We start from the raw sequence: 56533 nt of genomic DNA, 5'->3' as shown, positions 1-56533 counted from the left end.
TCACACATTGGTGACGAGTTTGAATCGTCCACGCGCTAAACACTGTCGTGGACACGTTTCGGCCGTATCGTTGCCGCCCACACCCACTTTGACCGGTTGGAGGTTGGACCCGTGACGTCCGCACAGAACGAATCACAGGCACTCGGCGATCTCGCCGCCCGTCAGCTGGCGAATGCGACCAAGACCGTTCCCCAGCTCTCCACCATCACCCCGCGGTTTCTGCTGCATCTGCTGAGCTGGGTGCCGGTCGAGGCGGGCATCTACCGGGTGAACCGGGTGGTCAACCCCGACCGGGTGGCGATCCACTCGGAGGAAGGCGCGGGTACCGAAGAGCCGCTGCCCGAGACCTACGTGGACTACGAGACCAGTCCGCGCGAGTACACGCTGCGCTCGATCTCGACGCTGCTCGACGTGCACACCCGGGTGTCCGACCTGTACTCCAGCCCGCACGACCAGGTGGCCCAGCAGCTGCGGCTGACCATCGAGACGATCAAGGAGCGCCAGGAGTTCGAGCTGGTCAACAACCCCGAGTACGGGTTGCTGTCGCAGGTGACGCCGGAGCAGACCATCCAGACCCTGCGCGGCACTCCCACCCCCGACGACCTGGATTCGCTGATCACGAAGGTGTGGAAGACCCCGGCGTTCTTCCTGACCAATCCACTGGGCGTGGCGGCATTCGGCCGCGAGGCCACCCGCCGCGGCGTGCCCCCGCCAGTCGTCAGCCTGTTCGGCGCCCAGTTCATCACCTGGCGCGGCATCCCGATCGTGCCCTCGGACAAGGTCCCCGTCGAGGACGGCAAAACCAAGTTCATCCTGGTGCGCACCGGTGAGGAGCGCCAGGGGGTGGTCGGCCTGTTCCAGCCGGGGCTGGTCGGTGAGCAGGCCCCCGGCCTGTCGGTGCGGTTCACCGGCATCAACCGGTCGGCGATCGCGTCCTACCTGGTGACCCTGTACTCGTCGCTGGCTGTGCTCACCGACGACGCGCTGGCGGTCCTCGAGGACGTCGGAGTGGACCACTTCCATGAGTACAAGTGAGTACAGATCGGTAGACGCCGAAGGTGACCTGCCGATCAGCGCGGCCGAGTTGACCGCGCTGGCGTCACAGCTGTTCGCGACGAGCTTCCGGCCGGGTCCAGACAGTCCACCTGCGACGAGTCAGGTCGCCCCGCGCGGGGTGGCGCCGGATACGACCTCGGCGTCATCAGCGGGCGCCGCTGCGGCCGGCTTGGCCCATCCGGCGACTCCGGCCGAATTCGTGTCGGTGCCGGAGGTCTTCGTACCGGCACCGAGTACGCCTGAGCCGGAAGGTATTCCGGGTGTGGTCCCGGTCGCGCCCCGAGGTAGTGCGGCCAGTCCTATCGCACCCATCGGCGGCCTGGAGGCGTTCGCGGTCCCCACGGGTCTGGTCCCGACGGTGCCCGGCGTGCTGGCAAGCGCTCCCCCGCCGGCACCGGTGGCACCCACTCCCTCCCCGTCGCTCCGCTCGCCCCGGGAACGCCGGTCGGCTCCGACCTGGCCGGGCGCGGTCCCCGCGGTGCCGGATCTGGGCTGGTCGGGATCGCCGGCACCATCGGCGGATGCGGGGAGCTACTACTTCCTGCAGGCTCCTGCAACCGATCCTGTTGCAGCCGAGCCGGTTCCGTTCGTGCGTGATGACCACGAGATCTTCGACGTCAACGCGATCCGCGCGGATTTCCCGATCCTGCGTGAGACCGTCAACGGCAAGCCGCTGATCTGGTTCGACAACGCGGCCACCACCCAGAAGCCCCAGTCGGTCATCGACCGGCTGTCGTACTTCTACGCGCACGAGAACTCCAACATCCACCGCGCTGCCCACGAACTGGCGGCCCGCGCCACCGATGCGTACGAAGATGCGCGCGAAGCGGTGCGCCGCTTCATCGGGGCGTCGAAGGCCGAGGAAATCATCTTCGTCCGCGGCACCACCGAGGCGATCAATCTGGTGGCCTACGCGTGGGGCGGCAAGCATCTGGGCCCGGGCGACGAAATCGTCATCACCCACCTCGAGCACCATGCCAATATCGTTCCGTGGCAGCTGATCTCACAGCAGACCGGCGCAGTGCTGAAGGTGGCGCCGGTGGACGACGCGGGCAACCTGCTGCTCAGTGAGTTCGAGGATCTGCTCGGGCCCCGCACGAAACTCGTTGCCGCCACCCAGGTGTCCAATGCGCTGGGCACGGTGACCCCGGTCAAGACCATCGTCGAACTCGGCCACCGCTACGGCGCCAGAGTGCTGATCGACGGGGCCCAGTCCATCCCGCACATCCCGATCGACGTGACCGAACTCGGGGCCGACTTCTTCGTGTTCTCCGGCCACAAGATCTACGGCCCCACCGGAATCGGCGCCCTGTACGGCCGCGAGGACGTGCTCGCCGAGACCCCGCCGTGGCAGGGCGGCGGCAACATGATCGCCGATGTCACCCTGGACCGGTCGCTGTACCAGGGCCCGCCGAACAAGTACGAGGCCGGCACCGGCAACATCGCCGACGCGGTCGGGCTCGGTGAGGCACTGCGCTACGTGGAGCGGGTCGGCATCGATCGCATCGCGGCCTACGAACACGCCTTGCTGGAGTACGCCACCCCGCGACTGGCTGCCATTCCGGGCGTGCGACTGGTCGGAACCGCCGACGAGAAGGCCAGCGTGTTGTCGTTCGTGCTGGCCGGGCATGAACCGCTGGAAGTCGGCAAGGCACTCAACGCCGAGGGCATTGCGGTGCGGGCCGGGCATCATTGCGCCCAGCCGATCCTGCGCCGTCTAGGTCTGGAAGCCACGGTGCGGCCGTCATTCGCGTTCTACAACACCTTCGAGGAGATCGACGTGTTCATCGATGCGGTGCGCCGGATCGCCGAGGGGAGCGCCTAGACCAGCTACTGGGCCGCCGCCCTGTTCGCCAGTTGTATGGCCATGGCGGCGGCCTGGTAACTGATGCCCACTCCGCACGCCCAAGTTTCGAATACGAGATTCGAGGCAACGGCGAGCGCGTGATCACATGGCCACTCGGGCTGCTCCTGGGCAGAGGAGAACTGGGTGAACAGCGACTCCTCGGCGACGACGTCAGCGATATCCCAACGCGTCTCCGCGATTCCGGTACCGATCGAGATGGTGCGCCCGCTACAGGATTGCCAGGTCTGCCTCGCCGAGTCGAAGAAACTGCGAGCCGCCTCACCCGACGGATACAGCACCACCGTCTGTTCCACAGACTGCCTGGATTGCGGCGTCGTCAGCACCTGATCACGCACGCCAGTCCAACCTGAACCCGCGTACACCGCCTCCTGTGCCCCGAAAACCGCTGCGCGACAATCCTCGTCAGACACCTCATTGACATTCACGTTCATCGTGTCGCTGGTGTCGCGGGATTCCATGGGTTCCAGTCCGGTCACACCGATGACCTCATCAGCTTCACCGGTCGGCATCAGGACATCCTCGAGTCCGGAATCGGTGAAGGTCTCGTCGACCACAGGGACAGAGTTCTGTGCTCTCACCGCGCTCCCGTCCGCCATCTGTGCGCATCCCGCCGTCAGCACAGACACGGTGGCCACTACCGACATCGCGGTTCGGCAGGACATATCACCATTGTGGCCGACCGACGACACTCGGCGGACACAATCACGGTGCGCCGATCTCTGGATCCGGCGGCGCCGCGCGAGCACCATCGGACCATGAGCTACAACCGCCTCCGTGCAGACGACACTTCACGCATCAAGATCGACGTGGCGATCGGTGTTCTGGTCGCTCTGCGCGGTTGCGCGCCCGATCAGGCCTTCGCCGAGCTGGTGCGGGTGGTGCAGCGCACCGGCATCGGAATCGGCAGCATCGCAAGGGCTTTGGTCGACCTCGCCGGCGGTAGTTCGGGGACCTCCGCCGAATACGCCGAGGCGTTCAACGCCTGGGGCGAGCTGCTCGCACAGGCGCGTCGGGTGCCCGTCAATGCCGCGCCGTAGCGGGCGACCGAGCGACCAGCCAGGCCTGGCCGTCACCCTCGGAGGCGGCCAGCGTCTCAAGACCGGCAAAGGCCGACTCCAGTTCGCCCGCAGCGGCGCGGAATCGACCCACCTCCGCGCCGACTTCGCTCAGAACACAGATGGCCAGCAGGCCGCCCGGTCGCAGACGGGCGGCCAATGCCGGGTAGAGCCCGGGATCGCGGAAGCGATGGCACAGCACCACGTCGACCGGAGGTCCGGCCGGCAGACCCTGGTCGAGATCCCCGACCTCGAAACGGCAGCGTTCCGCCACCCCATGGCGGACGGCCGACTGTCTCGCCTGGGCGATCGCCACGGCGGACACGTCGAGGCCCCACACGTGTAGCCCGCGCTGAGCCAGCCACACCGCGCCCCGGCCTGTTCCGCATGCGACGTCAAGTGCCGAACCTGCCACGGGAAACCGGTCAGCCTGGCCGCTGAACACCTGCGGCAGCGCCGGCTCCGCTTCCGGCTCCCTATCGGCATAGGCCGCGTCCCAGCGGATGCGGTCCTTCTCGCTCACGTGCGCCACCTTATGGGAGGGAATAGCGGAACACCCTCCGGGGTTAGCCCCTTCATGCGAGCCCTCGTCTATGACCCGCACGCTCCTGCCAATCTCCGGTTCGACGACGTCGCCGAACCTTCGGCCGCCGAATCGCAGGCCCTGATCGACGTGCACGCGATTGCGCTGAACTTCGGTGAGCTGCATTTCATCGACCAGATGCGCCGCCCGGGCGAGGTTCCCGGCTGGGACAGTGCGGGCGTCGTGGTGCGGGCCGCCGCCGACGGCTCCGGACCCCCGGTCGGTGCCCGGGTGGTCGGATTCAGCGGCGAGGCCGGCTGGGCCGAACGACGCGTCGTCGCGACCGACAATCTGGCCGAGCTGCCCGAGTTCGTCGAGTTCGAGGAGGCTGCCGCGCTGCCGGTTGCCGGGGTGACGGCACTGCAGGCACTGCGGGCCCTCGGCCCGGTGGTGGGACGACGGGTTCTCATCACGGGCGCCTCAGGCGGCGTCGGACGATTCGCCGTGCAGCTGGCCGCCCGGGCCGGCGCTCACGTGGTGGCCGCGGTCGGCAGCCCGGCCCGGGGTGAGGGGCTCGAGGAGCTCGGCGCGGCCGAAGTCGTGGTCGGCCTCGATGCGGTAACCGAACCGGTGTTCGGCGTGCTCGACAACGTCGGCGGGAGACTCTTGGCGCAGGCCTTCAGCCTGGTGTCCGACGGCGGCTCGGTGCAGTCCATCGGGATGGCCTCCAACGAGCCCACCACGATCAACTTCGAGCAGGAGCGCCGCATCGGCAACCGGAAACGGTTGGAGCCGTTCACCGTCCGCGCACCCTTCCAGGCCGATCTGCATTACCTACTGACCCTGTTGGCCGATGGTGAACTCGATCCGCAGATCGGCCTGCGGGACTCGTGGGAGAACACCGCCGACGCCGCCCTGGCGTTGTTGGGCCGCAAGGTCGCCGGCAAGGCGGTGCTACAGGTCGCCTGACCCCGGCGGGCTCAGTTGCCCTGCCCGCCGCGCCCCCGTGACACCAGGTCGGCCACCGGATCCTTGTCGTTGATGAACCAGTCACCGAGGATGCGCGCCTTGTAGACCACCGGATTGTGCGAAGCCAGCGTGCGGGCGTTGCGCCAATGCCGGTCCAGGCCAAGCTCTTCGGAGACGCCCGAGGCGCCGAGCGCATCGAACACCCGCGTGGTGGCCCGCAGCGCCGCGGCCACGATCACCAACTGCGCCTGGGTGACGGCCACCTCGGCGTCGACGAGCAACTGGCGGGCCTGGCCATCACTGCCCGCGAGCCGGCCGGCCACGATCCGATCCAGGCTGCGTGCGCTCTGCCCCAGTGCGGCCGTCGCGCCGAACGCCTCCGCCGACACCTCACCGATCACCTGCAGCAACTGCGGATCCGCGGCCGGCACCTCGGCCAGCCCCTGCGGGTAATTGCGCTGCCGGGCCGTCAACGCGGCCGAGCCGTCCCGCTGTGCCGCCCTGATGATTCCGGTCAGCACCGCGAGCATGGCGATCTGGTAGAAGTGCGCCTGGTAGGTGAAGCGTTCGGTCGCCGGGAACACGTTGCCGCGCTCGGCCCGGGCCCGCTCGTAGCGGGCCGAACCGCTGCCCGTCGTGCGCTGGCCGAACCCGCGCCAGTCGTCGATGAGAGTGACGCCGGGATCATCGGCACGCACCAGAGCCGTCCACAGCTCGCCGTCCTCACCGCGACCGAGAACATCGAGCCAGTCGGCGTAAAGACTGCCGGTCGCATAGTATTTCGAGCCGGAGACCAACCAGTGCCCGTCCCCCTCGGTCACCGTCGTAGCCAGATTGGCCAGGGTCAGATTGTTGGCTTCGGTCCAGCCACCGCCGACGAACTCGCCGGCCAGAAACCGCTTGATCCAGGTGGTGTTGTCCTCCGACGCCGGCGCATTGAGCCGGTCCTCGACGAAGGCCAGATGGTTGCGCCAGATGTGGGCGACGTTGGGATCGGCCTCCCCCAGGTCCGCCAGCAGCAGGAAGGTCTGCTCCAGCGACGCACCGAAACCGCCCTGCTCTGCCGGGATCCGCAAGGTGCCGAATCCGGCGTCACTCAGCCAGCGCACCTGCTCGTGCGGGAACACCCGGTCGGCCTCGCGCTGCCGATTCCCCTCGGCGATCTGCTCGAAGATCGGCCCGAACACCGAGCGCAATTCGGCGTCATAACCTGTGGGGCGCTTCAGATATGTGGTTTCGGTGGACATTTAAACGTTCTCCTCGGCGTCGATCCGGTACGCGTACTCGTCGCGGACAGTGCGATACCCCAACCGGGCATAGAGCAGATGGGCATTGCTGACATTGGCGATGTCGGTGCCCAACGAGGCATGGGTGAAACCCCGCCGCAGCGCCGCCAGCCAGAGCTTGCGCAGCAGCAGCTCCGCGGTTCCGGCCTTGCGGCGGTCCGCGCGCACACCGATGTAGTCGGTGTGGGCGCTGCGGATCTCGTCCGCACCGGTTCCCGAGGTGTAGGTGGAACCCAGCACATAGCCGACCACCACACCGCCGTCATCCACGGCGGCCAGGCTGAAATCCGGGGTGAATGCCCGGCTGGCCAGATGATGTTCCCAGCGCTGCGGGGTTTTCGACATGTTCCCGAAATGCTCGCGGAACGTGTCGAATTGCACCTGCCTGACCTGTTCGGTGAGACCTTCCGCCACGACCTCGGGCCACGACAGGATCGTGATCGACCCGATCCGGGCATCGGCCAGAGCGACGGCGTCCTCGTTACGCAATGACTTTCGGGTGCTGGCGAATTGGCGTTCCCGGTGGGCTCCGCGGGTAGCCAGCGCATCGATCGCCACGTCCTGATCGGCACCGATGAAAACCCGCAGGTATGCGCCGGGCACGGCCACCCGGCCGAACCGTTCGACACTGTCGCCGACGATCGACCGCACCGCCTCCGTCGGGGCATGGGGACCGAATACGAAGTTCCCCAACACCTCCGGTTCAGCGCCGTCCGGCCGGTGCAGGGCTGCGTATCCGGCCACCGCGCCGGCCTCATCGAGGAGAACGACGGCCGAGCCGGGGTACACACCGCCGAGTTGTTCTGCGATATCGCGGGAATCGGCGGCGAACTTGCGACCGCCGAGCCCCGGCGTGGTGGCCAGGAAGTCGGCGATCAGCGGATGGTGTCGTGGGGCTACCTCGGCGACGGTCCAACCGGTCACGTCCGACGCCGCAGTCAACGCGTCCTGGGTCAGCGTCACGGCGTCACACCCGCATCGAGCAGCCGCTGCTGTTCCTCATCCGAGATGCTCTGGATGGTGCCGATGCGCTTGGCCACCTCGGGTCGGGTCCGCTTGAGGTACCAGTACCAGGACAGTCCGGCCAGCAGGATGGCGCCGAACACGAAAGGCAGGATGTTGAACGGGAACTCAGGCACCGGGTAGAAGTTGCTGACGATCACGTACCCCAGGCCGATGGCGGCCGCGACCGCCACGGCGAGTCGCTGCGGCGTCAGGGCGCCGATCTTGCGCAGCCAGATCGGCGTGGCGATGACCACCAGCAGATAGCTCACCAGGAAGCCCCAGTTGGCCACGTAGCCGCCGTAGACGTCGAACACCAGCCGGCCCGCGGAGCTGAACGTGGCCGTGATCGAGAACGCGAGGGCAAGGATCCCGACGAACACCACACCGGCCCACGGCGTCTTGTAGGTCGGGTGCACCTTGGTGAACACCTGCGGCAGCGCGCCTTCGTGGGCGAAGGTGAACAGCGAGCGCGCGGCGGCGGTGGTGACCGCGGTGACGAACACGATAAACGCGATCGCGACAGCACCGCTGACGATCTGGTTCACCCACTCCACCCCGACACTGGTGGCCAGCTGCGGCAGCACCGCCTTGTCACCGTCGATCTCGCCGAAGTGCAGGATCTGGGGGTATGTCGCGAAGATGTACAGGGCGCCGATCAGGATCACCACACGCAGCAGGGATCTGGCGATGTTGCGGTGGGCGTCCTTGGCCTCGGCCCCGAGTGAGGCGACACTTTCAAAACCGGCATAGGAACCCACGGCGGTGACCGCCGCGATGAACGTGGCACTGGAGCCGAGGTGCTGGGGGTTCCACTGCTCCCAGTCGATGCGGAACCCGTAACCGATGTAGGAGGCCACGATGATCACCAGGATCGACGCGATGGCGAGCAACTCGAAGGCCAGTTCGTACTTCGCGGCCAGTGAAACTCCCCGGTACGGCAGGTACACCGCGACCCCGACCACCACGATCACCAGCAGCAGGCGGAACCAGACTGCCTGGGAGCCAAGGCCGATCGACTCCAGGAACGCATCGAGGTACAGCACGCCGCCGAGGGTTCCGGTGGTGGCGAAACCGATGTAACCGAACAGCAGGCTGAACCCGGCGGCGAAAGCGAAGCCAGGTCCCAGACCGTTACCCGTGTAGGTGCCCAGCGATCCGGAGGACACTGTGCGCTTGGCCTGGAAACTGATCGTGATGGCGACGAGCACCACGATGGACAGACCGATCACCGCCGCCCACGCCGCGCCCTTGCCCGCCGCCACGAATAGCGAGAACGGCACCACGGCCAGGGCCACGCTGGGTGCGGCGGCCGCCAGGCCCTGGGCGAACACCCCCCACGGGCCCAGCGCCCCTGATTCCAGCCCGGTCGATTCCGCCGAAATCAGGGTGCGGCCGGTAGCCGTCGTCTTCGGATCGTCTGTAGTAGTCACGGCAATGTCCCTTTCTGGACCGCGACGCCTCCCGTCCGGGAACCGGTACGGGTGGTTGATATGTCGGTATGTAGTGCCACACTGCCGCAATCAGATTCGCGCCGTCAGCTATGGAATCGGCGGGATTCTATTGCGAATGAACGGAATTCCTGCGAAATGCGGCGGCCGGGTGCCCGGCAGCCAGTAAACCGTCGTCGCCGCCGAACAGCTTCTGCCGCAACGTGGTCGGATCGGAAGCCTCGCGGGCGCGGCCACGCCGGCGCAGCTCCGGGATCAGGTACTCCGCCACGTCGGCGAAACTGCCGGGCGTGAGGTGATAGGCGATGTTGAACCCGTCCACCCCGGTCCGGTGCGCATACGCGTCCAGGGCATCGGCCACCGTGGTGGCCGACCCGACGAACAACTCGCCGCCGAACCCGCCGAGTCCCCCGACGTAGTCCCGCAACGTCAGGCGCTCACGGACGCCGGAATCGGTGACCGCGGCCAAGATCGACCGGCTGGCGTCGGTGTCGAACTGTCCGATCGGGCGGTCCACCCCATACGTCGACCAGTCCACACCGGACAGTGCCGACAAAAGCACCAGCCCGCCCTCCAGGTCGTGAAAGTCGGCGAGCTCGCGCGCCTTGGCCTGGGCCGCGGAATCGGTACTGTCCGTGACAATCTCGACCGAGGTGATGAACTTCAGCGATTGTGGGTCGCGGCCGTGCCCGACCGCCCGGCGCCGGATGTCCTCGATGTGGTTGCGCAGGACCTCGGGCCGCGGATCGCTGACGAACACCAGTTCTGCGTTGCGGGAGGCGAACTCCCGGCCGGCCGGCGACGTACCCGCCTGGAACAGCACCGGGGTGCGTTGCGGCGACGGTTCGACCAGGTGTGCCCCGGGCACGGTGAAGTACCGGCCGTGGTGGCCGATGCCATGGACCTTCGCCGGGTCGGTGTACACCCCGCGCTCGGCGTCGCGCAGCACCGCGCCCGGCTCCCACGAACCTTCCCAGAGCTTGTAGGTCACTTCCACGAATTCCTGTGCCATCGCGTAACGCTCATCGTGCGGGATCTGCCGGTCGCGGCCGATGATGTTGCGCGCCGCGCTGTCGAGTAGAGAGGTGACGATGTTCCAGCCGATCCGGCCGCCGGTGAGGTGGTCCAGGGTGCTGAACTTGCGGGCCAACAGGTACGGACTCTCGTAGGTGGTGGACACCGTGATGCCGAATCCCAGGCGCTGGGTCGCCGCGGCCATCGCCGATACCGCCAACAGCGGATCGGTCACCGGCGTCTGCACGGCCCGCGCGAGTGCGGCACTGGCGTCACCGCCGAACACGTCGAGTTGCCCGACCGCATCGGCGATGAACAGCACGTCGAATCCGCCGTCGTCGAGCAGCTTCGCCAGTTCCACCCAATACCGGACATCGGTGTAGTCGGCCGTGCGGTCCTGCGGGTGGCGCCACAGCCCGAAATTGCCGTGCGACACCGTCGACATGGTGAACGCCGACAGCACATACGGTTCGGTCATGACAGCTCCCGTCGCGGTATGTCCAGCCCCAGATGGGACCGCAGTGTGGTGCCGGCGTATTCGTGGCGGAACAGCCCGCGCTTGCGCAGCACCGGCACCACCTGCTCGACGAAAATCTCGTGCTGGCCGGGTAGCCCGGAATCCCGAAGCACGAACCCGTCGGCGGCACCGGTGGTGAACCACTGCTCGATCTCGTCGGCGATCTGCTCGGGCGTGCCCACGACCGCCGCACCCCAACCGTTGACCGTGCGGTACAGGAACTCTCGCACCGTCGGGTTTCCGTCGGTGGCCAGCAGCCGGTAGCCGGCCAACGCGGTCTGGTGGGTCTCGGTGTGCACCGGAAAGGCTGACTCCGGAACCGGACCGTCCAGGTCCGCACCGGTGACGTCCACGTCGACCTCGAGCAGCCAACCGGCTTGGTACTGCGGGCTGAAGTACTCGTACTCCTGCCGCTGCGCGTGCCGGGCTTCTTCCTCGGTGGAGCCGACGAGATACCGCAGCGACGGGGTGATCAGCGGCGGCCTCGCTCGTCCCGACCGCCGTGACTCCTCGTGGATCTGGGTGTAGAACTCCTGCGCCCGCGCCCGGTTGCCGTGACTGGTGAAGATCACCTCGGCGTGCCGGCCCGCGAAACCCCTTCCGGTTTCCGATGATCCGGCCTGGAAGATCACCGGCTGCCCCTGCGCCGACCGGGCCGCACCCAGCGGACCGGCCACGTCGAAGTAGCGCCCGTGGTGATCGGTCGGTTGAATTCTGGTGACGTCGTTGAATATCCCCGCAGCGCGGTCTTCGACGATGGTGTCCTCGCCCCAGCCGTCCCACAGCTTGCGCACCACCGCGAGCGCTTCCTCGGCAATCCGGTAGCGCTCGTCGTGGGCCACCACACCGCGGGCACTGAAGTTGTCGGCGGCGGCCTGCGCGAAGCTGGTCACCAGATTCCAGCCGGCCCGGCCACCGCTGAGGTGATCGAGTGAAAGCAACTGGCGGGCAAGGTGATACGGATGGGCCAGCGTGGCCGATCCGGTGACCACCAGCCCGATCCGGTCGGTCACCGAGGACAGCGCGGCCGTCGCGGTGAGCGGTTCGAAGTCTTCGGTGATCTTGTACGGCCACGTCGCCGGCGGGCCGTAGTTCAGGCCGTCGGCGAAGAACAGCGCGTCGAACGTGCCGGCCTCGGCGGTCTGCGCATAGCTGATCAGCCGCCGGCGTACCCCGCCGGTGCTGTTGTCGATATCGGGATGCCGCCACGGCCCGGTAGACCGGGTATTGCCGAAGGCCAGCAGATGCAGCTCTCTGGACACTGCGCCGACACTACGGTCGCGGTCGGCCCGCGCCGAGAGTTGCACTCAGCGCGAAGAAATCCGAGCCTACTTGCTGCGGACGTGGGCGACGATCTCCTCGACGACCTCGATTGCCTGCTGGTCTATGTCATCACCACAGACCCACGCCTCGACGACCACATTGGACGCCGCCGACAGCACGTGGTGGCATCCTCCGCTGGGACTGTCCTCGGGGGTCGACATCTGGCTTATCGAGGAATCCTCTGCAGTGACTTCGCTGACCGACCAGAGCTGGGGTATGTCCTCGGAGTCAAAGGTGACAATCGTTCCCGCACAGCTCTCCCAGATCGCCTGGGAGTGCTTCACGAATGCCTGGGCCTGTTCGGCCGAGGAATGGAGCACCACGACCTGTTCGATCCAATGCGGGTTGCCCTCGCCAGGCTCGCGCACGATCTGGTCGCGCACGGCCGTCCACCCGCTGTCCTGATAAACAAGCTCCTGAGCACCGAACGCGGCGGCAAGACAATCCCGATCCGATACCGCTTCCGAATTGTCGTTCAAGGTACTGGAATCGAAGCTCACCTGCAGATCCGACGACCCGACGATGTCGTTGAGGTCATCGACACCCAGCAGTAGGCCATCGAGGTCGGCTTCGATCAGCATCGGCTCCCACCTCGGCTCATCAGGGGCACGCGACGCCACACCGGCGACAGTGCTCACACAACCCGACAGCACGAGCGACAACGCCAACACCGCCGCCGCCACGACCCCGGTGGCGTACAGCCGGGCCCAGCCCGGGACGGTCATTTCTTTGGTTTGTCCGAGGCCGCGTCGGTGGACAGCGCCGCGACGAACGCCTCCTGAGGAACCTCCACGCGACCGATGGTCTTCATGCGCTTCTTGCCCTCTTTCTGCTTCTCCAGCAGCTTGCGCTTACGGGTGATGTCACCGCCGTAGCACTTGGACAACACGTCCTTGCGGATCGCCCGGATGTTCTCGCGGGCAATGATTTTCGATCCGATCGCAGCCTGGACCGGCACCTCGAACTGCTGGCGAGGGATGAGCTCTTTGAGCTTGGTGGTCATCTTGTTGCCGTAGGCGGACGCCGAATCCTTGTGCACGATGGCGCTGAACGCGTCCACCGCCTCGCCCTGCAGCAGGATGTCGACCTTGACCAGATCGGCCTCCTGCTCCCCGGCCTCCTCGTAATCGAGGCTGGCGTAGCCGCGGGTACGGGACTTCAGCGAGTCGAAGAAGTCGAAGATGATCTCGCCCAGCGGCATGGTGTAACGCAGCTCGACGCGCTCGGGCGACAGGTAGTCCATGCCGCCGAGCTCACCGCGACGCTGCTGACACAGCTCCATGATGGTGCCGATGAACTCGCTCGGCGCGATCACCGTGGTCTTCACCACCGGCTCAAAGACGCTGCGCACCTTGCCTTCTGGCCAATCCGACGGATTGGTGACGACCATCTCGGAGTTGTCGTCCTTGATCACCCGGTACACGACGTTGGGTGAGGTCGAGATCAGGTCCAGGTTGAACTCGCGTTCCAGGCGCTCCCGGGTGATCTCCATGTGCAACAGACCCAGGAAGCCGCAGCGGAACCCGAAGCCCAGCGCCACCGAGGTCTCGGGCTCGTAGGTCAGCGCGGCGTCGTTGAGCTGCAGCTTGTCCAGCGCCTCCCGCAACACCGGATAGTCCGAACCGTCCACCGGGTAGAGGCCCGAATACACCATCGGCCGGGGTTCGCGGTATCCGGTCAGCGCCTCGGTGGCACCGTTGCGGGCCGAGGTCACGGTGTCGCCGACCTTGGACTGGCGAACATCCTTCACACCGGTGATCAGGTAGCCGACCTCACCAACTCCCAGCCCGTCCGAGGCCTTCGGCTCCGGTGAGACGATGCCGACCTCGAGCAACTCGTGCGTCGCCCCGGTGGACATCATCTTGATCTTCTCGCGCGGGTTGAGCTTGCCGTCCACCACACGCACGTAGGTGACCACGCCGCGGTAGATGTCATAGACCGAGTCGAAGATCATCGCCCGCGCGGGCGCGTCGGCGTCACCGACCGGCGCCGGGATCAGTCGCACCACCTCATCGAGAAGCGCCTCCACGCCCTCGCCGGTCTTGCCGGAGACCCGCAGCACATCACTCGGTTCGCAGCCGATGATGTGCGCGATCTCGCCGGCGTAGCGCTCCGGGTCGGCGGCGGGCAGGTCGATCTTGTTCAACACCGGAATGATGGTCAGGTCCCGGTCCAGCGCCAGATACAGGTTCGCCAGCGTCTGCGCCTCGATGCCCTGGGCGGCGTCGACCAGCAGCACGGCGCCCTCACAGGCCTCCAGCGCGCGCGACACCTCGTAGGTGAAGTCGACGTGGCCCGGGGTGTCGATCAGGTGCAGCACGAAATCTTCGCCGTTGACCTGCCACGGCAGCCGCACGTTCTGGGCCTTGATGGTGATGCCGCGCTCGCGCTCGATGTCCATCCGATCGAGGTATTGAGCCCGCATATCGCGGTCGGCGACGACGCCGGTGATCCCCAGCATCCGGTCGGCCAACGTCGATTTGCCATGGTCGATGTGGGCGATGATGCAGAAGTTCCGGATCTGCGCCGGCGCAGTGAACGTCTTGTCGGCGAAGCTGCTGATGGGAATCTCCTGGTGAGCGTGGGTGTCCAGCACGTGCTGTGCTCCCTAAGGGTATCGAGCAACCACCGTCGCGACACAATCGCCAGGGGTCCGCTCGCATATGCTCGACACCATGGCGTCGCAGTGGAAGGCGTTCCAACAGGTTCTCAGGGGCGTAGTGGATGGCGCCGAGAACCTGGTGTTCAACGAGGCACCGAAGTTCGTGCGTCAGCTACAGACCACGGACAACGTGCCGCGGACCGTGCAGCAAGGCATCCAACAGGGCCTTCAGCAGGGCCTCAGGCTGGGTCTGGGCGTGCTTGCCGGTGCGGCCGCCCCGCCGCCGCAGGCGATCACCGCCGGCCGTCCGGTATCGAAGAACAGCGTGCCAACCGCACACCGGGCCCGCAAAGTCGTCTACGCCCCCGATCTTGACGGGCAGGCCGATCCCGGCGAGATCGTCTGGACCTGGGTGGTCTACGAGGACGATCCGACCCAGGGCAAGGACCGGCCGGTCCTGGTGGTGGGCCGCGATCAGCGCACCCTGCTCGGGCTGATGCTGTCCAGCCAGGACTACCACCGAGACGATCCGGACTGGATCGCCATTGGCACCGGCACCTGGGATTACGACGGCAGGCCGAGCTGGGTCCGGCTGGACCGGGTGCTCGACGTTCCAGAGGAAGGCATCCGCCGTGAGGGCGCGATCCTGGATCGCGGCCGGTTCGAAGCGGTCGCGCTACGGCTGCGCGCTCAGTACTCCTGGAGCTGACCACCCGTGCCGCGGGTCGGGCCGCCGCGTTCGAATCGCACGTACGGTCCGGCGTCGTCGACAGTGATCCGGCACCGTACTCCGTAGACGTCGGCCACCAGCTCCTCCGTCAGCACCTCGGCCGGGGTGCCGGTGGCCACCACGGTTCCCGCCGACAGCACGACCACGTGGTCGCAGAACATCGCCGCGAGGTTGAGATCGTGCAGGGCCACCACACAGGTGACGTCGAGCGCGCGGATCATCGCCAAGATCTCCAGTTGATGGGCGATGTCGAGATGGTTGGTCGGCTCGTCGAGCAGTAGCTCGCTGGGTTCCTGGGCCAGGGCCCGGGCGATCTGCACGCGCTGACGCTCCCCACCCGAGAGCGTGTGCCACAGCCGGTCGGCCATGCTGCGCAAGCCGGTGGCTGCCATCGCCGCGGTGACAGCTGCGGTGTCGTCGCGGCCGGCCCCGAACACCGGAGTATGCGGGATGCGTCCCAGCCTGACGATGTCGCGGACCGCGATGTCCAGATCGGTGTCGGCATGCTGCCCGACCATCGCCACCCGGCGTGCCACCGCGCGCCGCGACATCGTGTGCAGCTCACGACCGTCGAGCTCCACAGATCCGGAATCAGGCCGGTCGATCCCGGCCAACAGCCGCAGCAGTGAAGACTTGCCGGATCCGTTGGGGCCCAACAAACCGACAGTGCTGCCCGGAGCCGGGTCGACCGTGACACCGTCGAGTACGACCCGTCCCGAACGGGTCCAGCACACCTCTAAAGCCCGCAGGCTCATCGACGTATCCCCCTGCGCCGCAACAAGATCAACGCGAATGCAGGGACGCCGAGCAGTGCTGTGACCACCCCGGTGGGCAACTCCTGTGGAGCGAAGACGGTCCGGGCCAGGGTGTCCACCCACACCATGAAGATCGCGCCGAGGATCACCGCGGTCGGCAACAGGCGCCGATGGCCGGGCCCGACGACGAAACGCGCGGCGTGCGGCAGCACCAGCCCGACGAATCCGATCGCCCCGGCCGCACTGACCAGGGCCGCCGTCACCAACGCGGTCATGACCAGCAACACGACGCGTGCCCGGGCCACCGCGACGCCCAGCGTCGCGGCCGCATCCTGACCGAAGGCGAAGGCGTCGAGGGTACGCGCATAGGCCAAACACACCGCCAGCCCGACGCCTACGACGACCGCGCAGGTGAGGACATCCGACCAGGACACCCCGGCCAGCGACCCCAACAGCCAGAACAGCACTCCCCTGGTCTGTTCGGCGTCGGCCGACGACAACACGATGAAGGACGTCAGTGCCGAGAACAGCTGGGTTCCGGCCACTCCGGCCAAGACCACCCGGTCGGTCCCGCCGCCGGCCGCGTAGGCGAGCAGCAGCACCACGGCGAACGACAGCACCGCACCGGCGAAGGCGCCGCCGGACAAGGTCAGCGTGCCCGCGCCGACGCCGAGCACCGCGACCAGCACCGCGCCTGTAGAGGCACCCGACGAGACTCCCAGCACGAACGGGTCGGCCAGCGGATTGCGCAGCAGCGACTGCAGTATCGCCCCGCACAGCGCCAGCCCGGCTCCACAGATGGCCGCCAGGACGACTCTCGGCAGGCGCAGTTGCCAGACGATGCTCTCCTGCAGTCGGGTCGCCCCCGAGGGCCCCGCGCCGAGACGGTCGCCGACGATGCGGTAGACGTCACCCACCGACAACGCGGCGGGTCCGATGGTGATGGCCACCGCGGCCGAGAACACCAGAAGGACAAGGCCGGCGGCCCATAATCCGCCGAGCCATCCGGTACGCAGACTCACCGCGGTGAGCCGAAACCGAGTTCGGCCAGGCCCTTCGCCACCTTCTCGACGCCGTCCACGGTGCGGATCGACGGGTTGAGATCAGCCCCATTCACCACGATGTAGCGGCGGTGCCGCACGGCGGTCAGGCCCCGGGTGAGCGGATTCGATTCCAGGAATTCGACTTTGGTCTCCAGCGCGTCACCGTCGATCGTGCGGCGGCTCAGGTCACCCAGCACCAGCACATCCGGATCACGGTCGGCCACACTCTCCCAACTCACCTGCGGCCATTCATCTGTGGTGTCGGCGAACACGTTGCGTGCCCCGACGGTCCCGGCGATCACCCCGGGGGATCCGCAGCAGCCGGCGAAGTAGGGGGCACGAACATCGGAGAACCAGAAGGCCATGTCGACTCCGGAGGCAGCCCCACCGGCCGTGTCCATCCGTCGGCTCAACTCCGCGATGAGCCGATCGCCGCGTTCGACGACACCGAATATCGTCGCCAGGTCCCGGATTTCGGTGTAGACGGCATCCATGCTGAACGGGGTGCTGCGCGCGCCGTCGCCGTTGACCGAGGTCTTGCCCTCGCAGTCACTCGGTGCCAGATAGGTCGGTATGCCCAGCTGTGCGAACTGGTCGCGGTCGGCGACACCACCGGGTCCCAGGGTTCCGCCGAAAGACGCCGACACGAAATCGGGTTCGGTGTCGAGAACCGTCTCCAGCGACGGCTTGTTCACCGCCAGGCGCGGCACCCGGGCATTCTCGGCCTCGAGGCCGGGCCGGACCGGGTCCGTCCACGTCGCGGTGCCGACCATGCGGTCCGCCAAGCCCAGCGAGAGCAGAATCTCGGTGGAGCCCTGGTTCAACGACACCGCCCGCTGCGGCGGTGCATCGATCACCACCTGCCTGCCGCAATTCTGCACCGTCACCGGATATCCGGGCGCCGCCCCGGGAGGCGCTGCCGGGTCGGCAGCCTGGCCGCAGGCGGCCATCAGCAGCACGCCCATCATTCCGGCCATCAGCCGGACCCGTCCCGTCACCGGGCCAGCCCGAACGCCCTGAAACCGGCAGCCAGCTTCTCCAGGGCATCGATCTCGCGGATTCCGGGGTCGAGTTCGGATCCGGACAGCACGACATAGCGTTTGTCGCGCACCGCGGTCATGTTCCTGGTCACTGGATTCGATTCCAGGAACTTCACTTTCGCATCCAGAGCGTCCCCGTCGACGCGCCTTCGATTGAGGTCGGCCAGCACCAGCACGTCGGGATCGCGGTCGGCCAGGGCCTCCCAGCTGACCTCCGGCCAGTCCTCGCGGGTGTCGGCGAAGACATTGGTGACGCCGAGTTCGGTGGCGTACAACCCGGGCGCCGAGCAGCAGCCGGCCAGATAGGGCGTCCGTAGCCCCGAGAACCAGAATGCGACGCTGGTATCCGGCTCCGTGATCGACGGTGTGTCGTCCAGCCGCCGGGTGAGCCGGTCGATCAGGTCGCGGCCGCGCTCCTGCACATCGAAGATCTGGGCCAGCTCACCGATCTCCCGGAACAGGGTGTCGAGGGCCAGCGGTTCGATGCGGGTGACGGTCTCACCGTCGACTTTCGCCCCGGTACACACCGACGGCGATTGATACGTCGGGATGCCCAGCTGGGCAAACTTTGACCGGTCGGCAACCACCGCGGAGGTAAAGGTGTGAGCGCTGGCCGAGGTCACCAGGTCCGGCTCGACATCGAGCACCGTCTCCAGCCCCGGGTCGTTGTCCGCCAACCGGGGCACGGTGGCATTGTCGGCCGCGAGCTCGGGCAGCACCGGATCAAACCAGGTCGACGTGCCGACCATCCGATCAGCCAGACCGAGCGCCAGCAGTATCTCGGTCGAGGACTGGTAGAGCGACACCGCACGCTGCGGCGGCCCATCGAAAGTGACTGTCACACCGCAGTTCTCGATCGTGAGCGGATAGCTGGTCGGGCCCGCGGTGGCCTCGGCGGCGGGGTTGTCGGCGCCGGACTCTCGATGCCCGCAAGCCACCGTGAGCGACAACGTCACAGACACGAGGGACAACAGTGCGGTGAGCACACGCACGAACAAGACTCCCTTTGATCCAGGGCCCGGTCGCGGAGCCGTCAACGGTCATTCCCGGCCACAGGTAGTCGGACTCGAGGCGCTGCCTCATACCGTTGCGCGTCAGTTCCGGCTTTTCACCGGATTCCCCTGTTGGTCGGCCTTCGCACTGTAACAGCCACGACGTTTCGGCGATTGCCCGCGCGCATCTGGCTAGCGCGGCGCCCGCCACATCGGCGTCATGGTGGGTCCGCCGTCGGGCAGCACGATCTCCCCGGTGACCTCGAACCCGAAACGCATGTAGTACGGGACGTTGTCGGGGTTGCTCGACTCCAGGTAGGCGGGTGCATGCTCGGCGTCCACCCGGTCGAGGCGCGATTGCATCAGGGCGTGCCCGAACCCGCCGCCGCGCACCGCGGGGTCACTGCCGATCACCGCCAGATACCAGTGCGGCTCCTCCGGGTGCTGCTTCTTCATCAGCTCGACGACCTGCTGTCCACGCCGCATGGTGCTGCCGAAGGCCAGCACCATCGTGGGCAGCATGCGCAGTTCTTCGCTCGGCGTCTGTTTCCAGCGGCCCGGGCCGTCCCACAACGCTGCCGCGCCGATCTCGCCGTCCTGGACGGCCACCTCGGCACTACTGCCGGAGAGGAAATGATGGCGGGTGATGGCCGCGAACAGCCGGGGCAGGGCCTTGGCGCGGCGGGCGTCGTCAGCCAGGATCCATGCCATCACCGGGTCATCGTGGAAGGCCCGGCCCAGCACCGCGGCGAGCCGCTTCACGTCAGACTTGTTCGGGGGACGGACATCGACGGCAGCCACCAACCCACGATCGCACACGCCTCAGACCGTTTCGCGACAGAGATCGTCGTCCCGGCGCGATCAACGGCTCTGGGTGATGTAGGCCTGCAGCTGTTCCTGCTCGGCCTCGAGTTCTTCCATCCGGGTCTTGACGATGTCGCCGATGCTGACGATGCCGGCCAGCCGGCCACCGTCGAGCACCGGGATGTGGCGCACGCGGTTCTCGGTCATCAGCGCACTCAGGTGATCCACGGTGTCGCGTGGCGTGCAGGTCGCCACCACCGTGGTCATGATCTCCGACACCGGCTGCGCCAACAGGCTGCTGCCCCGCTCGTGCAGCTTGCGCACCACATCACGCTCCGAGACGATCCCGGCCAGCCCACCCGGACCGATGACCACCATGGCACCGATGTTGAGCTCGGTCAGCCCGGCCAGCAGTTCGGTCACCGTTGTCTCCGGCGAAATCGTCACCACCGCCGTGCCCTTGTTTTTCAGCACGTCCGCGATTCGCATCGGCAGCCTCCGATCGTGATCCACCTCACATAAGGCTAGGTCGGTGACGGTCAGTAAGAAAGAAGCCACGCCTGTTTGTGCCGGGACGAGTAGGAATGAGCACATGATCGAGGTCACGCTGCTCGGCACCGGTAGCCCGATTCCTGATCCGGAGCGGGCCGGACCGTCCACCTTGGCGCGCGCGGGTGACCAGATGTTTTTGATCGACTGCGGCCGCGGGGTGCTGCAGCGTCTGGCCGCCATCGGCTCGGGCGCCAACCAGCTCAGCGCGCTATTGCTGACCCACCTGCACAGCGATCACATCGCCGACCTGGGCGACGTGATCATCACCCGCTGGGTCAGCACGTTCACCCCGGAGGCAGCGCCCCTGCCGATCATCGGCCCGCCGGGAACCGCCGAGGTGGTCGATGCGACGCTGCGCGCATTCGGACACGACATCGGCTATCGCATCGCCCACCACGCCGACCTCACCGGTCCACCGCGGGTGGAGGTCCACGAATACACCGACGCGGTGGTGTGGGACCACGGCGGTGTGCAGATCCGGGTCGCCCCTACCGATCACCGGCCGGTGACACCGACCATCGCGTTTCGGATCGAACACGGCGGGGCCTCGGTGGTGGCGGCCGGTGACACCGTGCCGTGTCCCAGCCTGGATGCGCTGGCTGCCGGCGCAGGAGGCTTGGTGCACACAGTGATCCGCAAGGACCTGATCGAATTGCTTCCGCAACAACGGATCCGCGACATCTGCGACTATCACTCCTCGGTGCAGGAGGCGGCGGCGACCGCCACCCGCGCCGGCGTCGGGATCCTGATCCTCACCCACTATGTTCCCGGGATCGCCGCGGGCACCGAGGACGACTGGCGCGCGCTGGCCGCATCGGTGTTCGACCGCCAGATCGAACTGGGCGACGACCTGCACCGGGTCGAAGTTCATCCCGGGGTGTGTACCCGCTCGCGCAGCTGATCGGCCGCCCTGGCAGCGACGTCGAGATCCGCACCGGCCCAGGGACGTCCGCGGGTGATCAGCACGACGTGCTGCAGGCCGAGTTCGGTGAGCGCCCGGCACCGCTGCACCAGCTGTGCCACCGTTTCACCGGGTTCGAGCCCGGTAGTGACGGTGCGGTGCACCGCGTCGGCTGGTCGCCCGATGTCGGCGCAGTGCCGGTCCAGTACCTCGAGCTGACGACGGATGGCTCGGCCACCGTCGGGAACGTCGAACAGGTTGCAGGCGTCGCCGTACTGCGCGACGAGCCGCAGTGTGCGGCGCTCACCGGTGCCGCCGATCAACACCGGAGGGTGTGGCAGCGTGACGGGACGTGGACTGCCGACCGGCTGTTGCAGTGCCAAATGTTCTCCCCGGAAGGCCGATTCGTCACCGCGCCACATGTGCTGGGCCAGTTGCAGCAGCTCGGTCATCCGCTCGAACCGCTCTGTGACACCCGGCAGGAACAATCCCATCGCGGTAGCTTCGGCCGCGTTGTAGCCCGCACCGAGGCCCAGCCAGGCACGGCCATTGGAGAGGACGTCGAGCGTCGTCACGGCCTTGATCAACAACGCCGGCGCGCGGAAGGTCGCCGCTGTCACCATGGTGCCCAACCGGATCCGGCTCGTCGCCGCGGCGAGGAACCCCAGCGCGGTATACGCCTCCAACATCGGTTCGTCGATGGGACTGGCGGGGTCGGCTTGCAGCAGATGATCGGCCACCCACAGCGTGTCGACAGCGGTGCCGTCGAGAAAGCTCGCGATGGAGGCCAACCGCGCGTGAATCGGGTCCGGCCACGAGTAGTTGGTGACGCTCACGCTCAGTTTCACGACCGGCTCCGCGCGGCCCGACGCGCCGGCAGGAGTGCGCCGACGACGATGAGCCAGATGAGACCCGTGAACCGCGCGATCGGCAGGATCACCGCGGATTCCGGCCAGATCAACACCAACGTGGCCAGTTCGGCCAATGCGGCGATCGCCAAGCCGGTCCAGGCCACCGGCCGCGGCAGCAGCCCGAGGATGAGGCCGGGCACCGCGATCCCGGCGAGCAGCAAGCCGAGCGCGACGATGTGCCCGACACCGCCGGTGAGGAACACCAGGTAGTACAGCGCACGGATCAGACCGTCGTCGACGACCACCTCGGCCCGAGACATGGTCCAGCAGATCAGTCCGGACAACGCGAGGGCGCCGGCTGCCAGAATGCCGCCGGCCAGCGCGATGGTGGCCCCGGGCGCCGTCACGCCCAGTTGCCGCAAGCGGGTGCTGACCGTCGCGGCGTAGATCGCCAGCGGCACCGAGGCGGCGAACGTGCCGACCGCACTGGCCTGCACCGCGGCGTGGTTGTCGTGGATGTATCGAACGACCTCGGCCGCCGGGCCGTAGGGCAACGGCATCACCCCGCCGAGTGCAACACCGACGGCGAGTCCGGCCAGCAGCAGCGTCAGGGATACGGCCGCGACCGGGGCCAAGGGCGGTCCGCCCTGCCGTCCGGTCGGCCGGTCGGTGCGAATTCGATCTCCCGTTGAATCGTTCATGACTTGAACGATATGCCCGGTCGGCATCGAACTCAACCCTCTGAATATTTTCATTTTTGAACGATTTCGCCGTGATACGGTTTGACCGTGGAGAACGGACGGCCCGACACCGTGGCATTTCTGTTGGCACAGCTCGGCCACCGGGCCGCGACGCAGTTCGCCGAACAGATGGCGACGATCGAGCTCACCCCGCCGCATGCCGGAATACTGCGCGCCATCGGAGCGCAACCCGGGCTCAGCCAGCAGTCCCTGAGCACCCAGTTGAGCCTGCTACCCAGTCGCGTCGTCAGTTATGTCGACGATCTGGAGGACCGCGGCTACGTCGAGCGCCGCCGCAACCCCGACGATCGCCGCCTCCACGCGTTGTTCCTCAGCACCGCGGGCAAGAAGGCGCTTCGCCGCATCGGGGAGCTGGCGCGGCGGCACGATGAACAGCTGACCGCCGGGCTCGACGCGGGACAGCGCGACGAGCTGCACGCCCTGCTACAGATTCTCGCCGATCAGCAGGGGCTGACACCGCACGTGCACCCCGGCTTCCGCAACCTGGGCCGCACGGGCAGCGGCCGCGTCAAGCCAGGCGGGTGACCTCCACGACCACGTCGAGATCCGTCGACCCTTCACCCGAATAGATTCCCTTGAGCGGGGCCACATCCGAGTAGTCCCGGCCCACACCGACGCTGATGTACTGCTCGGTGATCTCGCTGTCGTTGGTCGGGTCATAGTGCCACCACCCGCCGGTCCAGGCTTGAATCCAGGCGTGGCTCTGCCCGTCGATCGTGTCCCCCACCACCGCCTCGCGCGAAGGATGCAGGTAACCCGAGACGTACCGGGCCGGAATTCCCATGGACCGCAACATGATCAGCGAAAGATGGGCGAAGTCCTGACACACCCCTTTGCCCTCGCGCAGAGCATCCAGGCCCGAGGAGTGGACCCCGGTGGTCCCCGAGACATAGTCGAGCTCGCTGCGCACCCACTGCGCCACGGCCGTCACCGCCTCGAACGGGTCATGTTCCTTGGCGATCCGCTGCCCCACGCGCGCGATGCGCCTGCTGCGCGGGGTGTAGTGCGTCGGGCTGAGCACCTCGTCGAACCGGTCGATCACCGCCTCCGAACGCAGATCATCCCAGCTCACCAGCTCCTCGGGTTTCTCGGCGACCTCGGTCTCGACCACCGAGGACCCCGACACCTCCAGCTCGGTGTGCGGGGCGTGCAGATCGAATGCCGTCACCGCCGTGCCCCAGTAGTCGACATACCGATAGGACCGCGTGGCCGGGATGGTCTCGACCCGGTTCAGGATCACGTTCTGGCGCGAGTCCGAACGCGGCGTCAGCCGTGCCTCGTTGAAGGACGCGGTCACCGCCGACTTGTAGGCGTATCCCGTGGAGTGCACCACCCGTAGCCGCCACATCTAGACCTCACCCTCCTCGATGACAACCGCATCCCGGTGCCCGGCATCGGTCCAGGCCACCCACGGCGCGGAGTGGAAGTACTGCAGCGCCAACGCTTCTCCGACGTCCCGGCAGGTCTTCTGCAGCCCGGCCAGCCGGGCGTCCAGGGATTCCAGCACCGCGCCCGGCTGCAGGAACTCCAGCTCGCTGCGAGCCCGGCCCAATAGCCGTTGCGCCTCGGCGGTGGCCCCGAGCCGGCTGTGCGGCCGGTTGAGCAGCTCGTCGAGACTGTGTTCGGCCAACCGCAGCGAATAGAAGATCGACCGCGGGAACAGCCGGTCCAGCAGCATGAACTCGACCACCCGGCCGGCCTCGAGCACGCCGCGGTAGGTACGCAGGTACGTGTCGTGGGCCCCGGCCGAGCGCAACAACGTGACCCAGGCCGGCGACGACCCGCTGTCCCCGACCCGCGACAGCAACAACCGCACGGTCATGTCGACCCGTTCGATCGCGCGGCCCAACACCATGAAGCGGTAACCGTCGTCGCGGCTCAACGTCGAATCGGCCAGCCCGGCGAACATCGCCGCGCGCCCCTCGACATACGACAGGAACTCATGGGGGCCCAGACGTTTGGCCGCACGCTCCCGCTCGGCCAGCGCGTTGTAGGTGGTGTTGAGACACTCCCAGATCTCCGTCGACGTGACTTCGCGGGCGCCGCGGGCGTTCTCGCGCGCAGCCGATATCGAGTCGACGATCGAATTGCCGCCGCTGCCACGGCTGAACGCCACGATGTCGGTCAATGACCACACGTCCAGGCGCCGCGTGGGCGGTTCGATACCGAGCACCCGCAGCAGCGTCCGCGACGCGACATCCGGGTCGATGCTGGAGTCCTCCAACAACTGATGGACCGTGACGTCGAGGATCCGTGCGGTGTCGTCGGCCCGTTCCACATAACGTCCGATCCAGTACAGCGACTCGGCATTTCGCGCCAGCATCTAATCCCACCCCCTACTGCTGTTGTTGCGACGACGAACCATCAGGCGCGCCATTGGCTTTTGGCCCCTTGGCGGATTTGGGCAGCGACCGCACCACCTCGGCCGCGGCCAGCTCGCGATCCGCCGCCGATGTCCGCGACGCCAGCACCCAGGTGTCCTTCGATCCGCCGCCCTGGCTGGAGTTCACCACCAGGGACCCTTCCGGCAGCGCCACCCGGGTCAGCCCGCCGGGCAACACCCAGACGTCGTTGCCGTCGTTGACCGCGAACGGCCGCAGGTCCACGTGCCGCGGCGCCAGCTTGTTGTCGATCTGGGTGGGGACCGTGGACAGCTGCATCACCGGCTGGGCGATCCAACCGCGCGGGTCGGCACGGATCTTCTTGGCGGTCGCCGCCAACTCCTTCTCCGAGGCGTCCGGGCCGAACACGATGCCGTAGCCGCCCGAGCCCTCGACCGGTTTGATGACGAGCTCGTCGATGCGGTCGAGCACTTCCTCGCGTTCGGTGTCCAGCCAACAGCGGTAGGTGTCGACGTTGGCCAGGATCGGCTTCTCGCCCAGGTAGTACTCGATGATGGTCGGCACGTAGGTATAGACGAGTTTGTCGTCACCGACCCCGTTCCCCACCGCACTGGAGATCACCACGTTGCCCGCGCGGGCGGCGTTGAGCAGCCCGGCCACCCCGAGGACCGAGTCCGGGCGGAACTGCATCGGGTCCAGGAATGTGTCGTCGATGCGGCGGTAGATCACGTCGACCTGGCGCTCGCCTTCGGTGGTGCGCATGTAGACGGCGTTGTCGCGGCAGAACAGATCGCGGCCCTCGACCAGTTCGACGCCCATCTGCCGGGCCAGCAGCGAGTGTTCGAAGTAGGCGGAGTTGTAGACGCCCGGTGTGAGCACCACGACGGTGGGGTCGGCGACGTTGGTGGGCGCGGCGTTGCGCAGCGCCCGCAGCAGGTGCGAGGAGTAGTCGCCGACGGCACGCACCCGATGGGTGGCGAACAGGTTCGGGAAGACGCGCGCCATGGTGCGCCGGTTCTCCATCACGTAGGACACCCCCGACGGCGATCGCAGGTTGTCCTCGAGCACCCGGAAGTCGCCCTTGTCGTCGCGGATCAGGTCGATACCCGCGACGTGGATGCGCACGCCATTCGGCGGGACGATGCCGGCGGCCTCACGGTGGAAGTGCTCGCACGAGGTGACCAGTCGGCGGGGTATGACGCCGTCGCGCAGGATCTCCTGTTCTCCGTAGATGTCGTCCAGATACATCTCGAGTGCCTTGACCCGCTGGGTGATGCCACGTTCCAGCCGGGACCATTCCGCCGCCGAGATCACCCGCGGCACCAGGTCCAGCGGGAACGGCCGTTCCTGGCCGGACAGCGAGAACGTGATGCCCTGATCGATGAACGCCCGGCCCAGCGCGTCCGACCGCGACCGCAGCTCCGACGCGTCCGACGGAGCAAGCTCGGCAAAGATGCCCTTGTACGGGCCGCGGACGTTGCCGGCGGCGTCGAACATCTCGTCGTATGCCTCCGAGTAACGGCCCAGCTGGTTGTAGCCGTCGAAGATGCCCTGATGTTTGACGCGTCGCGCCGACCCGGCACGTTGGCCGGCCCGCCTCGACCCGTTCGACTCGGCCCCTTGCGTACGGACAGTTCTCAGGCTCACCCTCATCATGCTGCCGCACCTGGCCGGGTTTCGCCGGGTCAATGATCGAGCCCGTTTCAGCAGGCCAAAGGGCGGATGAGGTGGTATTGGAGTCGAAAAACGGCGCATCGGCGCCTGACGTTTCGGCTGCACCGCTTTGGGAGTTCAGACGTCTCGCTGGTACCCTGAACAGTCGCTGCCCGCAGTGCGGGTGTGCGCACCCAGACTTCGGTAACCCCAGCTAGAGAATTACGAAGGAATTTTTACGTGGCCAACATCAAGTCGCAGGAAAAGCGCATCCTCACCAACGAGCGTCGTCGGCTGCGTAACCAGTCCGTGAAGTCGTCGCTGCGTACGGCTGTGCGCAGCTTCCGCGAGGCCGTCGAGGCGGGCGAGAAGGACAAGGCCGCCGAGTTGCTGGCGACCACCAGCCGCAAGCTCGACAAGGCCGCCAGCAAGGGCGTCATCCACGCCAACCAGGCCGCCAACAAGAAGTCGGCTCTGGCCCTGGCGCTGAACAAGCTCTGATCCCCCGGTTCCACCCGAAGTAGTTTCCCGGTTCACCGGGTGGCGAGTTCCGCCACCCGGCGTACCGCTGTCTCAAGGGCGTAGTCGGCATCTGCCGCTGCGCCCTTTACGTCTGCATTGAGGGTGGCGACCACCCGCATGGCCTCGGCCACCGAGTCGCGCGACCATCGGCGCGCCTGCTTCTGCGCCTTCTGCACCCGCCACGGCGGCATCCCCAGTTCACCGGCAAGCCGGTACGGATCCCCCGACAGCGGCCCCACCCGCGCGATCGTGTGCACCGCCTCGGCCAGCGCGTCGGCCAACACCACGTGCGGCTCACCGGCCAGCATCGCCCACCGCAACGCCTCGGCGGCCCCCGCGACATCTCCGGTGACCGCCTTGTCGGCGATGTCGAAGCCCTTCACCTCGGCCTTGCCGCTGTGATAGCGACGCACCGCGACCGCGTCGACCTGGCCGGCGGTGTCGGCCACCAACTGTGAGCACACCGCGGCGAGCTCCCGGATGTTCGATCCGACCGCGTCGAGCACCGCGGTGACCGTGTCATCGGAGACCTTGACCCGCAGTGCGCGGAACTCGGCACGCACGAAATCCGCGCGCTCGGCGGGCTTGGTGATCTTCGCGCACGGATGCACTTGTGCACCAATCTTTTTCAGCTGATCAGCCAGCGCCTTGGCCCGCCCGCCACCGGAGTGGATGACCAGCAGCACCGTGCCGGGCGGCAGATCGGCTGCGGCCGAGGCGATCAGGGCCACGGCATCCTTACCCGCCTCGGCGGCCGCCTCCAGCACCACCAGACGCTCCTCGGCGAACAACGACGGGCTCAGCAGCTCGGCGAGCTCGCTGGTGCTGACCTCGCCGGCCCGCATTCGGTCCACCGGGACGTCGTCAGATCCCGCCTGCTGGCGCAGCGCCCGCAGCACCGCCCCTACCGCTCGTTCGACCAGCAGTTCCTCATCGCCGAGAACCAGGTGCAGACCGTCGATCTGTTGAGTCACACCGATGATCGTGTCACGCCGACCCGACAGCTCCTACCACCTGGCCCGCCAGCGTCCAGGCCAGCAGGCCGAACACCAACACGGCCAGCCCGCGGCGTACCAAGGGCAGCCGCCACAGCACCGTCAATGCCACACCGCCGAGGGCCACCGACACCACACCGGCCAGGCCCGAGGGCGACGGCAGCGCGGCCGCCGGCCACGCCGACGCCCACCGCGCCACCGACAGCAGCCACCACAGCTCGGGCCCGGTGAACCGGATCAGCAGCTGCGCACCGCCCGGCCAGATGTCCGCACACACCGCGGCCGCCGTGCCGAGAATCGTGATCGGCGGAATCACCCCGGCCACCGCGAGGTTGGCGCCCACCGCCACCAGGCTGACGGTTCCCGAGATCCCGGCCACCAGCGGGGCCGTGACCAATTGGGCCACCACCGCGACGCTGACCGCCGCCGCCACCGGGCGCGGCCAACCCCGGTCCTGCAGCCGGCGCGACCACACCGGAGCCAGGACGACGATGCCCGCCGTGGCGCACACCGACAGCGCAAACCCGACGTCGACCGCAAGTTCGGGGGCGGCGATCATCAACGCGATCACGCTGGCTGCCAGTGCAGGCACCGCTTGCCGCCGCCGGTGGGTCAACACCGCGAGCAGCGTCACCGCGCCCATCACCGCGGCCCGCAACACACTGGCCGAGGGCTGCACGACGATGACGAAGCCGACCAGACCGGCCCCGGCCAGGACCGCTGCCACCCTCGGCCCGACCAGTGCGGCGCTCAGCAACAGCGCGCCGCACACGATCGTCACGTTGGCCCCCGACACCGCGGTCAGATGTGTGAGACCCGCTGTGCGGAACTGCGCGGTGGTCGTACCGGTGACCGCCGAGGTGTCCCCGAGCACCAGCGCAGGCAGCATGGCGGCCTGGTCGGCGGGCAGCACCGCACGTGCCGCCTCCGCGAAGCGCGAACGCGTCTGCGCCGCAACACGTTGCACGGCTGAAGCCTCCCCCAGCGACAGCTGACCCGATGCCGCCAGCACCGCCACACTCAGATCCTTGCGGTCCTGGCGTCTCACAGTGGCCCGGAACCGCACCGGAATCCCCGGGCCGGCCTGACCGAACGACGATGGGGCGAACACCAGGACCCGACCCGACATCGGGACCTGGTCAACCTCACGCAGCGCGGCGCGGAACATCAGCCGACCCCCTTTGATCACCCGCGGGGTCTCCCCGGGAACCACCTCGACCGTCACGGCCGCGCCGTAGAGCCGGCCGATCGGGTGATGCTCGACCTGATGCACACGTAGTCCGACCGCCATGGCGAACCCGGCCGCCACGGCCGCGACAGCCACAACCGCGGCCGCGATCGGCTGAGCGGCCGCCGGGTCATGCCTGCCGCCCCATCGCGCGGCCAGCCAGGTCAACCCCACCGCGCCGAGGCCCACCACGACCGCGGCACCGGGGTGCCAGACGATTCCGGCCGCCGAGACCGACCACGCGGTCAGGGCGGCCGGGACGATCCGCAGATCCAGGGACTGCCCCTCGGCCCACACATCGCCGACCGGGCCGTCACTGCCGGAACCATCCCTGCTCTGACCATTACGCCCGGACCAGCCCACGCAGTTTCTCCAGCCGCGCCGGCCCGATCCCGTCGACGTCGCCGAGCTGATCGACACTGTCGAACCGGCCGTGCGCAGCCCGCCAGGCCACGATCGCCTCGGCGGTCACCGGGCCGACGCCGGGCAGCGCGTCAAGGTCCTCCACGGTGGCGGTGTTGAGGTCCACGGGCCCCGACGGCGCGCCGGACGCAGGAGCGGGGGCACCACGCGAAGGGGACACCGGAGCCTCACCCGCGACCGAGCTGCCCATGGTCGCCGGTTGACCAGGTGGCGCGTCGATGCCGACCACGATCTGTTCACCGTCACCGACCCGGCGGGCCATGTTCAACCCGATCAGGTCGGCTCCGTCGAGCGGCCCGCCGGCGGCCTCCAGCGCGTCGGCGATCCTCGCCCCGGACTGCAGGGTCACCAGGCCCGGTTTGTGCACCAGGCCGACCACGCTGACCACCACCGGCCCTCCGGGGGCGTTGCCCGGCGGTGTCGGGGCAGCTGACGAAACCATCTGTACCGGTGGAAGATTCGCCGAGGCGACCGGTGGTGGCCGCTGGCGGATCAGGGCGAAGACAGTGATCAGGATCGCCAGTACCCCGACGCCGGCCAGCGCCAGCGCCCCGGCGCGGCCGGGATCGGCGCGCACCCCGGCCAACCACCCGGGCCCGTCCCCCGGGGACGTATCGGGCAGCCATCTCGACAGCGCACTCTCAGACGCGGTGTCCCGGTCTGACCTGTCCTCGCCCCCGGCGTCGCGATCATCCCCGTCGTCCGGTCGGCCGCCACGCAGGCGACGGAGCCGCTCCACCGCCAAATCGGTACCCATGCCCGCGACGGTAGGTGCCGTTCACGACGGTTCCAGGCTTCCGAACCTTCGGCACCGGCCGGCTGTGGATGAATCTCGCGCTGTGAATTATCTACCCGCTGCACCGTTGGGGGACGGAGGCGGCGTGGCCCGCTCCAGGAAGCGCAGCAGTTCCACCGGGAACGGCAGCACCACAGTGGAGTTCTTCTCCGCGGCCACTTCGACGACCGTTTCCAGCAGCCGCAGTTGCAGGGCCGCCGGCTCAGCCGCCATCACATCGGCAGCCGCGGCGAGCTTTTCTGACGCCTGAAGTTCGCCGTCCGCGGTGATGACGCGGGCCCGCCGTTCCCGCTCGGCCTCGGCCTGACGCGCGATCGACCGCTTCATCGAATCCGGCAGTACGACATCTTTGATCTCGACCCGGTCGATGTGTATCCCCCAGCCCACCGCAGGGTTGTCGATGAGCAGTTCCAGGCCTTGATTGAGCCGCTCCCGGTTGGACAGGAGGTCGTCCAGATTGCTCTTGCCGATGATCGACCGCAGCGAAGTCTGGGCCACCTGGCCGATCGCCGACATGTAGTCCTGGACGTCGACCACGGCCCGCACCGGGTCGATCACCTTGAAGTAGATGACCGCGTCGACACGCACGGTGACGTTGTCGCGGGTGATGCCATCCTGGGCAGGGATCGGCATCGTGATGATCTGCATGTTGACCTTCTGCAACCGGTCGGCGACCGGAATCAGCATCGTCAGACCGGGTTGCCTGACGTTGTCCCGGACCCGGCCCAACCGGAACACGACGCCCCGCTCGTACTGTCTGACCACGCGGATGTTGCTCACGCCGAGCCAGAACAGGGCGATGGCGCCGACACCCATTGACGCGACCACGTAGAGCATGTCCATGATCCGACCTCGATTCATGGCTTCGCCGGGGCGAGCGTGCCCCGTACTTCGATTGTGCGACGGCGGTCCGCCTCCCGCCAGAACGACGACCGGGCGGTGTGCCTACCGGTGGTGAACAAGTCCCCGATAGTGTCTAGAGTCCAGCGCAGGGCTCAGCGAGGGAGGCGATCATGACCGCAGCGGGTAAGCCGATTCGGGTCATCCAATGGACCACCGGCAACATCGGACGACGCTCGCTGCACGCGATCATCGGCCGCGACGACATGGAACTGGTCGGCGTGTACGCGTACGGCGCCAAAAAGGTCGGAGTCGACGCCGCGGAACTCGCCGGCTGGCCGGAACCCACCGGCATCAAAGCCACCAACGACATCGACGAACTGATCGCGCTCAAGCCCGATGCCTGTTGCTACAACCCCATCTGGCCCAGCGTCGACGAACTCGTCGCGCTGCTGGAAGCGGGGGTGAACGTGTGTTCCACCGCGGCCTGGATCACCGGCGGCAAGCAGACCCCCGAGGACCTGGCACGCATCCAGAAGGCGTGTGAGGCAGGTAATTCCACGATCTTCGGCAGCGGCGCACACCCCGGCCTGACCAACATGATGGGCATGGTGCTGTCCAGCGCATGCGAGAGCGTCGACGAAATCCGTATCACCGAATCGGTCGACTGCGGGGTGTACGAATCGGCCGGAACCATGGCTGCGATGGGTTTCGGCCAGGACCCCGCCACCCCGGGGCTGGCTGAGAACGTCCGCCTGGAAAGTGAAGTGTTCGCCGAGTCGGCGGCGATGATGGCCGACGCCATCGGCGCCAAGCTGGACCGGATCACCTTCGACGTGGAGTTCACCGCCGCCACCGACGACAGCGATCTCGGTTTCATGCAGATCCCCAAAGGCACGGTGGCCAGCGTGTACGGCTACCACCGCGGCTGGGTGGGCGACAAGAACGTCGTCAGCGTCGGGTTCAACTGGATCATGGGAAATCACGTCACCCCACCGAAGCCGGTGGCGCACGGTCACGTGATCCAGGTGTTCGGCGTCCCCAACATGCGCACCGTCGTTTACTGCCTGCCGTCGAAGGACTGGAGCGAAGTCAGCCTCAACGGGCTGGGCATGATCTACACCGCGCTGCCGGTCACCAATGCGGTGCCCGCGGTCGTTGCCGCCGCACCTGGGATCGTCACGCTCAAGGACCTGCCGCCGATCACCGGCCGCTTCGCCGGCTAGAACGCGCGCCCATGGTTTTCAGGGGCGCAGCCGCTGCGCGAGCCGTGGCATACCCCGCACAGAGTCGGGCCGTTCCGTTGCCCGTCCTCCACGGCAATCCGGGCACCGACCGCGCCGCCGGCACCGAAAGTCATTGTGGTGCAGCGCCGATGGCGCACCGAACGAAAGCGTCGAGGATCGCGGTCCAGCCATCGGGCGAGTCCAGTGCTGACCGGATTTCCGCGGCACGGTCTCCGTAGCGGTCGAGGTTCCGGTGTGTCAGATCGAGTCGGGTGCGCCCCGGTTCCAGCTCGCTGAAGGTCACTTCGACCTCGGTTTCGAAGTCGGGATCGAACTTCCAGTCCGCGTTTATCTGCCACAGCAGCACCAGACGACTCGGCGGCTCCCACACCGCGACCCGACCCCAGTCACATTCGCTGCCGTCCTCGCCGAGCTCGAAACAGCGGCCACCCACCCGCGGCTCGATCACCATGTCTTCTCGTGGCACGGTCGCGATGGAATGCTCACGCGGCCAGTACTCGCCCATGCGGGTGGCAAACAGTTCGAATGTTCGCTGGCGACTCAACGGCACGGTCACCGACCGCACTACCTGTGACTCAGCAGCTGATTGGGTGTCCATCAGTTCTCCTCCCGGCTCTTCTCGGCCTCGGCCTCGGCCAGCAGTGCGAAATTGTCGAGCGTGGTTTCCCAGAACCGGTCCAGGTAATTGCGCACCACCGCTAATCCGCCCGGGTCTATTCGGTATAGCCGCCGGGCGCCCACGACAGACTCCAACACCAGCTCGGCATCCTTGAGTACCCGCAGATGCTGGGAGACAGCAGGTCGGGAGACCGGTAGCTGGTCGGCAAGCACCCCAACCGCCATCGGCCCCTCGAGGAGGATCTCGAGAATGGACCGACGGGTGTGGTCCCCGAGCGCATCGAGCACCGAGGCAGCAGATGCCATATCGGTAAGTGTAGACTTACCGATATTCACGGTCAACGGTAGTTTGGACTACCGGTTCACTCGGGCTCGTCGACCGATACGCACGCACCGACCGCGCCACCACCCACATGAACGGCCAGCACCGCGCCCATGTCGGTCACCGACAGCGACCGCAGGTGCGGCAGGCGGCCGGTGAGCGCCTCGGCGATCTCCTCGGCCCCGTCCGGGTTGTCGACATGGTGGACCACGACGCTCACAGCGCGGTCGCCCGCCGCGTCGACGATCTGATCGACAAGTGCCGCATGTGCTTTCGAAATCGTCCGGATACGTTGCGAGAGCACCAACCGGCCATCGACATCCAGGCGCAGCAGCGGTTTGAGCGACAGCGCGGTGCCCAGCCACGATGCCGCCGCACCGATCCGGCCACTGCGCCGCAGGTTGTCGAGACGGTGCACGACGATGAACGCCTGCCCTCGCGGTACCGCGGCACGAGCCGCGGCCTCGACAGCGTCGAGTGTTCCTCCGCCACGGGCTGATTCGGCGGCGGCCAGAGCGACGAAGCCCACCCCCATTGCTGCCGCTCGGGAGTTCACCACCCGGACGGCCTGCCCGATCTCGCGGGCCACAGCCGCAGCCGTGCTGTAGGTGCTCGAGAGCGCGGCCGAAATATGCACTGCGACAACACCATCACCGCCGCTGTCGGCCAGCGCCTGCCGATAGGTGTCGGCGAGGTCGGCCGGCGAGGCCCCCGACGTGGTGACCCGCGCCCGCTCATAGATGCCCGACGGCATCGGATCAAGACCTTCGCGCCAGTCATTGCCGTCGTCGAGGATGTGCAACGGCACCTGCCGGATTCCCCACTGCTCACACAACTCAGGTCGCAACCGCGACGTCGAGTCGGTCACTACCATGACCGCCATCGTCAGTCGGTGGAATCCAGTTGTGGCACACCAGCAGCGGCCAGCCCCTTGAGCATCAACTCGGCCACCGCCCGGTGAGCTTCGAAATTCCAGTGGATGCCGTCGGGATTGCCCCGCCCGCTGAGGACCTCGTCCGCCACGGCGGCCTTGAGATCCACCAACGGCACGTCATGCTCCTGGGCCCAGGCCGAGATCGCCTTGACCGTGGGCTCACGCCCGTGATGGGCCTTGCCGTAGGTGTCGGCGATGTGCACAGAGGGCAGCGAGGCCACCACCGGAATACCCGGCCGGTTGAAATCGATGGCGTTGCGAGTCATCTCCAGGTACTCGACCGTCACATGCGGTGGCAGCGCCGCGCGGGCGACAGGCGACAACCGCGGTTGGATCCAGCCGTAGCCGTCCCGTGCCCAGCGCCGCAGCCACGCCGGCCGCACATACCGGATCAACTCACGCAGCGCCGTCGGCAGCGGCGAGGGCAGCGAATCCATTCCGCTGGTGGCGAATACCACCGCGCCGGCACGCGGCAAGGCCGCCCACGCCCGCGGATCCTGGGTCGAAGCCCACCAGACGTCACGGGTGGTCCAGCCGATGCGACCGATGAGCTCGACGTCCCAGCCCAACTGCTCGGCAACGATGTTGGGCCAGATCCGCGGATCGTCGGACGGTAGACCGCCGGTCGGGCCGAAATACGAAAGAGAATCACAGAACACGAGCAGTGTCGGGCGGCCGTTACGCGAGGACGCTGACGGCTCGTGATCAGAGGACATCGTTGGCCACCTGTGCCGAGGCATTCCAGACATCCAGCCGCCAGCGGATCGCATCCATATCCGACTCGTCGGCGGTGTCTCCCGAATGTCCGGACAGCTGAACCCAACTGGCGTTCCCCATGCCGCCGAGCACCGGCCAGTTGTCCACCGGCAGACCGAGAAGGCCCGCGGTCAGCGCCGCGATCAACCCGCCGTGAGCGACCAGCACGACGGGGCGGTCTGAACCATCCAGACCCCATTCCGGCTGTCCGGCAACAAGTTCGGCTACCACCGGAACACTGCGGTCGGCCACGTCGACCCGGCTTTCACCACCGTGCGGTGCCCACCGCGCATCCTCGCGCCAGGCTTCGCGAGCGCCCGGTGCCATCGTGTCGACTTCCTGGTGGGTCAGGCCCTGCCAATCCCCCAGGTGCGTCTCACGCAACCGCTTGTCCACCTGTACCGGGATCCCGGCACGATCACCGAGGGTCACCGCGGTATCGAGGGCGCGCTTGAGGTCCGAGGACACGATCAACAGCGGCTGACGCTTGGCGAGCACCTCGGCAGCCGCGGCGGCCTGGTCGCGGCCGAGATCGGACAGCTCGGTGTCGAGCTGACCCTGCATCCGGCTGCCCGCGTTGTACTCGGTCTGGCCGTGGCGCAACAGCACCAACCGACGGACCTTCATCGCGCCCTCATTCCGCCAACTCCGGGTCCGCCGGCCCACCAAGTTCGACCGGAACCGTCGGGCAGTCCCGCCACAGCCGTTCGAGGGCGTAGAACTCCCGCTCGTCCTGGTGCTGGATGTGCACCACGATGTCGACGTAGTCGAGCAGCGTCCAGCGCCCCTCGCGGGTGCCCTCGCGGCGCGCGGGCTTGTACCCGGCCAGCCGCATCTTGTCCTCGACCTCGTCGACGATCGCGTTGACCTGGCGTTCGTTGGAGGCTGACGCGATGACGAAGCAGTCGGTGATCACCAACTGGCCCGACACGTCGATCACCACCACATCGTCGGCCAACTTGGCCGAGGCAGCCTGGGCGGCCACCGTCGCCATTGCGACGGCCTCGTCGGTCGCGCTCATCGAACCGGCTCCATGATGTGTTCACCCTTCCCGTCTGCGGAGTACAACCCGCGTTTGGTCACGTACTGGACCACGCCGTCGGGCACCAGGTACCAGATCGGCCGGCCTTCGGAGGCGCGCTTACGGCAGTCGCTGGAGGAGATCGCCAGTGCAGGCACCTCGACCAACGTCAACGCTTCCGGTGGCAGCTCACGCAGCGCCGCCTCGATATGGTCACCGTCGAGCTCGTAGCCCGGCCGGCTGACACCGACGAACCTGGCCATGGAGAAGAGGTCTTCCCAGTTCTGCCAGGACAGGATCGATGCCAGGGCATCGGCTCCGGTGATGAAGTACAGGTCGGTGTCGGCATTCAGATCACGCAGGTCACGCAGGGTGTCCTTGGTGTAGGTCGCCCCGCCCCGATCGATGTCGACCCGGCTGACCGAGAATCGCGGGTTGGACGCGGTCGCGATCACCGTCATCAGATACCGGTCCTCGGCGGCGCTGACCCGCCGGTCGTGTTTCTGCCACGGCTGACCGGTCGGGACGAACACCACCTCGTCGAGCTCGAACAGGTCCGCGACCTCACTCGCCGCGACCAGGTGCCCGTTGTGGACGGGATCGAATGTCCCGCCCATCACGCCCAGCCTGCGCCGTCTTGCCACAAAGAGGCAGCTTACGGGAGCGCTGACGTCGGCCGGCACCCGCGCGAACCCAGCCGGCACAGGGGCGATGCGATGCGCGGGCTCAGACCGGCAGCAACCCGTCGATCACCGCGGCCAGCTGCTTGGCCGAGCGGCACTCGTGCATCGGGATCGTTTCGAGGTATTTCGGCACCGCGGAATCCCCGCTGCCCCACAGGTGCTTGGGCTCCGGGTTGAGCCAGTGCGCGTGACGGCTGGCCGACACCATGTGTGCCAGCAGCGCCGTCTCGGGGTTGCGGTAGTTGTTCCGACCATCGCCCAACACCAGCAGCGAGCTGCGCGGCGACAGCACGTTGGGGTACTTGTCCAGGAATGATACGAAGGCGTGGCCGTAGTCCGAGTGCCCGTCGCGGGTGTAGACGCCCGCCTCACGGGTGATGCGCTGCACCGCCACCGCCAGATCGGCCTCCGGCCCGAACATGTCGGTGACCTCGTCGGTGGTGTCGATGAAGGCGAAGACGCGCACCCGGGAGAACTGCTGGCGCAGCGCCGAGACCAGCATCAGGGTGAAGTGGCTGAACCCGGCCACCGACCCGGATACATCGCAGAGCACCACGAGCTCGGGACGGGCCGGATGCGGTTTCTTGAGCACCACGTCGATCGGCACACCGCCGGTGGACATCGACTTGCGCAGCGTCTTGCGCAGGTCGATCTCGCCGGACCGGGAGCGGCGGCGCCGGGCCGCCAGCCGGGTCGCCAACGTGCGGGCCAGCGGCTGCACGGTCTTGCGCATCTGACGGAGCTGCTCACCGGAGGCGCGCAGGAACTCGACGTTCTCGGCCAGCTGCGGCACCCCGTACATCTGCACGTGGTCGCGGCCCAACTGCTCGGCGGTGCGGCGCTTGGTCTCGGACTCGACCATCTTGCGCAGCTGGGAGATGCGCTGCGCGGCCAGGGCCTTGGCGATCTCCTCCTGGGTCGGCGTGGGCTCGTCGCCGTAGGGGGCGAGCAGCCCGGCCAGCAGCCGACCCTCGAGATCGTCGAGGCTCATGGCCTTGAGCGCCTGATACGACGAGTACGACGGGCCACGGCTGGAGTTGTAGCGGCCGTAGGCCTCGACGATCCTGGCGATCATCGCCGCCATCCGGTCGTCGAGGTTGGCCAGGTCCTCGTTGTCGGCCAGCATCTTCACCAACGCGTCGCGCATCGCCTCGATGTCCTCGGGCGGCAGCTGCAGCCGATCCTCACCACCTGTGTCGCCCTCGTCCTCGTCCTCGAGCACGGTGCGTGCGCCCAGCGCAGCCGGGAAGAACAGGTCGAACATCGCGTCGTAGGTCTCGCGGTGGTCGGGGCGCCGCAGCACCGCGCACGCAATGCCCTCGCGCAGCGCTTCACGATTGCCCAACCCGAGCACGGTGATCACCCGACCGGCATCCACGGTTTCCGACGGGCCGACCGAGATTCCTTGCCCGCGAAGGGCTTCGACGAACTCGACGAGGTGCCCGGGCAGGCCGTGCGGGGCCAGCGGCTGGGGCGGTCGAACCCGGCGCGGGGTCATCAGTTGAGCCTGAGCTCGCCGGCAGCCTTGACCTGGTCGGACTGGTGTTTGAGCACCACACCGAGGGTGGCGGCGATCATCTCGTCGTCGATGGTGTCCAGGCCCAGGGCCAGCACCGTGCGGCCCCAGTCGATGGTCTCGGCGACCGACGGCACCTTCTTGAGCTGCATACCGCGCATCACGCCGATGATCTTCACCAGCTCTCCTGCGATGTGCTCGGGTAGTTCGGGCACCCGGGACAGCAGGATGCGGCGCTCCAGGTCCGGATCCGGGAAGTCGATGTGCAGGAACAGGCAGCGACGCTTGAGCGCCTCGGAGAGCTCACGGGTGGCATTCGAGGTGAGCAGCACGAACGGCGGCCGCTCCGCGGTGATCGTGCCGAGTTCGGGGACGGTCACCGCGAAATCGGAGAGCACCTCCAGCAGCAGGCCCTCGATCTCGATGTCAGCCTTGTCCGTCTCGTCGATCAGCAGCACGGTCGGGTCGGTGCGCTTGATCGCGGTGAGCAGCGGGCGGGTCAGCAGGAACTCCTCGCTGAACACGTCCATCTTGGTCTGGTCCCAGTCGCCGCCGTTCGCGGTCTGGCCGGCCTGGATCCGCAGGATCTGCTTGGCGTGGTTCCACTCGTAGAGGGCGCGAGCCTCGTCGACGCCCTCGTAGCACTGCAGGCGGACCAGTTCGGAGCCGGTGGTCGCTGCCACCGCGCGGGCCAGCTCAGTCTTGCCGACCCCCGCGGGCCCCTCCACGAGCAGCGGCTTACCCAGCCGGTCGGCGAGGAAAACCGCTGTGGCGGTAGCGGTATCGGGCAGGTATCCGGTCTCCGCCAGGCGCCGCGCGACATCGTCGATGTCGGCGAACAACGGAGCGGGGCGAGCGGGCACGCTCATGTGGTCTCCTGGTCTCTGTCTGGTCGGCGCCTAGGCCGGGCGGGTCTGACCGTCTCCCCACACGATCCATTTGGTCGAGGTCAGTTCGGGCAGGCCCATGGGTCCGCGGGCATGCAGCTTCTGGGTGGAGATGCCGATCTCTGCGCCGAAACCGAACTGCTCTCCGTCGGTGAACGCGGTGGACGCGTTGACCATCACCGCGGCCGCGTCCACCTGTTCGGTGAAGCGTTGGGCCGCAGCAAGATCCGTTGTCACGATGGCCTCGGTGTGACCCGTGCCGTACTCGTTGATGTGGGCGATCGCGGCGTCGAGCCCGTCGACCACCGCGACGGCGATGTCCATCGAGAGGAACTCGGTGTGCAACTCTTCGTCGGTGGGGTCGGCGTGCACGGTCACCCCGGCCTCGCGCAGCGCGGCGGTCAGCCGGGGCAGCGCGCTCGCCTTCAGCGCCTCGTCCACGAGCAGGGTCTCGGCGGCATTACAGACGCTGGGACGCCGGGTCTTGGAGTTCAGCAGGATCTTCTCGGCCACGTCGATGTCGGCCGAGGAATGAACGTAGACATGGCAATTGCCGACACCGGTCTCGATGGTGGGCACCTGGGCGTCGCGCACCACGGCCTCGATCAGGCCGGCTCCCCCACGCGGGATAACCACATCGACCAGACCGCGGGCCTGGATCAGGTGGGTGACACTGGCGCGGTCATGGCTGGGCAGCAGTTGCACGGCGTCCAGCGGCAGGCCCTCCGCTGCCAGCGCAGAACGCAGCGCCGTCACGAGTGCCTCATTGGAACGGACCGCAGACGAACTGCCGCGCAGCAGAGCGGCATTGCCCGATTTCAGGGTGAGCCCGAAGGCATCGACCGTGACGTTGGGCCGGCCCTCGTAGACCATACCGACGACGCCGAGCGGTACCCGCTGCTGACGCAGTTGCAGGCCATTGGGCAGGGTGCGGCCGCGCAACACCTCGCCGACCGGATCGGGCAGCCCGGCGACCTGGCGCAGACCGGCGGAGATGCCGTCGACCCGCTGCGGGTTGAGCGCCAGGCGGTCCAGGATCGACTCAGGGGTCCCGGCCTCACGCGCGGCCTCGACATCGGCGGCGTTGGCGGCGAGGATCTCGTGAACATGGGCGAGCACGCTGTCGGCGGCGGCATGCAGCGCGCGGTTCTTGGTCTCGGCGCTCAGGGTGCCCAGGACGCGGGCGGCGACTCGCGCCCGACGCGCCGCCTCGTGCACCTGATCGCGCAGGTCGGCGTGCGGCACCGCAGTCGTCGGTGACTCTGTCTGAACGCTCATCTAGCCAGCGTATCGGAGGAGTTGACGTCCTTCGACAGGTGTCAGCCGCCACTGACGGCCCGGCCCGGTTAGCCTTTTTATCTATGGCCGCAGCGCGGGTTTGCGTCGTCGGGAGTATCAACGCCGATCTCACGTTCACCGTCGGTGCGCTGCCGCGCCCAGGACAGACGGTGCTCGCGTCGTCGCTGTCGTCGGCGCCCGGCGGCAAGGGCGGCAACCAGGCGGTGGCCGCCGCGCGGGCCGGCGCCGACGTCGAGCTGGTGGCCGCGGTGGGTGACGACCCAGCCGCCGCGATCCTGCGCCGTCATCTCCAGGCAAACGGAGTCGGCGCCGATGCCGTGGCGTGTGTGCCCGGCCCGAGCGGGTCGGCCGCGATCCTCGTCGACGCTGTCGGGGAGAACTGCATCGTGGTGGCGCCGGGCGCCAACTCGCGGCTCGAGGTGGATTCCGCGGCGGCCCGCTCGGCCATCGTCTGGAGCGAGGTCACCTTGATCCAGTTGGAGATCCCGGTGACGACGGCGATCGCCGCGGCCAAGCTGGCCCGGGCAGCCGGGGCGGTGGTGATGCTCAACGCATCGCCGGGAGGGACGCCGGCCCATCATCTGCTGGCGTTGTCGGAACTGGTCGACGTGGTGGTGGTGAACGAGACCGAGGCGTCCGACTGGCACTGGCCGGTGCGGCATCTGGTGATCACCCGGGGCGCACGTGGAGCCAGCTATCTGGGCGACGACGAACGCTTCGACGTGCCGTCCCCGTCGGTGCGGGCGCTGGACACCGCCGGGGCCGGTGACGTGTTCGCCGGGGTGCTGGCCGCGGGGTGGACCGCCGGCCACGAGCAGGCCCTGCGCCGCGCATGTGCGGCCGGAGCACTGGCCACCTTGGTGCGCGGGGCCGGCAACTGCGCGCCGTCGGCCGCTGACATCGATGCCGTCCTGACGCACTGATACGAGCAACTGAAGGCGATACCGTTGGCGTTATAGTCGCCAGCATGACTCAGGGACTGACCCCACGACCGCCCGAAGGCGACTGGCTGGGCACGCCGTATCTGAAGTTCGAGCGGCAGGGCCCGTTCGGCGTGGTCACCCTGGATCGCCCCGAGGCCCGCAATGCGATGACCCCGGCGATGTACTTCGGCATCCGGTACGCGGTCACCCACGTCGAGGCGGACCCGGATCTGGCCGGACTGCTGATCACCGGTACCGGGGACGTGTTCGCCCCCGGCGGTGACCTCGGCGGCGGCAACGGCGTCGATGACTGGATGAGCTTCGGCGCGGCCCTCTCGATGGACGTCACCCCGTTCGAAACCCTGCGCCAATCGGTCAAGCCGGTGGTGAGTGCGGTCAACGGGCTGTGTCAGGGCGGTGGGCTGCAGATCGCGATCTGCAGCGACATGGCCGTGGTCAGCGACCGCGCCACGTTCCGGGTGCCGGAGTTGTACCGCGGCATCGCCGACACGTATTACAGCCAGATGCTGGCCCGTCTGATCGGCCCGGTCCGCACCCGCGACCTGATGTTCACCGGGCGCACCCTGACCGCGCAGGAGGCGGTCGACTGGGGCATGGTTGCCAGGGTCGCGCCGCACGACGAATTACTCTCTGCCGCAACCGAAGTGCTCACCCAATGCTGCCGGACCGCACCCCGGGCCCGCGGAGTGGTCAAGTCCAGCCTGGACAGCTACATGGGCCTCTACGACCGGATCGGCATGAAAGCCAGCTACAGCGGCGACGAGGCGATGGAGGGATTCCAGGCGTTCAAGGCGCGTCGCTCACCCGAATGGGTGCATCCGGACCTGCGTGGTGAGGGCCGGCTCTAGACGCTCACCACCTCCTGAGCGGCGTCGGCCGCGGGCTGCACGTTGGCGCCGGGCCCGGCGGTCGGCAGGGACACCTGAACATTGGAAATGTTGATCGCGCCGAACTGGGTGAAGTTGAGGAACGACGTCGCCGAGGTGGTGATCTGCACCGTGGCGGTGTGGCCGGGTTCCAGCGTGTAGGCCACCGCCTCCATCGGAATGGTGACGGTGTGCTCCTTGCCGTCGAGGGTGACCGGAATCGGTGTGACGATATTGCCGATCACCTGTCCGGTCTGGTCATCGACGATCTGGGCGTAGACGTGGCGGCTCGTGCCGATCCCGGAGTAGGTCATCGTCAGTTGGGGCGCGCCGACGACCTGAGTCGGGGTGTCCGACGGCGCGGTCACCTTGATGTTCACCGCGTTGGCGGCCTTGGTGCCGTCACCGAGCCCGAACGGGATCCCTGCGGCGCCCGGTCCGGAACCGCCGAGGATCGGCACGATTCCGAGTACGCCGCCGCTGCCCGACGCAGTGACCGGAGTCCCGGTGAAATTCGGGTCGGTCGGCAGGAGGTCGGACGTGTAGTGGTCGCCGTTCTGATCGATCCACTGGAACTTGGGCAGGCCATCGTCGACGGCTTCGCCCTTGTGCTTGACGTAGGTGTCCAGCCAGGCCATCGTCGCGGTCTCGACCATCTCGGTGCTGTCACCGGCCGGAGTTTCGCAGTTGCCGTGGCCGCCGCAGAACCAGACCATCTTCACCGGCACGCCGTTGGCGTCCAGGATCTGCGCATTGTCCATCGCCTGCTGCAGCGGGAACAGCACGTCGACCGTGCCCTGGATGATCAGTGTCGGCGCGGTGATCTTGTTGACCAGCACGGTCGGTCCGCTACTGGCCAGCAGGGCTTGCTGCTCGGGGGTCAGAATGCCGAGCAGTCCGCCGGTCAGGATCCCGCCATACAGCTGTGAATTGATGTTCGCTCCCGATGTCACCAACGACAGCAACAGCAGCCCGGCGTACGACGTCTTGAACGCCTCGTTGGGGTAGAGCGAACTGTTCAGCGAATTCCACGCGATCGTCGGGACGATTGCGTCGATCCGGTTGTCGGTACCGGCGGCCACCCACTGAATGCCGCCGCCGTACGAAGGGCCCACCATGCCCATCCGCGGATCATTCACATCGTCGAGCTGCGTGCTCGACTGCTTCGCGACGTAGTCGATCATGGCGGACACATCACGGCCCTCATAGAACGGGCTGTCCAGCTGAAGGATTCCACCCGAGTCGTGCTCGCCGCGCGAATCCCAGGTGACGACGTTGTAGCCGGCGTTACGGAACGTGCCGACACCGGTGGCGCCGCCGGAGTACGGGTTGGTGTCACCCGCGCTGGACAGACCCGCGCCGCTGAAGATGGTCGGCGCCTTGTCCCCTTCCTGGAGGCCCGACGCCGGGAAGTAGTTCATGCTGATCTGTGCGCCGTCGAAGGACGTCACCTTGACCGTGTAGGCCACCGGGGTGCCCGCCGGTGCCAGCTCACCGACGTCGACGTTGACGTCCACCACCTCGGACTTGCCGATGAGCGGCGCCAACACGTCGTTCACGATCGGTATCTGATGCACGATCACCAGCACCTGCGGCACGAACGAGCCCACGATCGGGATCTGTTGCAGCGCAGCGTCAAACGCCGTGGTCTCGGCGACCAGGACGGTGAACTTCTCCTTGCCGCCGCTGTCGACGACCGTCGCGTAGGGCAGGAACGTGAAGGTGCCGTTGGCCGAACTGAGCCGCACCTTGCCGCCTCCACTCGGATCACCGATCACGGTGTAGGTGAGCGGCAGTCCGCTGGAACTGGTGGCCCCCGTGGTGCCGTGGATGATGCCGTCGGTGATACCGACCGACGGAGCCGCGGTGATCCCGCCGGTGGCACCCACGGTGGGCGACACGGCGGCGGTGGAGAACTCCCGACGCGCGGCGGCCAGCAGAACCCACTCGGCGGGCGAATCCGTCCTGGGCGCGGTAGGCGAGTTTCCGGCCAGTGTCCTGGCGATGTCATTGACCACGGTCTCGATCAGGCCCCGCACGGGAGCCGCCGCGGCAGGCGCCTGTTGTCCGGCCTTCACCGTCGCGATGAGGGCCGGTTTCGTTGCGGGCTCATCACCGACGGTGGTTTCGACGGCCTCGATCGTGGGCTCTTCATCGACCGCACCCGGCTCCGGGGTCTGAGCGTGATCGCCCAGCGGCCGGGGCAGTTTCGGCTTGGCCGAAGCCAGGCCCCGCAACGTCTCGGCAGGCTTGGTGACCTTGAGTTTCTCGGCCGCCCCGGCGGCGGGGTCTGAGTCGCTGCCATGACGGGTCAGGCCGGCCTCGACCTTCGCCTGGACCTCCGACAGCCGGTCGTTGATCGATTGCACGACGTCGGACTTCGGCGTCGTCGAACTCACGCGGTGACGGCCGGATTCACCGAGCGTGGCCGCGCGGTCCTTGATCGCCGCGCGTACCGCCGCCTGCCGCAACGAGCGGGCACTCTGCCGGTCCTTGGTTGGGCCCTTCTTGGCCGCCGGCGCGGAGGGGGACTCAGCCGACGTGTCACTGGAACCGGGCGACGCCGAGGCCACCGGGGCGCCCAGGACGACAGCCGACCCGACCCCGAGTGCGATTGCCAATCCACCTACCCGACCGACGTACTTCGCAGCACCCAACGCAACCTCCTCGACCCGGTATCCGGCACCGTCGGACTGTGACCCGACGCACATTAGCGCGGCGATGCGGGCCAGAAGGTTAGCTTGTCAATTTTTTGCGTCGTCAATTGAGCGAACCGGCCATTTCGGCCGTCGAGACCTACTGTTCGGGAACGCTCCGCTCGATCTCGTCGAGCCAGATCCGCGCCGACATGTCCGACGGCGCCCGCCAGTCGCCACGCGGCGACAGGGAACCGCCGTGCGACACCTTGGGGCCGTTCGGCAGCGCGGAACGTTTGAACTGGGAGAACGAGTAGAACCGCTTCGCGAACACCTGCAGCCAGTGCCGGATCTCCTTGAGCGAGTACGCCGGGCGCTTGTCCTCGGGGAACCCGGCAGGCCAGTCACCGTGGGCCGCGTCATGCCATGCATGCCAGGCCAGGAACGCCACCTTCGACGGGCGGAATCCGTAACGCAGCACCTGGAACAACGAAAAATCCTGCAGCGCATAGGGACCGACCTTGGCCTCGCTGCTCTGGATCTCCTCATCCTCGCCGGTGGGTACCAGCTCCGGGGTGATCTCGGTGTCCAGCACCGATTGCAGGACCTCGTTCACCTCAACGCCGAACTGGTCCGAGGAGATCACCCACCGGATCAGATGCTGGATCAGGGTTTTCGGCACCCCGCCGTTGACGTTGTAGTGCGACATCTGGTCGCCGACCCCGTACGTCGACCAGCCCAGCGCCAGCTCGGAAAGGTCACCGGTACCGAGCACGATGCCGCCACGCTGATTGGCCAGCCGGAACAGATAGTCCGTGCGCAGACCGGCCTGGACGTTCTCGAAGGTGACGTCGTATACCTTCTCACCGCGGCCGAACGGGTGGTCCATCTCGGTGAGCATCAGCTCGGCGGTTTTCTTGATGTCGATCTCGGCGAACGTCACGCCCAGCGCCCGACTCAACCGGATCGCGTTGTTCTTGGTGTGCTCACCGGTGGCGAAGCCGGGCATCGTGAACGCGAGAATGTCGCTGCGCGGACGGTTTTCCCGGTCCATCGCCCGGGCCGCCACGATCAGGGCATGGGTGGAATCCAGGCCGCCGGACACCCCGATCACCACCTTGGGGTAGCTCAGGGCCCGCAGTCGCTGTTCCAGACCGGAGACCTGGATGTTGTACGCCTCGTAGCAATCCTGTTGCAGCCGTGCGGGATCCGCAGGCACGAACGGGAACCGCTCGATCTCGCGCCGCAGTCCGATGTCACCCGTCGGCGGGTCGAGCTGAAACTCGATGCGACGGAACGAATCCACTTGGGCGCCGTGATGCCTGGCGTTGTCATCGAATGTGCCCATCCGCAGCCGCTCAGAACGCAGCAACTCCAGGTCCACGTCGGCCACCGAGCGTCGTTCACCGCGCGGAAAGCGCTCGCTCTCGGAGAGCAGCAGCCCGTTCTCCCAGATCATCGTCTGGCCATCCCAGGCCAGGTCGGTGGTCGACTCCCCTTCGCCGGCAGCGGCGTACACGTAGGCGGCCAGGCAGCGTGACGAGGCCGAACGGGCCAGCAGCGCACGGTCTTCGGCGCGGCCGACGGTGATCGGGCTGCCCGAGAGGTTGGCCAGCACCGTCGCACCGGCCAGCGCTGCCTGCGCACTTGGCGGCACCGGCACGAACATGTCCTCACAGATCTCGACGTGCAGGACCAGTCCGGGAAGGTCGGAGGCCACGAACACCAGGTCCGGCCCGAACGGCACCTGGGCACCGGCCACCTGGATGGTGCCGCTCACGCCGGCGCCGGTTGCCATCTGCCTGCGCTCGTAGAACTCCCGGTAGGTCGGCAGGTAGGACTTGGGTACCACGCCGAGCACCGCGCCGCGGTGGATCACCACCGCCGTGTTGTAGATCCGGTGCCGGTGCCGCAGCGGTGCGCCGACCACCAGCACCGGTGTCAACACCACCGAGGCTGCGACGATTTCGATGAGCGCCTGTTCCACCGACTCCAGCAGGGCATCCTGCATCAGGATGTCGTCGATCGAGTAGCCCGACAAGGTCAGCTCCGGGAACACTGCGACGGCCACGCCGTCGTCGTGGCAGGCCTGTGCCAACCGGAGCACCGATTCTGCGTTCGCCGGCGGATCCGCCAGCGCCGTGTGATGGGTGCAGGCGGCGACCCGCGCGAATCCGTGGTGGTAGGCGCTGTAGAAATCCATCCCGCCCATTGTGACCCGAAAAGTGTCGATATCGGGCCACTGGGTACCAATTGACGCACGAGCGATACCGCCCCGGTGGTTGCGGGCATGCTCGACACCCACCTCCCGACGGGCGGCCTATCCTGGCGAGGGTGGATGCCCCCGAGCTCGTCGCCCTACTTCAGGGACGCCGCCTCGCGGTGTTGACCGGGGCCGGGATGTCGACCGATTCCGGCATCCCCGACTACCGCGGCCCCGATTCCCCACCGAGCAATCCGATGACTATCCGGCAGTTCACCTCCGATCCGGCATTCCGGCAGCGGTACTGGGCCCGCAATCACGTCGGCTGGTGCCACATGGACGAAACCATGCCCAACGCCGGGCACCGTGCCCTGGCCGCGCTGGAGTTCGCCGGTGTGGTGAACGGACTAATCACCCAGAACGTGGACCTGCTGCACAGCAAGGCCGGCAGCCGGTCGGTGGTCAACCTGCACGGCACCTACGCGCAGGTGGTCTGTCTGGATTGCGGCGCGACCATGGGCCGCGACGAGTTGGCCGCGCTGCTGGAGGCGGCCAATCCCGGCTTCCGCGAACGCGCCGAGTCGGTGGGCGGCATCGCGGTGGCACCCGACGCCGATGCCGTGGTCGCCGAAACGGATTCGTTCACCGTCGTGGACTGCCCGGTGTGCGGGGGCATGCTCAAACCCGACATCGTCTACTTCGGCGAGAGCGTTCCCAAAGACCGTGTCGAACAGGCTTATTCGATGGTTGAGGACGCCGAGGCGCTGTTGGTCGCAGGGTCCTCGCTGACCGTGTACTCCGGCTACCGATTCGTCCGGCACGCCGCCGCCCACAACATCCCCGTGGGGATCATCAACCGCGGCCCCACCCGCGGCGACGAGCAGGCCACGGTCAAGGTCGAAGCGGGATGTTCGGAGATGTTGACCCTGTTGGCCGGCGAGCTCAGGAGAACGTGCACGGCATCGACCGGATAGCGTGTACGAAGTTGCCCGCCAGGTAGGCGGGCTCTCCCGCGGCGATATCGGGCAGCTGGTGCAACAGCTCACCGAAGATCGCCCGCAACTGCGTCCGGGCGACATGCGCACCCAGGCAGAAATGACGGCCGCCGCCACCGAATCCCAGGTGCGGGTTGGGCTTTCGGCTCAGGTCGAACACCTCGGGCCGGTCGAACACCTCGGCGTCCCAGTTGCCGGAGGCGTAGAACATCACCACCTTCTCCCCCGCCGCGATCTGCTGCCCACCGAGTTCGACGTCGACGGCGGCGGTACGGCGGAACGTCATCACCGGCGTCGCCCATCGGACGAACTCCTCGACCGCACCGCCGATGCGGTCGTCGAAATCCGCCATGAGCCAGGCCCGCTGCTCGGGGTGGTCGGTCAGCGCCTTGAGCGCGTGGCTGGTGGTCTGGCGCGTGGTGTCATTGCCCGCCACCGCCAGCAGGACGAAGAACGCCGCTACCTCGGCATCGGTGAGCCGGTCTCCGTCGACCTCGGCGTGCACCAGCGCGCTGATCAGATCATTGCCCGGGTTTTCCCGGCGTTGCGCCGCAAGCGCATTCGCCACCTGATGTAGGTACATCTGGTTCTGCAGCAGCACCTCCAGCGGGTTGCGCCCGGCCAGGTAGACCGGGTCCGCCCAGGACACCAGCGCGTCGGCGGCATGTGCCACCCGCTGCCGTTCGGACTCGGGGATCCCGACCATGTCCGACAGCGTTCTGATGGGCAGTTCCTTGGCGCACTGGTCGACGAAGTCCACCCCGCTGCCGACTTCCTTGAGCTCGGCCACGATCTCGCGTGCGTTCTCCTTTATCGAGTCTTCGATGCGGGCCACCTGCCGGGGCGTGAACGCGGCGTGGACCAGTTTGCGGATCAGCGTGTGCCGCGGCGCGTCCATCGCCAGGAACGACTGTGACGCCTCGAGTAGCTCTTCCGGAACGGATTCGAACAGCACCCCCTTGCCCGACAGGAATGTCTCGCTGTCTCGGCTGACCACCACGATGTCGGCGTGCCGCGTCACCGCCCAGAACCCGCGATCGTCGGGATCCTTCATGAGGGCGTCCTCGACGGGCGGATGCCAGCTGACCGGGCGTGAGGTGCGCAGTTCGGCGAACGTGACCTCACGATCGGCGGCCGTGGTGGCCCAGAACTTCCGCGACGACAGGTCGATCGGGTCGTAGGGGCGTGCGGCGGAAGGCCACGAGGGGGCTGATGTGATGGGCGACACAGTCATGCCGGTGACAATAGGTCTAGACAGTCTGTCTAGTCAAGGTGTGACGAATGGCGATACGCTGAGGGCATGCCATCGGTAACGCGAAAACCGCAGGCCAACCGAGAGGAACGGCGCGAGCGGATCGAACGCCAACTGCTCGATGCCACCGACCGGCTGATGGCCGACGGCACCAGCTTCACCGAGCTCAGCGTTGACAAACTGGCCACCGAGGCCGGGATCTCCCGGGCCAGCTTCTACATCTACTTCGAGGACAAGGGCCACCTGCTGCGCCGGCTGGCCACCCAGGTGTTCGGCGATCTGACCCAAGCCGCCCAACAATGGTGGAGCGTCGCCGGACGCCGCGACCCCGCCGACGCCCACACCGCCATGTCGGGCATCGTCGCCAGCTATCGGACCCACCAACCGGTGCTGATCGCGCTCACCGAGATGTCGAGCTATGACCCACTCGTCGCACAGACTTACCGTGAGCTGCTGGCCGGAATCTCCGATCAGCTCACCAAGGTGATCGAGGACGGGCAGTCCGACGGGTCGATCCGGCCGCAACTGCCTGCCGCCGCCACCGCGAGCACGCTGACCTGGATGGTGGAGCGGACCTGTCATCAGAATCTGCCGTCGCAGCCGCCGTCCTACGACGCCGAGCTGGCGAACACGATCACCCAGATCGTCTGGGGCGCCCTGTATCTGGAGTCCCCCAAGCTGTGATTTGTGGAGTTTTTGCCGCACTCGGCGCGGCCAGGACTCCACAAATCGCTAGGTGGCGACCAGATCGTCGGCGTGCACCGCGGGCCGGCGCAGCTCGGCCGGCAGATCCGGCGTCGAGCGGCCGATGATCGCGGCCAGCTCCGACGCCTCGTAGGCCACCACGCCACGCGCGACCGTCTGCCCGTCAAGCCCCCGCAGATCCACCACGTCACCACCGTGGAAACGTCCCGTGACCTCGGTGATCCCGGCCGGCAGCAGCGAGCGGCGCTGTTTGACGACCGCACGCACCGCACCGTCGTCGAGGGTCAACGCCCCATGGGACTCCGCGGCATGGCGAACCCAGAACCGCCGAGCCGACATCCGCTCGGGCCGTGGCGCGAACACGGTGCCGACCGAGGCATCACTCAGTGCCGCACCGGCATCCGCCGCGGCGGCCAGCAGCACCGGCACCCCGGCATCGGCGGCCAACAGCGCCGACGAAAGCTTCGAGGCCATGCCGCCGGTGCCCAGATGGCTACCCCCGCCAGCCGCCACCCCGTCGAGATCCCCCTGTGCCGCGACCTCAGGAATGAAGCGCGCGTTACCTTTTCGGGGATCAGAGTCATACAGGCCGTCGATGTCGGACAGCAGGATCAGCGCGTCGGCGCCGACCAGCTGAGCCACCAGCGCCGACAGGCGGTCGTTGTCACCGAACCTGATCTCGTTGGTGGCCACGGTGTCGTTCTCGTTGACGATCGCCACCGCGTGCAGGGCGCGCAACCGGTCCAGGGTGCGCTGCGCGTTGTTGTGTTGCACCCGCATCGCGATGTCGTGCGCGGTCAGCAGCACCTGCCCCACCGTGCGGTTGTAGACGGCGAACGCCGAACTCCAGGCATTGACCAGCGCCACCTGCCCGACGCTGGCGGCCGCCTGCTTGGTGGCCAGATCCGTTGGGCGCTTGGACAGTCCGAGCGGCTCGATTCCCGCGGCGATGGCACCGGAGGACACGATCACCAGATCGGAACCGGCTTTCATCCGGCCTTCGATGGCCTCGACCAGGACCGCGAGCCGGCGGGCGTCGAACACCCCGGACGGAGTGGTCAGCGCGGTGGTACCGATCTTGACGACGACGCTGCGTGCGGTCCGAATCGCCTCGCGATGTGCGGAGGGCGCCGAGCCTGCGCTCGTCACTCGTCTTCACTCCCGGGATGGCGCCGTTCACGCCGCGCCGCCTTGCGTTCGGCCGCACCCACCCGGTCGGTCTGCTCGAGCCGGATGTCGGTGCCTCGACCGGTCAGCGGCATGTCCACGCCGGCTGGGGTCTGAGGCTCCCAGTCGAAGGTCATATCGCCGATGGTCACGGCGCAACCGGGCTTGGCGCCCTTTTTCCACAACGCGTCCTCGACGCCCAACCGGGCCAGCCGGTCACCGAGGTAACCGACGGCCTCGTCATTGTCGAAGTTGGTCTGCGCGATCCAGCGCTCGGGACGGGTACCGCGCACGATGAACCCGCCGTCTCCATCGGTCTCGACGGTGAAGCCGCTCTCGTCGACAGCGATCGGCCGGATCACCGGACGCCTCGGCACCACCTCAGGCTGCGCGTCACGGTAGGCCTTCACCATCTCCCACAACGCAAAGATCAACGGGCGCAAACCATCACGGCTGACCGTCGAGATCTCGTACACCGGCCAGCCGAACTGCGACTTCACTTCTTCACGCACGAAGTCGGCCAACTCCCGGGCATCGGGAACGTCGATCTTGTTGAGCACCACCGCACGTGGCCGCGACGCCAGGTCGCCCAGGGTGGAATCGCCTTGCAGAGTCGGGGTGTAGGCCGCGAGTTCGGCCTCCAGCGCCTCGATGTCGGAGATCGGGTCACGCCCGGGTTCCATGGTGGCGCAGTCCACGACGTGCACGAGCACCGCGCAGCGCTCAAGGTGCCGAAGGAATTCCAGGCCCAGACCCCGGCCCTCGGACGCGCCGGGAATCAGGCCGGGAACGTCGGCGACGGTGAAGGTGTTCTCACCGGCGGACACCACGCCCAGGTTGGGCACCAGCGTGGTGAACGGATAGTCGGCGATCTTGGGCTTGGCCGCCGAGATGGTCGACACCAGAGACGATTTACCCGCCGATGGGAAACCGATCAGGCCGACATCGGCGACGGTCTTGAGTTCGAGCGTGAGGTCTCGGGTCTGGCCCTTCTCGCCGAGCAGGGCGAAACCGGGAGCCCTGCGGGCCCGGGAAGCGAGTGCGGCATTGCCGAGCCCACCCCGACCACCTTGCGCGGCTTCGAACCGGGTGCCGACACCGACCATGTCGGCCAGCATCCGGCCGTTCTCATCGAGCACCACCGTGCCGTCCGGAACGTGCACGATCAGATCGTCGCCGGCGGCACCGTCACGATTGCTGCCCGCACCCTGCTTGCCCGAAGGTGCGACGACATGGGGATGGAAGTGGAAGTCCAGCAGGGTGTGAACCTGTGGATCCACGACGAGCACGATGCTGCCGCCGCGACCACCGTTGCCGCCGTCGGGACCGCCGAGGGGTTTGAATTTCTCGCGATGCACCGACGCGCAGCCGTGGCCGCCGTTTCCTGCACTCGCATGGATGACGACGCGGTCAACGAACCGGGGCATCAGACATCCTCTCCGTCGAATGTGAAGCTATTGCGATAGTCCTATCGAGAACTCGCAGCTGCTTCACATTCGCGGAGAATCCTCGGAGTCTCAGGCCTCCGGGCGCGGCACGGGAACGATGTTCACGTGCTTGCGGCCGCGCTTGGAACCGAACTCCACGGAGCCGGGTGCCAGCGCGAACAGCGTGTCATCGCCGCCACGACCGACGTTCACGCCGGGGTGGAAGTGGGTGCCGCGCTGGCGGACGAGGATCTCGCCTGCCTTGACGACCTGACCGCCGAACCGCTTCACGCCGAGCCGCTGTGCTGCGGATTCACGACCGTTGCGCGAGCTGGAAGCGCCCTTTTTGTGTGCCATTAGTACGCTCCCTCGCTACTTGATACCGGTGACCTTGAGCACGGTCAGCTGCTGACGGTGCCCCTGGCGCTTGTGGTAGCCGGTCTTGTTCTTGAACTTGTGAATGCGGATCTTGGGACCCTTGGTGTGCTCAAGCACCTCGCCGGTCACGGCGACCTTGGCCAGGTCATCAGCCTTGCTGGTGACCTTGGCGCCGTCGACCACCAGGGCGACGGGCAGCGATACCGACGCGCCGGGCTCGGTCTCGAGCTTCTCAACCTTCACCACGTCACCGACGGCAACCTTGTACTGCTTGCCGCCGGTCTTGACGATTGCGTATGTCGCCATCGTGTCCTCTGCTCTGCTGCTCTCTGCGGGCGCGCGCTACCGGTCGGTGCGTGCGCGGGTCTTGGGTGGCGGGATGCCCCGCCGTCACCGGCCTGCGACTACTACAGGCACCGGAGACAACTGGTCAAGGGTACTTGACCAGCGGGTAGAGGGTCAAACCGCCCTCTACTCTGGGCTGGGCGGCCCCGCGGGCCTGGCTGCGGCACGTCGACGGGTACGGCCGCGACTAGGCGGCGCCTCGACGACCACGGGCTCCGGGGCCTGGTAGACGTCCTCTTCGGACTCGTCTGAGTCCTCGGAGTCGCCGTACTCGTCCGACTCGTCGTCCGAGTCGGCCTCATCAGACTCGTCATCCTCATCCGAGTCGTCGTCGATGTCGTCATCCAGATCGTCATCGTCGTCATCATCGAGGTCGTCATCGTCGTCGAGGTCGATCTCGTCCTCGTCTTCGTCCCCATCCGAACCATCGTCGGATTCATCGGACTCGTCGACGTCCTGCGCGTCGAACTCACCGTCGGTGGAACCGGTGGACACCTCCGCGAGCTCGAGCGTGGCCTGATCGTCAGCCTCGCCCTCGGGGACCTCGTCGGCGACGTGCTCCTCGAAGTCCTCGTGGCCGTCATGGCCTTCGTGGTCTTCGTCGGGGCGCCCGTTGGCCGCAGCCATTGCCCTGAACATCGGGTGTTCGCCGGCCGGATGGTCGGGCACCTTGACGACTGGCAACTCTTCGGGCTCGGGACGGGCATTGCCCCTCTTGCCCCGCTTGCTGCGACGCCCGCCGCCGGTGGATTCGGTCTTGCGGCCGGCATTCGACGACGAGGCCGTGTCGACCGGGTCGCCGTGCAGCACGATGCCGCGGCCGGCGCAGTGCGTGCAGGTGGTCGAGAACGCCTCGACCAGACCGGTTCCCAACCGCTTTCGGGTCAGCTGCACGAGGCCCAGTGAGGTCACCTCGGACACCTGGTGGCGGGTGCGGTCCCGGCCCAGCGCCTCGGTCAGCCTGCGCAGCACCAGATCCCGGTTCGACTCGAGCACCATGTCGATGAAGTCGATGACCACGATGCCGCCGATGTCGCGCAACCGCAGTTGCCGCACGATCTCCTCGGCAGCTTCCAGGTTGTTGCGGGTGACGGTCTGTTCGAGGTTGCCGCCGGCACCGGTGAACTTGCCGGTGTTGACGTCGACGACCGTCATCGCCTCGGTGCGGTCGATGACCAGGGTTCCGCCCGAGGGCAGCCACACCTTGCGGTCCAACGCCTTGGCCAGCTGCTCGTCGATGCGGTGTACAGCGAACACGTCGGGAGCATCAGCGCCGCCCGCGGGTTCGTACTTGGTGAGCCGGCCCACGAGATCGGGGGCGACGGTGTTCACGTAGGAGTTGATCGTGGCCCAGGCCTCGTCACCGGAGACGATCAGACCCGAGAAGTCCTCATTGAACAGGTCCCGGATGACCTTGACCAGCACGTCGGGCTCTTCGTAGAGCGCAACGGCCGCGCCGGCCTTCTTCCCGGTGACCTCGGTGGCCTTGGCGTCGATCTCGGTCCAGCGCTGCTGCAGCCGCTCGACGTCGGAACGGATGTCCTCTTCCTTGACGCCCTCCGAGGCGGTGCGGATGATCACACCCGCATCGGCAGGCACGACCTCTTTGAGGATTTCCTTGAGCCGCTGGCGTTCGGTGTCGGGCAGCTTGCGGCTGATCCCGGTCGACGACGCGCCCGGTACATAGACCAGGTAGCGGCCGGCCAGCGACACCTGCGTGGTGAGTCGAGCACCCTTGTGCCCCACCGGGTCCTTGCTGACCTGGACCACCACATAGTCGCCCGGCTTGAGCGCCTGCTCGATCTTGCGGTTCGACCCACCGAGCCCGGCGGCCTCCCAGTTCACCTCACCGGCGTAGAGCACACCGTTGCGGCCGCGGCCGATGTCGACGAACGCGGCTTCCATCGAGGGCAGCACGTTCTGCACGATGCCCAGGTAGATATTGCCGACCAACGATGCTGAAGCAGCCGAAGTTACGAAGTGCTCGACGACGACGCCGTCCTCCAGAACGGCGATCTGGGTGTAGCGGGCGCCCTCGTGCGGCGGCTCGGTGCGGACCTTGTCGCGCACGATCATGGTGCGCTCGACAGCCTCGCGGCGGGCCAGGAACTCTGCCTCGCTCAGGATCGGCGGGCGACGGCGACCCGCGTCCCGACCGTCGCGGCGGCGCTGACGCTTCGCCTCCAAGCGAGTCGATCCGCTGATCCCCTGGATCTCCGAATCATCGCTGCTCTTGCCGGCCCGCTCGGCCCGCGGGGCGCGCTCGTGCACGACGGTGTTGGGCGGGTCATCCGGGGAGCCCGCATCATCGTTGTCACCCGAGCCGGACTTGCGCCGGCGACGGCGCCGCCGCCGACGGTTGGCGCCGTCGCCGCCCGCGGTGTCCTCGTCGTTGCCCTCGTCCGACTCGTCGGAGTCATCATCGGAATCCTGGTCGGA

55 protein-coding genes (1 of these 55 cut by a window edge) are annotated in these 56533 nt (G+C 67.5%); 13 read left to right on the top strand and 42 right to left on the bottom strand.

The features are described 5' to 3' along the window. Positions 1-111: 111 nt before the first annotated feature. Positions 112-1035: a family 2A encapsulin nanocompartment shell protein gene (locus tag ACZYZ7_RS23065; RefSeq protein WP_450072142.1), complete on the top strand. Its 924-nt coding sequence runs from the start codon at positions 112-114 to the stop codon at positions 1033-1035. Beyond that, positions 1022-2881 carry a family 2A encapsulin nanocompartment cargo protein cysteine desulfurase gene (locus tag ACZYZ7_RS23060; RefSeq protein WP_463741898.1) on the top strand — a complete coding sequence of 620 codons (1860 nt, stop codon included), beginning with the start codon at positions 1022-1024 and terminating at the stop codon, positions 2879-2881. The genes ACZYZ7_RS23065 and ACZYZ7_RS23060 overlap by 14 nt, the downstream gene beginning before the upstream one ends. 5 nt (positions 2882-2886) lie before the next feature. On the opposite strand, the gene ACZYZ7_RS23055 is transcribed toward ACZYZ7_RS23060, so the two are convergent. Continuing rightward, a complete protein-coding gene (locus ACZYZ7_RS23055) occupies positions 2887-3477 on the bottom strand; it encodes a sensor domain-containing protein (RefSeq protein WP_167857902.1) in 591 nt (196 codons plus the stop codon). A 201-nt stretch (positions 3478-3678) separates the two neighbouring features. Between ACZYZ7_RS23055 and ACZYZ7_RS23050 the strand changes: the two genes are divergently transcribed. Continuing rightward, positions 3679-3960: an ANTAR domain-containing protein gene (locus ACZYZ7_RS23050; RefSeq protein WP_135456238.1), complete on the top strand. Its 282-nt coding sequence runs from the start codon at positions 3679-3681 to the stop codon at positions 3958-3960. On the opposite strand, the gene ACZYZ7_RS23045 is transcribed toward ACZYZ7_RS23050, so the two are convergent. Then, complete coding sequence (locus tag ACZYZ7_RS23045) at positions 3944-4501, bottom strand: class I SAM-dependent methyltransferase (RefSeq protein WP_463741897.1); 558 nt, start codon at positions 4499-4501, stop codon at positions 3944-3946. The genes ACZYZ7_RS23050 and ACZYZ7_RS23045 overlap by 17 nt on opposite strands. A 54-nt stretch (positions 4502-4555) precedes the next feature. Here ACZYZ7_RS23045 and ACZYZ7_RS23040 point away from each other — a divergent pair, with 54 nt between their 5' ends. Further along, complete coding sequence (locus ACZYZ7_RS23040; protein WP_450072138.1) at positions 4556-5470, top strand: zinc-binding dehydrogenase; 915 nt, start codon at positions 4556-4558, stop codon at positions 5468-5470. A gap of 11 nt (positions 5471-5481) precedes the next feature. Here ACZYZ7_RS23040 and ACZYZ7_RS23035 read toward each other — a convergent pair whose 3' ends face one another. The 7 genes from ACZYZ7_RS23035 to lepA form a co-directional block, all read right to left on the bottom strand. Further along, the gene (locus ACZYZ7_RS23035; RefSeq protein ID WP_450072137.1) at positions 5482-6717 is read right to left on the bottom strand and encodes an acyl-CoA dehydrogenase family protein; all 1236 of its coding nucleotides are present in this window, start codon (positions 6715-6717) and stop codon (positions 5482-5484) included. Further along, positions 6718-7719: a GNAT family N-acetyltransferase gene (locus tag ACZYZ7_RS23030; protein WP_463741896.1), complete on the bottom strand. Its 1002-nt coding sequence runs from the start codon at positions 7717-7719 to the stop codon at positions 6718-6720. Beyond that, positions 7716-9191: an APC family permease gene (locus ACZYZ7_RS23025; RefSeq protein WP_135456249.1), complete on the bottom strand. Its 1476-nt coding sequence runs from the start codon at positions 9189-9191 to the stop codon at positions 7716-7718. The genes ACZYZ7_RS23030 and ACZYZ7_RS23025 overlap by 4 nt, the downstream gene beginning before the upstream one ends. Before the next feature lie 127 nt (positions 9192-9318). After that, a complete protein-coding gene (locus ACZYZ7_RS23020) occupies positions 9319-10701 on the bottom strand; it encodes an LLM class flavin-dependent oxidoreductase (RefSeq protein ID WP_135456251.1) in 1383 nt (460 codons plus the stop codon). Beyond that, positions 10698-12002, bottom strand: coding sequence for an NtaA/DmoA family FMN-dependent monooxygenase (locus ACZYZ7_RS23015; RefSeq protein WP_463741895.1), 1305 nt, complete (start codon positions 12000-12002; stop codon positions 10698-10700). Before ACZYZ7_RS23015 ends, ACZYZ7_RS23020 begins: the two co-directional genes overlap by 4 nt. A 66-nt stretch (positions 12003-12068) precedes the next feature. Continuing rightward, entirely contained in the window at positions 12069-12788 is a 720-nt protein-coding gene (locus tag ACZYZ7_RS23010) for a sensor domain-containing protein (protein ID WP_463741894.1), read from the bottom strand. Then, a complete protein-coding gene (gene lepA / locus ACZYZ7_RS23005) occupies positions 12785-14659 on the bottom strand; it encodes a translation elongation factor 4 (protein WP_463741893.1) in 1875 nt (624 codons plus the stop codon). Before lepA ends, ACZYZ7_RS23010 begins: the two co-directional genes overlap by 4 nt. A gap of 79 nt (positions 14660-14738) precedes the next feature. On the opposite strand from lepA, the gene ACZYZ7_RS23000 reads away from it, so the two are divergent. Continuing rightward, positions 14739-15374 carry a type II toxin-antitoxin system PemK/MazF family toxin gene (locus ACZYZ7_RS23000; RefSeq protein ID WP_090432194.1) on the top strand — a complete coding sequence of 212 codons (636 nt, stop codon included), beginning with the start codon at positions 14739-14741 and terminating at the stop codon, positions 15372-15374. On the opposite strand, the gene ACZYZ7_RS22995 is transcribed toward ACZYZ7_RS23000, so the two are convergent. The 6 genes from ACZYZ7_RS22995 to ACZYZ7_RS22970 form a co-directional block, all read right to left on the bottom strand. Continuing rightward, complete coding sequence (locus ACZYZ7_RS22995; RefSeq protein ID WP_463741892.1) at positions 15356-16150, bottom strand: ABC transporter ATP-binding protein; 795 nt, start codon at positions 16148-16150, stop codon at positions 15356-15358. The two genes, ACZYZ7_RS23000 and ACZYZ7_RS22995, sit on opposite strands and share 19 nt — an antisense overlap. Beyond that, entirely contained in the window at positions 16147-17172 is a 1026-nt protein-coding gene (locus ACZYZ7_RS22990; RefSeq protein ID WP_167857903.1) for a FecCD family ABC transporter permease, read from the bottom strand. The genes ACZYZ7_RS22995 and ACZYZ7_RS22990 overlap by 4 nt, the downstream gene beginning before the upstream one ends. Further along, positions 17169-18143 carry an ABC transporter substrate-binding protein gene (locus ACZYZ7_RS22985; RefSeq protein WP_286175311.1) on the bottom strand — a complete coding sequence of 325 codons (975 nt, stop codon included), beginning with the start codon at positions 18141-18143 and terminating at the stop codon, positions 17169-17171. Before ACZYZ7_RS22985 ends, ACZYZ7_RS22990 begins: the two co-directional genes overlap by 4 nt. 44 nt (positions 18144-18187) lie before the next feature. Next, positions 18188-19225: an ABC transporter substrate-binding protein gene (locus tag ACZYZ7_RS22980; RefSeq protein WP_463741891.1), complete on the bottom strand. Its 1038-nt coding sequence runs from the start codon at positions 19223-19225 to the stop codon at positions 18188-18190. A gap of 192 nt (positions 19226-19417) precedes the next feature. Next, on the bottom strand, positions 19418-20026 hold the full coding sequence (locus tag ACZYZ7_RS22975; RefSeq protein ID WP_463741890.1) for a GNAT family N-acetyltransferase: 609 nt from the start codon (positions 20024-20026) through the stop codon (positions 19418-19420). Between the two features lie 60 nt (positions 20027-20086). Continuing rightward, a complete protein-coding gene (locus tag ACZYZ7_RS22970) occupies positions 20087-20518 on the bottom strand; it encodes a CBS domain-containing protein (protein ID WP_209914641.1) in 432 nt (143 codons plus the stop codon). A gap of 103 nt (positions 20519-20621) precedes the next feature. Between ACZYZ7_RS22970 and ACZYZ7_RS22965 the strand changes: the two genes are divergently transcribed. Then, entirely contained in the window at positions 20622-21482 is an 861-nt protein-coding gene (locus ACZYZ7_RS22965) for a ribonuclease Z (protein WP_463741889.1), read from the top strand. Here ACZYZ7_RS22965 and ACZYZ7_RS22960 read toward each other — a convergent pair. Both ACZYZ7_RS22960 and ACZYZ7_RS22955 read right to left on the bottom strand, forming a co-directional pair. Continuing rightward, complete coding sequence (locus ACZYZ7_RS22960; protein WP_463741888.1) at positions 21449-22330, bottom strand: TIGR03560 family F420-dependent LLM class oxidoreductase; 882 nt, start codon at positions 22328-22330, stop codon at positions 21449-21451. The genes ACZYZ7_RS22965 and ACZYZ7_RS22960 overlap by 34 nt on opposite strands. Further along, entirely contained in the window at positions 22327-23034 is a 708-nt protein-coding gene (locus ACZYZ7_RS22955) for a hypothetical protein (protein ID WP_463741887.1), read from the bottom strand. Before ACZYZ7_RS22955 ends, ACZYZ7_RS22960 begins: the two co-directional genes overlap by 4 nt. An 87-nt stretch (positions 23035-23121) precedes the next feature. On the opposite strand from ACZYZ7_RS22955, the gene ACZYZ7_RS22950 reads away from it, so the two are divergent. Further along, complete coding sequence (locus ACZYZ7_RS22950; RefSeq protein WP_463741886.1) at positions 23122-23619, top strand: MarR family winged helix-turn-helix transcriptional regulator; 498 nt, start codon at positions 23122-23124, stop codon at positions 23617-23619. Here ACZYZ7_RS22950 and ACZYZ7_RS22945 read toward each other — a convergent pair. Genes ACZYZ7_RS22945 through ACZYZ7_RS22935 form a run of 3 tightly spaced genes read right to left on the bottom strand, consistent with a single transcriptional unit; the run spans position 23603 to position 26933 of the window. Beyond that, on the bottom strand, positions 23603-24442 hold the full coding sequence (locus tag ACZYZ7_RS22945) for a transglutaminase family protein (protein WP_135456268.1): 840 nt from the start codon (positions 24440-24442) through the stop codon (positions 23603-23605). The genes ACZYZ7_RS22950 and ACZYZ7_RS22945 overlap by 17 nt on opposite strands. After that, complete coding sequence (locus ACZYZ7_RS22940) at positions 24443-25417, bottom strand: alpha-E domain-containing protein (RefSeq protein ID WP_135456269.1); 975 nt, start codon at positions 25415-25417, stop codon at positions 24443-24445. A 13-nt stretch (positions 25418-25430) separates the two neighbouring features. Then, positions 25431-26933: a circularly permuted type 2 ATP-grasp protein gene (locus ACZYZ7_RS22935; RefSeq protein WP_450072211.1), complete on the bottom strand. Its 1503-nt coding sequence runs from the start codon at positions 26931-26933 to the stop codon at positions 25431-25433. 396 nt (positions 26934-27329) lie between these two features. Between ACZYZ7_RS22935 and rpsT the strand changes: the two genes are divergently transcribed. Further along, positions 27330-27590, top strand: a complete 261-nt coding sequence (gene rpsT, locus ACZYZ7_RS22930; protein WP_135456272.1) for a 30S ribosomal protein S20 — start codon at positions 27330-27332, stop codon at positions 27588-27590. Positions 27591-27622: 32 nt separating this feature from the next. Here rpsT and holA read toward each other — a convergent pair whose 3' ends face one another. The 4 genes from holA to ACZYZ7_RS22910 form a co-directional block, all read right to left on the bottom strand. After that, positions 27623-28573, bottom strand: a complete 951-nt coding sequence (gene holA / locus ACZYZ7_RS22925) for a DNA polymerase III subunit delta (RefSeq protein WP_450072210.1) — start codon at positions 28571-28573, stop codon at positions 27623-27625. Positions 28574-28598: 25 nt separating this feature from the next. Then, a complete protein-coding gene (locus tag ACZYZ7_RS22920; RefSeq protein WP_463741947.1) occupies positions 28599-30131 on the bottom strand; it encodes a ComEC/Rec2 family competence protein in 1533 nt (510 codons plus the stop codon). A gap of 46 nt (positions 30132-30177) precedes the next feature. Further along, positions 30178-31014, bottom strand: a complete 837-nt coding sequence (locus tag ACZYZ7_RS22915) for a helix-hairpin-helix domain-containing protein (protein ID WP_463741885.1) — start codon at positions 31012-31014, stop codon at positions 30178-30180. An 87-nt stretch (positions 31015-31101) separates the two neighbouring features. Then, the gene (locus ACZYZ7_RS22910; RefSeq protein ID WP_463741884.1) at positions 31102-31896 is read right to left on the bottom strand and encodes an SPFH domain-containing protein; all 795 of its coding nucleotides are present in this window, start codon (positions 31894-31896) and stop codon (positions 31102-31104) included. A 170-nt stretch (positions 31897-32066) separates the two neighbouring features. On the opposite strand from ACZYZ7_RS22910, the gene ACZYZ7_RS22905 reads away from it, so the two are divergent. After that, entirely contained in the window at positions 32067-33119 is a 1053-nt protein-coding gene (locus ACZYZ7_RS22905; RefSeq protein WP_463741883.1) for an NAD(P)H-dependent amine dehydrogenase family protein, read from the top strand. Between the two features lie 130 nt (positions 33120-33249). Here the strand turns inward: ACZYZ7_RS22905 and ACZYZ7_RS22900 are convergent, their stop codons facing one another. The 10 genes from ACZYZ7_RS22900 to ACZYZ7_RS22855 all read right to left on the bottom strand — a co-directional run bounded on the left by ACZYZ7_RS22900 (position 33250) and on the right by ACZYZ7_RS22855 (position 41155). Continuing rightward, a complete protein-coding gene (locus tag ACZYZ7_RS22900; RefSeq protein ID WP_135456284.1) occupies positions 33250-33738 on the bottom strand; it encodes an SRPBCC family protein in 489 nt (162 codons plus the stop codon). Then, positions 33738-34064 (bottom strand): ArsR/SmtB family transcription factor, encoded by a 327-nt coding sequence (locus tag ACZYZ7_RS22895; protein WP_135456285.1) that lies wholly within the window; start codon positions 34062-34064, stop codon positions 33738-33740. The genes ACZYZ7_RS22900 and ACZYZ7_RS22895 overlap by 1 nt, the downstream gene beginning before the upstream one ends. Positions 34065-34120: 56 nt before the next feature. Further along, a complete protein-coding gene (locus ACZYZ7_RS22890; protein WP_463741882.1) occupies positions 34121-34963 on the bottom strand; it encodes a DegV family protein in 843 nt (280 codons plus the stop codon). A 2-nt stretch (positions 34964-34965) separates the two neighbouring features. Further along, a complete protein-coding gene (gene octT, locus ACZYZ7_RS22885) occupies positions 34966-35730 on the bottom strand; it encodes a diglucosylglycerate octanoyltransferase (RefSeq protein ID WP_135456289.1) in 765 nt (254 codons plus the stop codon). Beyond that, positions 35720-36397, bottom strand: coding sequence for a glucosyl-3-phosphoglycerate phosphatase (gene gpgP, locus ACZYZ7_RS22880; RefSeq protein WP_135456291.1), 678 nt, complete (start codon positions 36395-36397; stop codon positions 35720-35722). The genes octT and gpgP overlap by 11 nt, the downstream gene beginning before the upstream one ends. Positions 36398-36404: 7 nt before the next feature. Further along, the gene (rsfS, locus tag ACZYZ7_RS22875; protein WP_135456293.1) at positions 36405-36791 is read right to left on the bottom strand and encodes a ribosome silencing factor; all 387 of its coding nucleotides are present in this window, start codon (positions 36789-36791) and stop codon (positions 36405-36407) included. Continuing rightward, on the bottom strand, positions 36788-37435 hold the full coding sequence (gene nadD / locus ACZYZ7_RS22870) for a nicotinate-nucleotide adenylyltransferase (RefSeq protein WP_135456295.1): 648 nt from the start codon (positions 37433-37435) through the stop codon (positions 36788-36790). Before nadD ends, rsfS begins: the two co-directional genes overlap by 4 nt. A gap of 82 nt (positions 37436-37517) precedes the next feature. After that, entirely contained in the window at positions 37518-38972 is a 1455-nt protein-coding gene (locus ACZYZ7_RS22865) for a vWA domain-containing protein (protein ID WP_135456297.1), read from the bottom strand. Beyond that, the gene (locus ACZYZ7_RS22860; RefSeq protein ID WP_135456299.1) at positions 38972-39859 is read right to left on the bottom strand and encodes an AAA family ATPase; all 888 of its coding nucleotides are present in this window, start codon (positions 39857-39859) and stop codon (positions 38972-38974) included. The genes ACZYZ7_RS22865 and ACZYZ7_RS22860 overlap by 1 nt, the downstream gene beginning before the upstream one ends. Before the next feature lie 30 nt (positions 39860-39889). After that, the gene (locus ACZYZ7_RS22855) at positions 39890-41155 is read right to left on the bottom strand and encodes a glutamate-5-semialdehyde dehydrogenase (protein ID WP_135456301.1); all 1266 of its coding nucleotides are present in this window, start codon (positions 41153-41155) and stop codon (positions 39890-39892) included. An 83-nt stretch (positions 41156-41238) separates the two neighbouring features. Here ACZYZ7_RS22855 and ACZYZ7_RS22850 point away from each other — a divergent pair, with 83 nt between their 5' ends. Both ACZYZ7_RS22850 and ACZYZ7_RS22845 read left to right on the top strand, forming a co-directional pair. Further along, positions 41239-42099, top strand: a complete 861-nt coding sequence (locus ACZYZ7_RS22850; protein ID WP_135456303.1) for a ribokinase — start codon at positions 41239-41241, stop codon at positions 42097-42099. Positions 42100-42143: 44 nt separating this feature from the next. Beyond that, on the top strand, positions 42144-42968 hold the full coding sequence (locus tag ACZYZ7_RS22845; protein WP_135456305.1) for an enoyl-CoA hydratase/isomerase family protein: 825 nt from the start codon (positions 42144-42146) through the stop codon (positions 42966-42968). Here ACZYZ7_RS22845 and ACZYZ7_RS22840 read toward each other — a convergent pair. Both ACZYZ7_RS22840 and ACZYZ7_RS22835 read right to left on the bottom strand, forming a co-directional pair. Next, positions 42965-45643 carry a S15 peptidase family protein gene (locus ACZYZ7_RS22840; protein ID WP_463741881.1) on the bottom strand — a complete coding sequence of 893 codons (2679 nt, stop codon included), beginning with the start codon at positions 45641-45643 and terminating at the stop codon, positions 42965-42967. The genes ACZYZ7_RS22845 and ACZYZ7_RS22840 overlap by 4 nt on opposite strands. Positions 45644-45782: 139 nt before the next feature. Beyond that, positions 45783-47825 (bottom strand): NAD(+) synthase, encoded by a 2043-nt coding sequence (locus tag ACZYZ7_RS22835; RefSeq protein WP_463741880.1) that lies wholly within the window; start codon positions 47823-47825, stop codon positions 45783-45785. A 131-nt stretch (positions 47826-47956) separates the two neighbouring features. On the opposite strand from ACZYZ7_RS22835, the gene ACZYZ7_RS22830 reads away from it, so the two are divergent. After that, positions 47957-48799, top strand: a complete 843-nt coding sequence (locus tag ACZYZ7_RS22830; RefSeq protein ID WP_463741879.1) for an NAD-dependent protein deacetylase — start codon at positions 47957-47959, stop codon at positions 48797-48799. Here ACZYZ7_RS22830 and ACZYZ7_RS22825 read toward each other — a convergent pair. After that, the gene (locus tag ACZYZ7_RS22825) at positions 48768-50054 is read right to left on the bottom strand and encodes a cytochrome P450 (protein WP_463741878.1); all 1287 of its coding nucleotides are present in this window, start codon (positions 50052-50054) and stop codon (positions 48768-48770) included. The genes ACZYZ7_RS22830 and ACZYZ7_RS22825 overlap by 32 nt on opposite strands. Positions 50055-50120: 66 nt before the next feature. Between ACZYZ7_RS22825 and ACZYZ7_RS22820 the strand changes: the two genes are divergently transcribed. Continuing rightward, positions 50121-50756 carry a TetR/AcrR family transcriptional regulator gene (locus ACZYZ7_RS22820; protein ID WP_044522868.1) on the top strand — a complete coding sequence of 212 codons (636 nt, stop codon included), beginning with the start codon at positions 50121-50123 and terminating at the stop codon, positions 50754-50756. 48 nt (positions 50757-50804) lie between these two features. Here the strand turns inward: ACZYZ7_RS22820 and proB are convergent, their stop codons facing one another. The 5 genes from proB to rne form a co-directional block, all read right to left on the bottom strand. After that, on the bottom strand, positions 50805-51926 hold the full coding sequence (proB, locus tag ACZYZ7_RS22815; protein WP_135456316.1) for a glutamate 5-kinase: 1122 nt from the start codon (positions 51924-51926) through the stop codon (positions 50805-50807). Next, positions 51923-53371: a GTPase ObgE gene (obgE, locus tag ACZYZ7_RS22810; RefSeq protein WP_135456318.1), complete on the bottom strand. Its 1449-nt coding sequence runs from the start codon at positions 53369-53371 to the stop codon at positions 51923-51925. The genes proB and obgE overlap by 4 nt, the downstream gene beginning before the upstream one ends. A gap of 90 nt (positions 53372-53461) precedes the next feature. Continuing rightward, positions 53462-53728, bottom strand: coding sequence for a 50S ribosomal protein L27 (rpmA, locus tag ACZYZ7_RS22805; protein ID WP_003879727.1), 267 nt, complete (start codon positions 53726-53728; stop codon positions 53462-53464). A gap of 15 nt (positions 53729-53743) precedes the next feature. Beyond that, positions 53744-54055: a 50S ribosomal protein L21 gene (gene rplU, locus ACZYZ7_RS22800; protein WP_135456321.1), complete on the bottom strand. Its 312-nt coding sequence runs from the start codon at positions 54053-54055 to the stop codon at positions 53744-53746. Positions 54056-54220: 165 nt separating this feature from the next. After that, positions 54221-56533 carry the 3' portion of a ribonuclease E gene (rne, locus tag ACZYZ7_RS22795; protein ID WP_463741877.1) on the bottom strand. It continues 756 nt past the right edge of the window, so only the last 2313 of its 3069 coding nucleotides appear in the window; its start codon lies beyond the right edge, outside the window — the gene reads right to left on this strand; it ends in the stop codon at positions 54221-54223.

It is taken from the genome of Mycobacterium sp. IDUB_17 (assembly GCF_055419465.1).
The sequence above is the reverse complement of the archived record's forward strand: the minus strand, read 5'-3'. Positions and strand labels throughout refer to the sequence as shown.

Bases quoted from the DNA above. Each gene is read 5' to 3' on its own strand.
- ACZYZ7_RS23060 (WP_463741898.1), top strand. From the start codon at position 1,022: ATGAGTACAAGTGAGTACAGATCGGTAGACGCCGAAGGTGACCTGCCG.
- ACZYZ7_RS23050 (WP_135456238.1), top strand. From the start codon at position 3,679: ATGAGCTACAACCGCCTCCGTGCAGACGACACTTCACGCATCAAGATC.
- ACZYZ7_RS23040 (WP_450072138.1), top strand. From the start codon at position 4,556: ATGCGAGCCCTCGTCTATGACCCGCACGCTCCTGCCAATCTCCGGTTC.
- ACZYZ7_RS23035 (WP_450072137.1), bottom strand. From the start codon at position 6,717: ATGTCCACCGAAACCACATATCTGAAGCGCCCCACAGGTTATGACGCC.
- ACZYZ7_RS23020 (WP_135456251.1), bottom strand. From the start codon at position 10,701: ATGACCGAACCGTATGTGCTGTCGGCGTTCACCATGTCGACGGTGTCG.
- ACZYZ7_RS23010 (WP_463741894.1), bottom strand. From the start codon at position 12,788: ATGACCGTCCCGGGCTGGGCCCGGCTGTACGCCACCGGGGTCGTGGCG.
- ACZYZ7_RS23000 (WP_090432194.1), top strand. From the start codon at position 14,739: ATGGCGTCGCAGTGGAAGGCGTTCCAACAGGTTCTCAGGGGCGTAGTG.
- ACZYZ7_RS22995 (WP_463741892.1), bottom strand. From the start codon at position 16,150: ATGAGCCTGCGGGCTTTAGAGGTGTGCTGGACCCGTTCGGGACGGGTC.
- ACZYZ7_RS22985 (WP_286175311.1), bottom strand. From the start codon at position 18,143: ATGGCCGCCTGCGGCCAGGCTGCCGACCCGGCAGCGCCTCCCGGGGCG.
- ACZYZ7_RS22970 (WP_209914641.1), bottom strand. From the start codon at position 20,518: ATGCGAATCGCGGACGTGCTGAAAAACAAGGGCACGGCGGTGGTGACG.
- ACZYZ7_RS22965 (WP_463741889.1), top strand. From the start codon at position 20,622: ATGATCGAGGTCACGCTGCTCGGCACCGGTAGCCCGATTCCTGATCCG.
- ACZYZ7_RS22955 (WP_463741887.1), bottom strand. From the start codon at position 23,034: ATGAACGATTCAACGGGAGATCGAATTCGCACCGACCGGCCGACCGGA.
- ACZYZ7_RS22945 (WP_135456268.1), bottom strand. From the start codon at position 24,442: ATGTGGCGGCTACGGGTGGTGCACTCCACGGGATACGCCTACAAGTCG.
- ACZYZ7_RS22940 (WP_135456269.1), bottom strand. From the start codon at position 25,417: ATGCTGGCGCGAAATGCCGAGTCGCTGTACTGGATCGGACGTTATGTG.
- ACZYZ7_RS22935 (WP_450072211.1), bottom strand. From the start codon at position 26,933: ATGTTCGACGCCGCCGGCAACGTCCGCGGCCCGTACAAGGGCATCTTT.
- ACZYZ7_RS22915 (WP_463741885.1), bottom strand. From the start codon at position 31,014: ATGGGTACCGATTTGGCGGTGGAGCGGCTCCGTCGCCTGCGTGGCGGC.
- ACZYZ7_RS22910 (WP_463741884.1), bottom strand. From the start codon at position 31,896: ATGGACATGCTCTACGTGGTCGCGTCAATGGGTGTCGGCGCCATCGCC.
- ACZYZ7_RS22905 (WP_463741883.1), top strand. From the start codon at position 32,067: ATGACCGCAGCGGGTAAGCCGATTCGGGTCATCCAATGGACCACCGGC.
- ACZYZ7_RS22900 (WP_135456284.1), bottom strand. From the start codon at position 33,738: ATGGACACCCAATCAGCTGCTGAGTCACAGGTAGTGCGGTCGGTGACC.
- ACZYZ7_RS22895 (WP_135456285.1), bottom strand. From the start codon at position 34,064: ATGGCATCTGCTGCCTCGGTGCTCGATGCGCTCGGGGACCACACCCGT.
- ACZYZ7_RS22890 (WP_463741882.1), bottom strand. From the start codon at position 34,963: ATGGCGGTCATGGTAGTGACCGACTCGACGTCGCGGTTGCGACCTGAG.
- octT (WP_135456289.1), bottom strand. From the start codon at position 35,730: ATGTCCTCTGATCACGAGCCGTCAGCGTCCTCGCGTAACGGCCGCCCG.
- gpgP (WP_135456291.1), bottom strand. From the start codon at position 36,397: ATGAAGGTCCGTCGGTTGGTGCTGTTGCGCCACGGCCAGACCGAGTAC.
- rsfS (WP_135456293.1), bottom strand. From the start codon at position 36,791: ATGAGCGCGACCGACGAGGCCGTCGCAATGGCGACGGTGGCCGCCCAG.
- ACZYZ7_RS22865 (WP_135456297.1), bottom strand. From the start codon at position 38,972: ATGACCCCGCGCCGGGTTCGACCGCCCCAGCCGCTGGCCCCGCACGGC.
- ACZYZ7_RS22860 (WP_135456299.1), bottom strand. From the start codon at position 39,859: ATGAGCGTGCCCGCTCGCCCCGCTCCGTTGTTCGCCGACATCGACGAT.
- ACZYZ7_RS22855 (WP_135456301.1), bottom strand. From the start codon at position 41,155: ATGAGCGTTCAGACAGAGTCACCGACGACTGCGGTGCCGCACGCCGAC.
- ACZYZ7_RS22850 (WP_135456303.1), top strand. From the start codon at position 41,239: ATGGCCGCAGCGCGGGTTTGCGTCGTCGGGAGTATCAACGCCGATCTC.
- ACZYZ7_RS22845 (WP_135456305.1), top strand. From the start codon at position 42,144: ATGACTCAGGGACTGACCCCACGACCGCCCGAAGGCGACTGGCTGGGC.
- ACZYZ7_RS22835 (WP_463741880.1), bottom strand. From the start codon at position 47,825: ATGGATTTCTACAGCGCCTACCACCACGGATTCGCGCGGGTCGCCGCC.
- ACZYZ7_RS22825 (WP_463741878.1), bottom strand. From the start codon at position 50,054: ATGACTGTGTCGCCCATCACATCAGCCCCCTCGTGGCCTTCCGCCGCA.
- ACZYZ7_RS22820 (WP_044522868.1), top strand. From the start codon at position 50,121: ATGCCATCGGTAACGCGAAAACCGCAGGCCAACCGAGAGGAACGGCGC.
- obgE (WP_135456318.1), bottom strand. From the start codon at position 53,371: ATGCCCCGGTTCGTTGACCGCGTCGTCATCCATGCGAGTGCAGGAAAC.
- rpmA (WP_003879727.1), bottom strand. From the start codon at position 53,728: ATGGCACACAAAAAGGGCGCTTCCAGCTCGCGCAACGGTCGTGAATCC.
- rplU (WP_135456321.1), bottom strand. From the start codon at position 54,055: ATGGCGACATACGCAATCGTCAAGACCGGCGGCAAGCAGTACAAGGTT.